Annotated in this window: 42 protein-coding genes (2 of these 42 running past the window's edge); 14 read left to right on the forward strand and 28 right to left on the reverse strand. The window is 49.8% G+C overall.

Annotated elements, in window-relative coordinates; genetic code table 11:
• Positions 1-127, reverse strand: the 5' end (the start) of a protein-coding gene (locus WC980_00770) for a hypothetical protein (GenBank protein ID MFA5793590.1). It extends 275 nt beyond the left edge of the window; only the first 127 of its 402 coding nucleotides appear in the window; the start codon lies at positions 125-127; its stop codon lies off the left edge, out of view.
• A 32-nt stretch (positions 128-159) separates the two neighbouring features.
• A complete protein-coding gene (gene secA, locus WC980_00775) occupies positions 160-2,766 on the reverse strand; it encodes a preprotein translocase subunit SecA (protein MFA5793591.1) in 2,607 nt (868 codons plus the stop codon).
• A 297-nt stretch (positions 2,767-3,063) separates the two neighbouring features.
• Here secA and WC980_00780 point away from each other — a divergent pair, with 297 nt between their 5' ends.
• The 3 genes from WC980_00780 to WC980_00790 all read left to right on the forward strand — a co-directional run bounded on the left by WC980_00780 (position 3,064) and on the right by WC980_00790 (position 11,427).
• The gene (locus WC980_00780) at positions 3,064-8,394 is read left to right on the forward strand and encodes an FG-GAP-like repeat-containing protein (GenBank protein ID MFA5793592.1); all 5,331 of its coding nucleotides are present in this window, start codon (positions 3,064-3,066) and stop codon (positions 8,392-8,394) included.
• Between the two features lie 4 nt (positions 8,395-8,398).
• Positions 8,399-10,198 (forward strand): tRNA uridine-5-carboxymethylaminomethyl(34) synthesis enzyme MnmG, encoded by a 1,800-nt coding sequence (gene mnmG / locus WC980_00785; GenBank protein MFA5793593.1) that lies wholly within the window; start codon positions 8,399-8,401, stop codon positions 10,196-10,198.
• 77 nt (positions 10,199-10,275) lie between these two features.
• Positions 10,276-11,427, forward strand: coding sequence for a HEAT repeat domain-containing protein (locus tag WC980_00790; GenBank protein ID MFA5793594.1), 1,152 nt, complete (start codon positions 10,276-10,278; stop codon positions 11,425-11,427).
• Positions 11,428-12,273: 846 nt separating this feature from the next.
• On the opposite strand, the gene WC980_00795 is transcribed toward WC980_00790, so the two are convergent.
• From WC980_00795 to queF, 6 genes are all read right to left on the reverse strand, one after another.
• On the reverse strand, positions 12,274-12,765 hold the full coding sequence (locus tag WC980_00795) for a TlpA disulfide reductase family protein (protein MFA5793595.1): 492 nt from the start codon (positions 12,763-12,765) through the stop codon (positions 12,274-12,276).
• Between the two features lie 12 nt (positions 12,766-12,777).
• Complete coding sequence (locus tag WC980_00800) at positions 12,778-13,473, reverse strand: cytochrome c biogenesis protein CcdA (GenBank protein ID MFA5793596.1); 696 nt, start codon at positions 13,471-13,473, stop codon at positions 12,778-12,780.
• 5 nt (positions 13,474-13,478) lie between these two features.
• The gene (locus WC980_00805; GenBank protein ID MFA5793597.1) at positions 13,479-13,754 is read right to left on the reverse strand and encodes a thioredoxin family protein; all 276 of its coding nucleotides are present in this window, start codon (positions 13,752-13,754) and stop codon (positions 13,479-13,481) included.
• Positions 13,755-13,760: 6 nt separating this feature from the next.
• Positions 13,761-14,165 (reverse strand): ferritin-like domain-containing protein, encoded by a 405-nt coding sequence (locus tag WC980_00810; GenBank protein MFA5793598.1) that lies wholly within the window; start codon positions 14,163-14,165, stop codon positions 13,761-13,763.
• A 4-nt stretch (positions 14,166-14,169) separates the two neighbouring features.
• Complete coding sequence (locus tag WC980_00815; GenBank protein ID MFA5793599.1) at positions 14,170-14,358, reverse strand: ferredoxin; 189 nt, start codon at positions 14,356-14,358, stop codon at positions 14,170-14,172.
• Positions 14,359-14,433: 75 nt separating this feature from the next.
• Positions 14,434-14,823, reverse strand: a complete 390-nt coding sequence (gene queF, locus WC980_00820; GenBank protein ID MFA5793600.1) for a preQ(1) synthase — start codon at positions 14,821-14,823, stop codon at positions 14,434-14,436.
• A gap of 193 nt (positions 14,824-15,016) precedes the next feature.
• Here queF and WC980_00825 point away from each other — a divergent pair, with 193 nt between their 5' ends.
• The 3 genes from WC980_00825 (at position 15,017) to WC980_00835 (ending at position 24,624) form a co-directional block, all read left to right on the forward strand.
• Entirely contained in the window at positions 15,017-15,862 is an 846-nt protein-coding gene (locus tag WC980_00825; GenBank protein ID MFA5793601.1) for a glycine--tRNA ligase subunit alpha, read from the forward strand.
• Between the two features lie 337 nt (positions 15,863-16,199).
• On the forward strand, positions 16,200-20,777 hold the full coding sequence (locus tag WC980_00830) for a hypothetical protein (GenBank protein ID MFA5793602.1): 4,578 nt from the start codon (positions 16,200-16,202) through the stop codon (positions 20,775-20,777).
• Between the two features lie 34 nt (positions 20,778-20,811).
• Complete coding sequence (locus WC980_00835; GenBank protein ID MFA5793603.1) at positions 20,812-24,624, forward strand: hypothetical protein; 3,813 nt, start codon at positions 20,812-20,814, stop codon at positions 24,622-24,624.
• A gap of 96 nt (positions 24,625-24,720) precedes the next feature.
• Here WC980_00835 and WC980_00840 read toward each other — a convergent pair whose 3' ends face one another.
• Positions 24,721-26,007: a class II fructose-bisphosphate aldolase gene (locus WC980_00840; protein ID MFA5793604.1), complete on the reverse strand. Its 1,287-nt coding sequence runs from the start codon at positions 26,005-26,007 to the stop codon at positions 24,721-24,723.
• Between the two features lie 189 nt (positions 26,008-26,196).
• Between WC980_00840 and WC980_00845 the strand changes: the two genes are divergently transcribed.
• On the forward strand, positions 26,197-27,471 hold the full coding sequence (locus WC980_00845) for a HEAT repeat domain-containing protein (protein ID MFA5793605.1): 1,275 nt from the start codon (positions 26,197-26,199) through the stop codon (positions 27,469-27,471).
• Positions 27,472-27,624: 153 nt separating this feature from the next.
• Here WC980_00845 and clpX read toward each other — a convergent pair whose 3' ends face one another.
• The 17 genes from clpX to WC980_00930 all read right to left on the reverse strand — a co-directional run bounded on the left by clpX (position 27,625) and on the right by WC980_00930 (position 47,256).
• Positions 27,625-28,902 carry an ATP-dependent Clp protease ATP-binding subunit ClpX gene (gene clpX, locus WC980_00850; protein MFA5793606.1) on the reverse strand — a complete coding sequence of 426 codons (1,278 nt, stop codon included), beginning with the start codon at positions 28,900-28,902 and terminating at the stop codon, positions 27,625-27,627.
• A gap of 61 nt (positions 28,903-28,963) precedes the next feature.
• A complete protein-coding gene (clpP, locus tag WC980_00855; protein MFA5793607.1) occupies positions 28,964-29,563 on the reverse strand; it encodes an ATP-dependent Clp endopeptidase proteolytic subunit ClpP in 600 nt (199 codons plus the stop codon).
• A 105-nt stretch (positions 29,564-29,668) separates the two neighbouring features.
• A complete protein-coding gene (gene tig, locus WC980_00860) occupies positions 29,669-30,958 on the reverse strand; it encodes a trigger factor (GenBank protein MFA5793608.1) in 1,290 nt (429 codons plus the stop codon).
• A gap of 1,277 nt (positions 30,959-32,235) precedes the next feature.
• Positions 32,236-33,564 carry a hypothetical protein gene (locus WC980_00865; protein MFA5793609.1) on the reverse strand — a complete coding sequence of 443 codons (1,329 nt, stop codon included), beginning with the start codon at positions 33,562-33,564 and terminating at the stop codon, positions 32,236-32,238.
• Positions 33,565-33,641: 77 nt separating this feature from the next.
• Positions 33,642-34,445: a cysteine peptidase family C39 domain-containing protein gene (locus tag WC980_00870; GenBank protein ID MFA5793610.1), complete on the reverse strand. Its 804-nt coding sequence runs from the start codon at positions 34,443-34,445 to the stop codon at positions 33,642-33,644.
• 1 nt (position 34,446) lies between these two features.
• Entirely contained in the window at positions 34,447-35,520 is a 1,074-nt protein-coding gene (locus WC980_00875; protein MFA5793611.1) for a DUF2330 domain-containing protein, read from the reverse strand.
• A 23-nt stretch (positions 35,521-35,543) separates the two neighbouring features.
• Positions 35,544-37,427, reverse strand: coding sequence for a hypothetical protein (locus tag WC980_00880; protein MFA5793612.1), 1,884 nt, complete (start codon positions 37,425-37,427; stop codon positions 35,544-35,546).
• 60 nt (positions 37,428-37,487) lie between these two features.
• Entirely contained in the window at positions 37,488-37,937 is a 450-nt protein-coding gene (locus WC980_00885; protein ID MFA5793613.1) for a helix-turn-helix domain-containing protein, read from the reverse strand.
• 167 nt (positions 37,938-38,104) lie between these two features.
• Positions 38,105-39,256, reverse strand: a complete 1,152-nt coding sequence (gene ftsW / locus WC980_00890) for a putative lipid II flippase FtsW (protein ID MFA5793614.1) — start codon at positions 39,254-39,256, stop codon at positions 38,105-38,107.
• Between the two features lie 201 nt (positions 39,257-39,457).
• Complete coding sequence (gene mraY / locus WC980_00895; GenBank protein ID MFA5793615.1) at positions 39,458-40,537, reverse strand: phospho-N-acetylmuramoyl-pentapeptide-transferase; 1,080 nt, start codon at positions 40,535-40,537, stop codon at positions 39,458-39,460.
• Positions 40,538-40,574: 37 nt separating this feature from the next.
• Complete coding sequence (gene murF / locus WC980_00900) at positions 40,575-41,951, reverse strand: UDP-N-acetylmuramoyl-tripeptide--D-alanyl-D-alanine ligase (GenBank protein MFA5793616.1); 1,377 nt, start codon at positions 41,949-41,951, stop codon at positions 40,575-40,577.
• A gap of 9 nt (positions 41,952-41,960) precedes the next feature.
• Positions 41,961-43,409: a UDP-N-acetylmuramoyl-L-alanyl-D-glutamate--2,6-diaminopimelate ligase gene (locus WC980_00905; GenBank protein MFA5793617.1), complete on the reverse strand. Its 1,449-nt coding sequence runs from the start codon at positions 43,407-43,409 to the stop codon at positions 41,961-41,963.
• Between the two features lie 12 nt (positions 43,410-43,421).
• A complete protein-coding gene (locus WC980_00910; GenBank protein MFA5793618.1) occupies positions 43,422-45,164 on the reverse strand; it encodes a penicillin-binding protein 2 in 1,743 nt (580 codons plus the stop codon).
• A gap of 32 nt (positions 45,165-45,196) precedes the next feature.
• A complete protein-coding gene (locus WC980_00915) occupies positions 45,197-45,517 on the reverse strand; it encodes a hypothetical protein (protein ID MFA5793619.1) in 321 nt (106 codons plus the stop codon).
• Between the two features lie 38 nt (positions 45,518-45,555).
• Positions 45,556-46,455: a 16S rRNA (cytosine(1402)-N(4))-methyltransferase RsmH gene (gene rsmH / locus WC980_00920; protein MFA5793620.1), complete on the reverse strand. Its 900-nt coding sequence runs from the start codon at positions 46,453-46,455 to the stop codon at positions 45,556-45,558.
• Between the two features lie 9 nt (positions 46,456-46,464).
• Positions 46,465-46,758: a hypothetical protein gene (locus tag WC980_00925; GenBank protein ID MFA5793621.1), complete on the reverse strand. Its 294-nt coding sequence runs from the start codon at positions 46,756-46,758 to the stop codon at positions 46,465-46,467.
• Between the two features lie 21 nt (positions 46,759-46,779).
• Positions 46,780-47,256: a hypothetical protein gene (locus WC980_00930; protein MFA5793622.1), complete on the reverse strand. Its 477-nt coding sequence runs from the start codon at positions 47,254-47,256 to the stop codon at positions 46,780-46,782.
• Between the two features lie 314 nt (positions 47,257-47,570).
• Here WC980_00930 and WC980_00935 point away from each other — a divergent pair, with 314 nt between their 5' ends.
• Positions 47,571-48,035 (forward strand): hypothetical protein, encoded by a 465-nt coding sequence (locus tag WC980_00935; protein MFA5793623.1) that lies wholly within the window; start codon positions 47,571-47,573, stop codon positions 48,033-48,035.
• Positions 48,032-49,039 carry an RluA family pseudouridine synthase gene (locus WC980_00940; protein ID MFA5793624.1) on the forward strand — a complete coding sequence of 336 codons (1,008 nt, stop codon included), beginning with the start codon at positions 48,032-48,034 and terminating at the stop codon, positions 49,037-49,039. Before WC980_00935 ends, WC980_00940 begins: the two co-directional genes overlap by 4 nt.
• Positions 49,040-49,049: 10 nt before the next feature.
• Here WC980_00940 and gcvT read toward each other — a convergent pair whose 3' ends face one another.
• The gene (gcvT, locus tag WC980_00945; protein MFA5793625.1) at positions 49,050-52,160 is read right to left on the reverse strand and encodes a glycine cleavage system aminomethyltransferase GcvT; all 3,111 of its coding nucleotides are present in this window, start codon (positions 52,158-52,160) and stop codon (positions 49,050-49,052) included.
• Between the two features lie 271 nt (positions 52,161-52,431).
• Between gcvT and WC980_00950 the strand changes: the two genes are divergently transcribed.
• The gene (locus WC980_00950) at positions 52,432-53,433 is read left to right on the forward strand and encodes a bifunctional oligoribonuclease/PAP phosphatase NrnA (GenBank protein ID MFA5793626.1); all 1,002 of its coding nucleotides are present in this window, start codon (positions 52,432-52,434) and stop codon (positions 53,431-53,433) included.
• A 33-nt stretch (positions 53,434-53,466) separates the two neighbouring features.
• Here WC980_00950 and WC980_00955 read toward each other — a convergent pair whose 3' ends face one another.
• A complete protein-coding gene (locus WC980_00955) occupies positions 53,467-53,661 on the reverse strand; it encodes a twin-arginine translocase TatA/TatE family subunit (GenBank protein ID MFA5793627.1) in 195 nt (64 codons plus the stop codon).
• A gap of 121 nt (positions 53,662-53,782) precedes the next feature.
• Here WC980_00955 and rfbB point away from each other — a divergent pair, with 121 nt between their 5' ends.
• The 4 genes from rfbB to WC980_00975 form a co-directional block, all read left to right on the forward strand.
• A complete protein-coding gene (gene rfbB / locus WC980_00960; GenBank protein MFA5793628.1) occupies positions 53,783-54,793 on the forward strand; it encodes a dTDP-glucose 4,6-dehydratase in 1,011 nt (336 codons plus the stop codon).
• Between the two features lie 13 nt (positions 54,794-54,806).
• Complete coding sequence (locus WC980_00965) at positions 54,807-56,213, forward strand: hypothetical protein (protein ID MFA5793629.1); 1,407 nt, start codon at positions 54,807-54,809, stop codon at positions 56,211-56,213.
• Complete coding sequence (locus WC980_00970) at positions 56,186-57,304, forward strand: PilT/PilU family type 4a pilus ATPase (GenBank protein ID MFA5793630.1); 1,119 nt, start codon at positions 56,186-56,188, stop codon at positions 57,302-57,304. Before WC980_00965 ends, WC980_00970 begins: the two co-directional genes overlap by 28 nt.
• An 86-nt stretch (positions 57,305-57,390) precedes the next feature.
• On the forward strand, positions 57,391-57,671 hold the 5' end (the start) of the coding sequence (locus WC980_00975; protein MFA5793631.1) for a hypothetical protein. The gene runs 445 nt beyond the window's last position; the window shows 281 of its 726 coding nt (coding positions 1-281); the start codon lies at positions 57,391-57,393; the stop codon falls past the right edge of the window.

The following is a 57,671-nucleotide window of genomic DNA, read 5'->3' on the forward strand; positions in this document are numbered from 1 at the left end:
AATTCATTAATTCAAATGCTTTAGGAACGCGCCAATGTGAAATAAACCCTACCGCCTTGGAACGAATTATCTTCCTTTTCTCGTAGTATTCTTTAAACAAATTACAGCAAAAATCTATTTGTCTCATAGCTCTGTGTACTCTGTGGCTCCGTGGCTAAATTATGCGCGTGTGCCGCAGCATTTCTTATATTTCTTGCCGCTGCCGCAGGGGCAGGGGTCGTTGCGTCCGATTTGCTTTTCCACTTTTATAGGCACGGGCTTTTCGTCTCCGGCAATATTGTCGGCGGCCTGTTCATTGGGCCGTTTCTTGGCGGTCTCGAAACTGCCTACCTCCGGATGCGACTCCGAGGTGATTTTCCAGAGCGCGGCCAGCCGCTCTTCCATATCCTTCATCGGCTCTATCTTGAAGACCAGATCAGCCACTTCTTCCTTGATGGAATTGAGCATCTCGTCAAAGGCCTTATAGCCCTCGCGCTTGTAGGCTATCTTGGGGTCTATCTGGGCGTAACTCTGCAGGCCGATACCGCTCCTGAGGTAGTCCATTGTATATAAGTGGTTCTTCCACTTTTCGTCTATCTTGTCCAGCAGGACATAGCGGGCCACGTTGAGCATATATTCACCGCCCAGTGCTTGCTCGCGTTCCTGGTAGATGCGGTTAACCTCTTTGATAACAATGGATTCGACCTCTTCGGCGTCCTTGTCGGTGATGAGCTTCTCGATATGCTCCGGGAATTCCTTGCCCAGCTTGCGCTTGAGATAAAGCGCCATCCCGCTGTAATCCCAATCCTTGCGTTGCGCGCCCTCGGGCAGGAATTTGTCTATGGCGTTCTGGCAGACGTCTTCAACCATCCGCTGGATGGTATCTTTGACTTCCTGGCCTTCGATAATCTTCTGGCGCTGGCCGTATATAATAGTGCGCTGCTCGTTCATGACCTTGTCGTAATCGAGAAGCTGTTTGCGGATGTCGAAGTTATGAGCCTCCATGCGCTTCTGCGCCTTTTCGATGGCGTTGGAGACCATCCGGCTTTCGATGGGCTGGCCTTCTTCCATACCCAGTTTGAGCAGTATGGTTGAAACCCACTGCGGCGCGAACAGACGCAGGATGCTATCTTCCAGCGACAGGATGAACTGAGACGAGCCCGGGTCGCCCTGCCGCCCGGCCCGGCCTCGGAGCTGATTGTCTATCCGGCGCGCCTCGTGCCGCTCGGTGCCCAATATGTGCAAACCGCCCAGCTTGGCCACGCCTTCGCCCAGGATAATATCCGTGCCCCGGCCGGCCATGTTGGTGGCGATGGTGACCATATCTTTCTGCCCGGCTTTGGCGACTATCTGCGCCTCGCGTTCGTGGTGCTTGGCGTTTAAGACCTCGTGCTTTATGCCGCGGCGGTTGAGCATCTCGCTGACACGCTCGGAGTTGGCTATCGAAGTAGTGCCGACCAGGATGGGACGCCCGGTTTCGTGGACGCCGGATATCTCATCGGCGATGGCGTTGAACTTTTCCTTCTCGGTCCGGAAGACCATATCAGGATTGGTCGCCCGGATAAGCGGCTTGTTGGTCGGGATGGTGGCCACCTCCAGCTTGTAAATATTAAAGAACTCCATCGCCTCGGTGGCGGCGGTGCCGGTCATGCCGGACAGCTTGGAGTACATCTTGAAATAATTCTGCAGGGTGATGGTGGCCAGGGTCTGGTTTTCCTCTTTTATCTTGAGGTGTTCCTTGGCCTCGATGGCCTGATGCAGTCCGTCGCTCCAGCGCCGGCCGGGCATCAGACGTCCGGTAAACTCATCGACGATGACCACATCGCCGTCCTTGACGATGTATTCCTTGTCGTGCTTGTATAATTCCTTGGCCCGGAGCGCCTGCTCCACGTGGTGCGGCCATTCCATATTATCTCCGGTATAAAAGCTGTCCACCCCGACCAACTCCTGCGCCCTGAGGATGCCCACATCGGTCAGGATAACGGCGTTTTCCTTTTCCTTGACGGTATAATCGCTGTCCTTGACCAGCCGGGAAGCGACTTGTTCGGCCTTGTAATATTTGTCGGTGGATTCCTCGGACGGGCCGGAAATAATCAGCGGCGTCCGCGCCTCATCGATAAGAATACTGTCAACCTCGTCAACGATGGCGTAAAAATGCTTGCGCTGGACCTGGTCGGAAATGCGGACGCGCATATTGTCCCTGAGGTAATCGAAGCCGAACTCGTTATTGGTGCCGTACGTGATGTCGCAGGCGTAGGCGGCGCGGCGTTCGTCCGGACCCATGGCGTTCTGGATGACGCCGACCTTTAGCCCGAGCATCTCGAATATCGGGCCCATCCAGTCGCGGTCGCGCCGGGCCAGATAATCGTTTACCGTGACGATATGCACGCCCTTACCGGCCAGCGCGTTGAGATAGGCCGACAGCGTGGCTACCAGTGTCTTGCCTTCGCCGGTGGCCATCTCGGCAATCCGGCCCTGATGTAGCACTATGCCGCCGATGAGCTGGACGTCAAAGTGGCGCATCTTGGTGATACGCCGGGACGCCTCGCGCACCGTAGCGAACGCCTCGGGCAGAATCTCATCCAGAAAAATGCCGTTCTTGAGCCGCTCGCGCAGTTTGACCGTCTGTTCGGACAGCTGGGCGTCGGACAGACCCTGGACCTGCCGTTCCAGCGAGTTTATCTGTGCCACGATGGGCTGGAGCGAGCGGATGATGCGCTCGTTGCGCGAGCCGAACACGCTCTTGAGCGCATTCATTATGCCATTACCGATATTTTCTAGTTCCATTAGTAAGCTGATTATACTAAAGTATTTATATTATGTTATACCTTTAGGTATTAAGCTGATATAGCGGATAAAATAATCAGTTAAATCCGTTCAATCCGCTTACGTACATTAGCGATTATCAGTACGTTGTCAATCAAATTAGCGCCAGTTAGTTATAGCCTGATGCAATCAGGATAGAACGTTACTGGCACATTATCCCACTTATTCCAGCGGGATTAGCTATGGCTTTGTCTTGACAAACCGCCGGCAGGAAGTATGAGCATTGATAATAATATCAATAAATAAAAGGAGTCCTCTATGCTGAGACATATAAAAGCGGCAACACTGGCAATATTATGCGTATCGTTCCTGATGATTTCCCGGGCTGAGCCCCCCAAAACCGCCCGCCAGGAAATGACCCGGTCATCGCAGCTGGAAATAGCGCCGCAGGAGTATTCATATCTCAAATATGACCCGGCCAGCGGCCAGCTATCCATGCATAATTCCAAGACTCCGGATGCCCTGACGGAATCGGTCAGCCGGGCAATCAATCTGGCGCCGGCATGGCTGAAGCAACCGCTGGAAAAACGTTTCAGGGCCCTGTTTGACGATTATGTCTGGACATCATATAACGCGGTACTGGCAACGGCCGATATCAACCGCGACGGCATTGCGGATTTAGTCATCGGCGGCGATGACGGCAAGCTAAAGGTTTACCTGGGACCGGAATCAGGCAAATTTAACTGGGAACTGGACCGGCGCGGACTGCTGTCGAACATCTCGGTCGAGGCCGAAAGCGCTCCGGCATTCGGGGATGTCAATAATGACGGCGTGGCCGACCTGGTAGTCGGCTCCAAAAACGGAACCTTGACCGCCTATGCCGGCCCGGAATTCCGCGATGTAATCCTGCCCTTCCTAGAACTTAAATCAGCCAATCCGGTCCAGCCGGTGTTCATAGACATTAACGGTGATAACCGGAAAGACCTGGTCATCTATTCAAAGGATACACTGTTCACATCACTGGCGCCAAGATTCAAAAACAACGGCAACCTGTTGAACAAAATAACAGTCACCGAAGGCTCGCGGATTTCGGCCTGCGACATTAACCTGGACACCAAGGACGAATTTATTACCTGCGACAAGGACGGACGGATATCTGTTTATACCGCCGGCACATCAGCGCTAACTGCCGGCTGGTGGAACATCAACCGCTATAACCAGGCAATGAGTTTAGTGATGCTGGAAGCCGACTCGGACAATGACCTTGATTTGGTCTGCGGCCGGGCTAACGGCATGGTCAAATACCACCCCAATAAAGGCGGATTTGCGGTACTTAACCAGAAGCAAAAACTGCTCTTCCCCACCGAGGTGGGCATGGGCGCCACGCCGCTGTTTGCGGATTTCAACAAGGATGGCAAGCCGGAACTGCTCATAACTAATTCAGACGGCTCTCTCAGAATACTTGCCGGACAGGACTGGCAGGAGAACAAATCCCTCATCAAACTGCCGGAAAATTCCGTTATCGCGGTGGTTGACCTTAACAACGACGGGCATCCGGACATCGTTTCAGGAAGCAAGTCCGGCCGTTTGAGGTATCTGACAGGTCCGGAATACAAACCAAATGATGCCACCTTCAGCCAACTTCAAGGACTGCCCGGCTATTCGGCGCCGGCGTTCATTGATGCGGACAAAAACGGCACTCTGGATATGATTGTCGGAGGCGCGGACAACCAACTCCATTTTTACAAGAACATCGGCTCGACCCAAAATCCACAGTTCTCGGACGCGCCTATGATACTAACTGCTCCCAGGATTAACGACAGCAAAGAACCGACCAAATATGTGATGCAGGAGGGCGATAACGTCCGGACTATTGCCGACAAATTCTATTATGACTCGGAAAAATCCACCCTCATAGTCGATGCCAACCGGGAAAAAGTTATCAAGGGGCTTAAACCGGGCGTGGAAATCCTTATCCCTCCGATTCGAATCATCTATGAACCCATCAATCTGTCCGGAGGCGCAGTGCCGCGGATAGCCGACGTCAATAAAGACAATATCCCGGATATCATTGCCGGGACCAAAGACGGACGGGTCTCGGTATTCCTGGGCGCCGATGCTTACCCGGAGAATAAATCCGGACTAAAAATAGACTGGAAATTGGAACCAACCCTGGCCGAGTCCGTTTACGGCGGCAGTTACTGCGCGCCGGCAATTGCGGATATCAATGACGACAACCAGGTTGAACTGGTCGTTACCAACGCCAACGGCGAACTGAATTATTATGAAATGACCGATAACGGCGCCAATACCAGATGGGAAGAGAAATACTCCTGGAACCCCAAAGATGACTCGGACGCGGCGATAACCAAACTTTACGGTTATTACTACAGCGAGACTGAATTCCTAAAAGGCCCGCCGGACCATAAATCGCCCGAAGCCATTGCCAAAGTCCTGCAGGAATCGTCCGAGGAACAGCGCGATGAAATCGCCTTCGCCATCGCCTATCTGCCCACCGAGGTGCTCCGGGCCATGGCCCGGCTGGAACAATCCGATATCCTCAAAGAAAACGCCCGGATGGTTTACGACGTCGCCTCCAAGGTCAAATACGTCCGGATAAAGGAAAAAGGCGATTATACCACGCTGGAATACGCCGAATGGAAATCAATCGACTCCGGCAATAATAAGAAATCAGGCACGCCTGAACAGGAAATAATATGGCGCGAAATGCCGCGCGATATTTATTACTGGTGGGTGGTCCACCCCCGGATACTCTATGAAATCCCCTGCAAGGTCAACGGCAACTGGCTGGACAAAACTTACAGCGACTACGGCATGACCCAGGACGAATGGTGGCGCCACGTTGAGGATTGGTACGTCAGCTCCAGCCAGAGCCGTTTCTGGCGCATGGCCATGCCCTACGACCGCTCGCAGAGCACGCCGCTTATGGAGCGGATGCAACGGGCCCGGACTCTACAGGAGGCCGTAAACCAACTGCATACCTGGTCCAGCCCGCAGGCGCCGACCCCGTTTATCACCTTCGGCTATCTGAGCGACGACTTGCAGCCGTGGATTATCTACAAACGCCGTTACGGCTCGTGCGGAGAACAGTCCATCGTCACCGCCGCGCTGGCCCGGTCCATGCTTATCCCCACGGCTAGCGTCTTCACCCGGGGCGAGGACCACCAGTGGAACGAATATTTTATGGACGGCGACTGGCATTTCTGGGACGTCTGCGGCAACGCTTACCAATCGGTCAACCGCCCCTGGGAACGCGAAGGCTATAACCATACCGGCGGCGAGCAATCGGCCATCATGCGCTACTGGGGCAGCGATAACTTCGACTACACCACCGCCTCGGTCTGCAATCCCGAAGGCTCCAAATACACCACCTGCGGCCGGGGCTATACCGATGTCGGCTCGCTGACCATCCGGGTGCTGGATAACGGCGGCGTGCCGATTGAAGGCGCCTTCATAAACATCCGGCGTCCCGGCGCCAAGGATATGATGAGCGCATTGGGATATACCGACCTTAAGGGCGAATGCCATCTCGAACTCGGCCGGGTCTCGCCCGGTTACACCATCATCGTCGCCAGCCCTTACGGCTCGGCCGGCACAAACAACTATTTTATCGAGGAAAATAAATCCTATACCCTGGAATACCGGGTAGCCGGCAAGAAACCACAACCGCCCCTGCCGGAATTGGATAGAGACGCCAAATGGATGCCCGCTTCGGCGGCCCTGGAGGAAAACCGCAACTTACTCACCTTGACGGTGGAAAACGTCACGGCCAATATCAACCCGCCAGCCCGGTTCGCCCAGACCCGCTGGACCGACACCAATAAAGTGCTCCAGCGGATTAATTACCGCGGCAGCGTTACGGCCCAGTATGACCTGAAAAACGGCGCCATTAACCTGCTGGTTTTTGACAAGGATAATTTCGCACTGTATCAGGATAACAAACCTTGCAAAGCGCTGGATATCAAGCCTAACCCCGCCACAAACACCTATACATTAATAAACCGGCCGCTCTATTTCGTATTCTGCAACCGGCATACAACGGTGGCCACTGAAATAGCATCCTTGAAATACACATATAATACCCCGTTATCCGCCCCAAGAATAACCGTTGTGCCGACAGCCAAAAATGAGATAATGACCAGCGACGACCTGGTCATCAGCGGAACAGCTTCGGACAATGCGGGTATCAAGACTCTGGAATTGAGCTTTGACTCGGGCAAAACGTTCCATGATGCCACGCCTTACCTGGACGGCAATACCGGCAACTGGTCCATCTCACTGCATAAGTTCGCGGGCGGGCCGATACCGGCCGGCAAGTATTCCATTATCCTGCGCGCCTCTAACTACGGCGGCTTGAATTCGGCCACCACGGCTATTCCGTTAACCGTAAACCCGGCCAGGTCTTTCGAGAACCAGATTATCCGGCAGGATAACCCGGACAGCCCCCTGCCGGTGTGCAGCTGGATGCTCGGGCCGTTCGTGCTTAATCCGGCCACAGAGCGTTTTGTGGATATCAAGACATCCTGCCAGGCCGAGGGAGCCGATATAGACCTGTTCCTGTTCCGCGACAAGAACGGCGACGGTAAGATAAACGGCATGGAGGAAAAAGAGGCAGCATCGACTTCGCCCATGGCCGACGAACGCATCTCGATAAACGACGTGGTCACCGGCACATACTGGATTTACGCCCAGGGCTGGAAAATCGAATCGGAAAATACCAGATTCAGCGCCTACCTGTCGTTCTATCCCCAACCTGAAATAATCGGCGGCGGCATGCCCCGGGACTCCGTCAACCAAGCACAACCGCTCATCACCGCCCGGCTATCATCGCTGTCAGATTTCGACCCGGCTAAACTTGTCTTCAAGATGAACGGCGATAAAATAGAATCAAGCTGGTCATTGACCCGGACCTCCGCTAACTACGTCCAATTCTCCTGCCCGGTTTCCGGCACCCTCAAAGACGGCAGCAGACATACGGTTGAACTGACCGCCACCGATTACCTAGGCAATACCGCCTCAACCGGCTGGGATTTCACGGTCGACACCAGCCTGCCCCAGATAACCTACGCCAAGGCCCGGAACGAAAAGCCCGGCCTGATTAAATTAACAGCCGAAGCCAAGGATAACACCGCCGTCAAGAGCGTCAGCTACCGGCTCGACAAACTCAGCGGCAGCCTGACGCCGCCCAATAAGGAAAAAGACCAGACCTCTTATGAAGCCAAGATTGATACCCTGTCTTTGGCTGACGACGAATACGAGCTGGTCATCACGGCCGTAGACAACGCCGGCAACAAAACCGAGGACAAGCGCAGCGTCAATGTCCGCAATCCACCGGCCCGGATATTCTACGTGTTCCCGTCTGAGGCCGAAAAGGTCTATACGCCCAAGCCGCTGATAGTCGCCTCTTACAAAAGCCAAGGCGAAATAAAACCAAAAGGCGTGCGCATCTGGCTGGATGACAAAGAAATTACGGCTAACGCTCTGATTACCGCGGACACCCTGCATTACCAGCTTTTGCAAGACCTGGCCATCGGCAAGCATACCCTAAGAATCGAGCTCCGGGACGTCCAGGGCAACAAAGCAGAACACGAATCCGCTTTCGAGGTGCAGCTCGACCCCAAGAAATAGCCGTATGATTTACGACGTCATCGTCATAGGCGCCGGACACGCCGGCTGCGAGGCGGCCCTGGCCGCGGCCCGGATGGGACTGAACACCCTGATGCTGACCATCTCGCGCGACTCCATCGCCCGGATGTCCTGCAATCCGGCCATCGGCGGGCTGGCCAAAGGCCAGATAGTCCGTGAAATCGACGCCCTGGGCGGCCAGATGGCCAAGGCCGCCGACGCCACCGGCATACAGTTCCGGATGCTCAATACCAGCAAAGGTCCGGCCGTCCGCTCGCCCCGGGCCCAGTGTGACAAGGAAGCCTACCACAAATACATGCGCCGGGTGCTGGAATCAACTGACAACCTGACCATCAAAGAGGACACGGCTGATGAAATAATAATAAAGAATAATGCCGTGGCCGGCGTCCGGGGAAAATCCACTTATGGCGCCAAGGCAATAATACTCACGCCGGGCACATTTATGAAAGGAGTCATCCATATCGGAACCGATATCAATGCGGGCGGCCGGATTAACGAACCGTCGGCTGAGAATATTTCTGGTTGCTTAAGGAAACTCGGACTGGAAATCGGCCGGCTCAAGACCGGCACCCCGCCCCGGCTGCACAAAGATTCGCTCGACCTGGCCGCTTTGCGCATCCAGGACGGCGACCAGCCGCCCGTGCCGTTCTCCTTCTCCACCAAAAAGATATCACGGGAACAAATCCCCTGTTACATCACCCACACCAACGATCGGACTCATAAAATAATCAGGGACAACCTTGACCGGGCGCCGCTTTACTCAGGCCAGATAAAGGCGTCCGGGCCGAAATACTGCCCTTCCATCGAGGACAAGGTCGTCCGCTTCGCCGCCCAGGACCAGCACCAGATATTCCTCGAGCCCGAAGGCATCGATGTTCCGGAAATTTACTGCAACGGCATCTCCACCAGCCTGCCCAGGGATATCCAGGACGAGATGGTCCATTCCATCAAAGGTCTGGAGAATGCCAAATTCATCCGCTACGGTTACGCCATCGAGTACGATTTCGTCCTGCCCTATCAGATAAGACCAACGCTGGAAACCCGGCGCATAAACAACCTTTACCTGGCCGGCCAGATTAACGGCACCTCCGGCTATGAAGAAGCCGCCGCCCAGGGCATCATGGCCGGCATCAACGCCGCCCTTAAGATTCAGGGACAAGATCCCTTCATCCTCAGGCGCGACGAAGCCTATATCGGCGTCTTGATAGACGACCTGGTAACACTCGGGCCGACCGAGCCTTACCGGATGTTCACCTCGCGGGCCGAATACCGGTTGCTCCTGCGCTCGGACAACGCCGACCGGCGGCTGATGCCCTACGGCGCCCGGTTCGGGCTCATCGGCGCAAGCCAATTCAAGGCCTTCCAAGAAAAGGAACAACTTATCGGACAGGCCGAGAAAGACCTCAGGAAGAAATTCTGCCTGCATAAATCACTCTGGGAAATACTCAAACGCTCCGGTATGGAACTCGACAAGCTGCCGGGACTGCCCAAATCCATGGCCGAATTGCCGGACCAAATAAAGGAGCAGGTCGAGATAGAATCCAAATACGAAGGCTACATCAAGAAACAGCTGGTCCAGATTGAACGCTCGCGCAAGATGGAAGACCACAGGTTGCCGGATGGCATAGATTACGCCGCGCTCAAGCACCTGAGCAACGAAGCCCGGACCAAGCTGTCCAAATTCAGGCCGATGACTCTGGGGCAGGCATCAAGGATTGCCGGCGTCTCACCGGCCGATATCACCGTGCTGATGATACATCTCAAATCGATTTCCGGACGGAAGTAACTTAGTAAGCGGATTAAGCCGTGACTATGCCAAATAAATCTATTGACAAACAATGCCTGCATGGTTAGTTATCCATTATGAAGCAGTTAGTAATCGCATTATTAATCGGGCTGGTCATTGTGTCAGGTTGCACCAGCCCGGAGACCAAACCGCCCGTCCCGGATGAAGCCAGACAGCAGAAGATAAAAGAATTAGTTATCCAGCTCACAGGTCCACAATGGAATAAACATGAAACTGCTTTAAAAACCCTTGTTAAACTGAAAGCTATCCCGGACATTATTAAACTATTAGAGAATGCTGACGCGGATATTCGCCGGTCGGCTATTGAGGCACTAGATAAGCTTGGCGCCAAAGAATCTATTCCGCAGATTGCCAAACTATTACAAGATAACGACCCAGGTGTTCGCTGGGCGGCTGTTGGAACACTAGGTGCGTTTGACGCCAAAGAATCTATCCCGGAAATCATTAAACTATTGCAAGACAATGAGTGGTGTGTTCGCTGGCCAACTGTTAGTGCATTGGGTAAACTTGGCGCTAAAGAGGCAATCCCCGAAATCACTAAATTATTGCAAGACGATAACAAATTTGTTCGCCATGATGCCGTTGTTGCACTAAGACAACTTGATGCTAAAGAAGCTATTCCTGAAATTACAAAACTAATACAAGATATCGATGATTGGGTCCGCCGGGAAGCCCGGGTGACGCTGAAGGAGCTGGGAGCCGAGAATAACCCGCCCGCCCCGCAACCGGTAGATGAAACACGTCAAAAAGAATATACACGTGGGTTGATATTAAACTTTGCCCCGAACAGCGCCGTCGAATACAAGCAAGGCTGTATTACCATATCGTTCGAACTGACAAACAAAAGCACAGAAGATGTTATCTGTAAAGACTGGCACACTAAAGACGGCCCGTCTAACGTCCTGTTATATATCAGGCCAAAAGGAACCCGGCAGAACGAATTCTCTATTTGCGAAGACCCTTTCAATAAAAGCGCCGTCTCATATGAGATTCCTTACTTTACGCTGAAAGTAAATGACAAGGTTAATATAACCTCGAAATTCATATGTAATCTCCCCCCGGGTGAGTATGAAATATACGGAGCGTTGGCAAACGACCGGAGCGTCAAAACGCCCACAAGATTCATAACGCTGACTAAAGGCGAATTGTACAAGCGTCCGTTAAAACAAGTTTTAATACCAGATAGCGACCTACCAACACAAAAATAACCAAGGGCGCTGACGGTTCAGCGCCCAGTCTCTTACAAGTCTCTTCACGTCACTGTTTAGTGCCGGTTCGAGTACAACGAGTTACCCGGCACTTATCCCCGAAGCGTAGCGGAGCGGGATAATTATTCTATCCAGCTACTGGTTTTTGACGTTATATTAAGCATATCCCCTTACTGAAAATGAGCACCTTCCTTCCCCCTTCGTGTCCGGAAAACCTGCCCGTTCGGTCAGGCGGGCGGCCTGAAACTGCGTTATATTCGTTCCCAGGGTCTAAAATGCAGGAAAGTTATCCACAGGGGTAGTCCCCCCACCCCCTGTCATATAATGAAGACTACCCTGCCATATAATGGATACTACCCTGGCATATAGTAGATACTACCCTGCCATATAATAGATACTACCTTGCCATATAATAGATACTACCCTGCCATATAGTAGATACTACCCTGCCATATAATAGATACTACCCTAGCATATAGTAGATACTACCCTGCCATATAATAGATACTACCTTGCCATATAATAGATACTACCCTGCCATATAGTAGATACTACCCTGCCATATAATAGATACTACCCTGCCATATAATAGATACTACCCTGTCATATAATAGATACTACCTTGCCATATAATAGATACTACCCTGCCATATAGTAGATACTACCCTGCCATATAATAGATACTACCCTGTCATATAATGGAGGGGTATGTAAAAACAGCACGAGGGAATGAGCTAAATTAGTGTGTTACAACGGGAGCATGTCCGCCCCTGCCTGAACGGACGGGCAGGTGTGGCTCTGTGGCTTAAATTATCCGGGACCAATCCGTGCAATCCGTGGCTAATCCTACCTAGCGGAATTGACCAGTTCTTTCAACTCGTCAATGTCGAAATGCCCCTGCTTGATAATCTCGCCCTTGGTGTTGATGACCGCGGTGGTCGGGATGCCGCTTATCTTATACTGGCTGAATACCTTCTGGCCCTCGTCATAGACCATGGTGAATGATAGGTTGCTCTTGGAGATGAATGATTCGGCCGCTTCCTTGGAATTATCGCCGCTGATGCCGATGATGATGACCTTGTCCTGGTTGGCCTGGTAGTATTCCTGCAGTTTGGGCATCAAGGCCCTGCAGGGCGGGCACCACGACGCCCAAAAATCCAGTATGATGGGCTTCTGCCCTATCAGTACGGACAGTTTCACATCCTGCCCGGTCCGGATGTCCTTTAATGTAAAGTCCGGGGCTTTGGTGGGATTGGCATCAGGATTAATCTTGGTATCGCAGCTCATCGCGCCGAGCACTATCATCATCGCCAAGGCCATAATCATAATCTTATTCATAAATAATCCTCACTACATCCAAAGCTTGCCGGCCTGTATCAGGAAGTACTCGCCGGCCGCTATCATAAGGAACGCGAATATCTTCTGGATAGCAACCATCCAGTTACCGGCCTTGGGCAGGGTGCTCAGGATGCCGGCGAACGTCCCGGCGATAATCAATAACAGACCCAGCCCCATGGCGTAAGAGAACATAACCACCCCGCCGAAAAGGACATCCTTGGTCTGGGCTACGAAAGTAAGTATGGCGATGAATACGGCGGCCGAGCATGGCGCGGCGATGAACCCCGAGGTCAGCCCCAGAAAGAGCGCTCCGAGTATGCCGTGTCCTTTACCAATTCCAGCGCCGGTGCCAAACCCGGGAATAGGCAGCTTGAAGACATCCAGCATCGACAACCCCAGCAATATCAGGATGTTACCGACCATCAGGTTGACCAACGGATGCGCCTGGACGTTGCCGAAAAACTTGCCGGTCAAAGCGGCCAGCACGCCCAGCGCCGTGTAGACGATGGACATACCGATGACATAGCATACGGCCAGCAGGAAGTTATGCAGTTTGGATTGCTCGCCCCGGTTGCCCAGGTAAGAAACGATAATCGGGATGAGCGGAAAGATGCAGGGCGTAAACGAGGTGGCTACTCCGGCCGCAAAGGCCACGAATATGGCCAGCGGCGAAGCCGTGGACATATATTTTTGTATCAGTTCTTGCATACAATCTAAGCGACTCCCAGCTTCTTGAGCAGAGCATCCTTGGCAACGAATCCGGTGAAACGCTCCAGCACCTTGCCGTCATTAACGACCACCACAGTCGGTATGCCCAGGACATCGTACTTGGCAGCCGTGTCCGGATCCTTGGCCACATCGATTTCGGTAATATCAACCTTATCGGCATAGGACTGCTTTATTTCCGTGACGATGGGCTTCATGCGCTTGCAGTTGGCGCACCAGTCGCTGGTGAAAAACATCAGGGTTGGTTTATGATTCTCGGGCATAAGATATTACTTAATCCAGGTCCTTATTTTCTCAAGCGCCGCCTGGTGTATGGCCTCTTCGGCCTTGATACCGGACAGTATTTCCTTGAGCCGCCTGTCGCCGGCCGCCTTGATGCACTTGTCGTAATGGCTGATGGCATTGCGCTCGCCGTTGAGGTGCCAGCTGACGATTTCAGACGGCTGTTTCTTACCGGTCAGCAGCTTAAAATCCCATTCCGGCTGGCCGCCCAGCCTGTGTATCTCCATAGCCAGCGTATCGGCGTGGCGCAGTTCCATCTGTGAAAAGTTCTTGAACAGCTCGGAGATGGCCGGCTGGCCATTGAAGTGCTCGCTGTGGCGCGGATAAAGGAAGACATCACTGTATTCCATGGTCAGCGCCTGGTTAAGCAGTTCGATTAAATCCTGGCTCATAATCTTATTCAACCTTTATGGCCACGGCCGGGCAACCGTCAACCGCTTCCTTGCAGCAGGTCTCTGATTTAGCCGGGACCGGAGTCGCTTTAACCTTGGCAATGTCGTCCGAACCCATCTCGAACACTTCCGGGCAGGTCTCGGCGCACAGGCCGCAGCTAGTGCACAGGTCTTTTTCTACTATCGCCTTCATAATCATATCTCCTTTCAATTATTAACATTGATTGCAATGATTATACCAAAATAATCCGCTGGGTCAAGTTTTTTCCTAGGGCCGCCCTTTGGTCATGGTGCAGACCGCGTCAATCCCGCCCCGGGTGTTGTATACGGTCCGGACCATCAGGTAACGCGGCTTGAGCAGTTTGCCGATATCCTTGAACATCCGGTCGGTGGCCGCTTCCTGGTAGATTCCTATATTTCGGAACGATATCAGGTAGTACTTTAAAGATTTCAGTTCGACCAACAGCCTGGCCGGGACGTATTCGATTATCACCTCTCCGAAATCCGGCAGGCCGGAAAACGGGCAGACGGCCGAGAACTCCCGGGTGCTGTAGCGGACCAGCTGGCGGCCGCCCTTGTAGGCGATGGTCTCCAGGAAATCCGGCTTAATCTTACCCGATCCGTCGAACCTGAATATGCGTCCTTCTGCTTTTGGCATAATCAAAAAGGTTAACAACGATTTATCCGGAGTCAATATTTATTGATTAAATTGACATTATCAGTTAAATCAGTACTCTGGCAGTTTGAGCGGTAGCGAATTGCTGCCAAGTATAGTCAGCTGTAACTCACTATGCCTGCCTACGGCAGACAAGTTCTAACAGCCGAACTGTTTAATCCGCTTACTGATAACTATGACTTTTCAGGAAATCGTGTTAAAGCTCCAGCGCTACTGGGCCCAGTACGGCTGTCTCATCTGGCAGCCCTACGACGTGGAAAAAGGCGCCGGCACCTCGAATCCGGCCACCTTCCTCAAGGTGCTCGGACCGGAACCATGGAAAGTGGCCTATGTCGAACCGTCACGCCGCCCGACCGACGGCCGTTACGGCGACAACCCCAACCGGCTCCAGCATTATTACCAATACCAGGTCATCATCAAGCCGGCCCCGGCCGACGCCCAGAAAATATACCTCAAGAGCCTGTCCGAACTGGGCATTGACCTAAAAAAGCACGACGTCAGGTTCGTCGAGGACGACTGGGAATCGCCCTCGCTCGGCGCCACCGGGCTGGGCTGGGAGGTCTGGATAGACGGCATGGAAATCACCCAGTTCACCTACTTCCAGAAGATGGGCACCTTCGAGCTCGACCCCATTTCGCTGGAGCTGACCTACGGGCTGGAACGCATCGCCATGTTCATCCAGCAAAAGGACAGCGTTTACGACCTGGACTGGACCAAGGACGTCACCTACGGACAGGTGCACAAGCAGAACGAAATCCAGTTCTCCAAATACAACTTCGAACTGGCCGACATCCCCATGCACATCCAGCTGTTTGATATGTATGAAAAAGAGGCTAAGGCTTTATTGAATCAGGGATTGGTCATGCCGGCCTATGATTACATCCTCAAGTGCTCGCACACCTTCAACATTCTGGACGCCCGGCGGGCCATCGCGGTCAGCCAGCGCCAGCACTACATCGGCCGCATCCGCAACCTGGCCAAGCAATGCGCCACCGGCTACCTCAAGATGACCCAAGCGTAATATTAAATACTGGCAGTATTTTAGATATAATTAAAAATAAAATGTTCCGAAGGATTAGTAGCAGTTCGACCAAAGGGAGTTACTGCCACATTATCCCTGAGCGTAGCGAACGGGGATTGCGTAGCGCACTTTTCCCGGAAAAGTTCAATAATTAGTGAAATAAAATGAACTTTTTCAGATATTTTACGTTTAATATATATAGAAGAGGTATATAGAGGAAGAACGATTTGAAGAGAAATATCATTTTCTCTAACAAATTATAAGTTCGAAAAGCTCTAATATAGTAGAAGGCATAACTCTGATTATGTGATAAACACTTAATTTAGGAAAGCGACGTATGAAACAAGGCGTAACCATCAGTCTCTGGCTCATAAGTTTCATAATCTGCCTTAGCGCTTCCGCCAATGACTACCCTATCCAGGAAAACTACATTATCTCCCAGGCTAAATATGATATTGAAATCAACCAATCCAAAGCTAAAATCTCGCTGGAACTCAATGTCAACATCCTCCAGGACAAATGGAGCAGCATCAAAATCAGCCCCGCCTCAGCCGAGACTTCATTGCTGACTTCTTCGGCCGATATCACCCTTATCAACGACCGTAATGACAATAAACTCCTGTTCAAGAAGAAAGGCGAATACGCCGTAAGATGCCAGGTAAGCATTCCGATAGAATCGGCCGCGCCGCTTAAACGCATCAGCATCCCCGTATTGGAATCCACTTTCTCCAAGTTAAAAATAGAGATACCCGAAGCCAATATCGGCGTCATCGTTTCCCCGGAAGTCGCTTACGAGCAAAAGGATTACCGTAATTCCACATTAATCATCATAAATTCCCCGGCCGCCGAGGAACTCTCTATTTCCTGGGGGCCGAAAGAAGCGCTGGAGAAACCGCAGGATACCAAGGTCACCGTCGAAACCTATGCGGTCATCGAAAAAGACATGCTCACTTACCAACATGCCCTGACGTTCAACCTGGCCCGGCAGTCGCTTAAATCATTCCAGGTCGCCCTGCCGGCGGATGCCAGAATCCTCGAAGTTTCCGAACTGAACAGCGGCGACAGGCATATCGACCGCTGGTTCACCGAGAATAAAAACGGCAATAATAACCTCAATATCATCCTGGAAAAAGCCGTCTATGGAATCAACTTCTCCTGCATGGTCCTCTGGGAGGAACCGATTAACTCAGCTAAAAGTTTCAGGATATCGCCGGCCGATGTAACCGGGTTCCAGAAGCAATCAGGCAAGCTGATGATAATCATGCCGGTAAACTCCATCCTCGATGAAGAGCACATCGACAACCTGACAAAGCAGACCATATTTGAAGGCACGGCCAAAGGCGTCGGCCAGCGGCGCTGCCACCCATACACTTACAACGCGCTGCCGGCCGGATTGACCGTCAGCATCAAGCCGAAACAGCCCCAGATATTCGCCTCGCTCCAGACCATCTACAGCGTCAGGACAAACTCCACCATTAACGATACCAGAATATCGCTGGACATAAAGAATATCGGCACAGATACGCTCAGCCTCAAACTGCCGACTGGCCTGACTAACATTTTCATCAAGGGCGATAAACTCAGGTCATACAAAACATCCGCCGACCGGGTCGATATCATCCTATCAGAAAAGGTCCTCGGCAAGGCGGAGCTCCGTTTCTCGGCCACCGGCGAAGCCATTCAGGAATCGGAGAAAAACTTAACATTCTCTCCGCTGATAGTGGTTGATGCGGTCAGCTCTGAATATATCCTGGCCCTGAAGCTTGAAGACGCCGAATGCGAGCCGACCCAGCTGTCCAAACTAAGCCAGACCAATCCATCCAAAATACCGGCCTGGCTACAGGAACAGAAACCATCCCTGGTTTACGAATCGTCCGCTTCGGACTGGAAACTATCAACCATAATATCACCGCTAAAACCGATTACCAGCGCAACGATGACTGAACATATTAATGTAACCGAAGACGAAATCAACCGTGAATTGACCATCAAGCTAACCGTAAAAAAAGCGCCCCTATTCTCAATTGTTATCAGCTTACCCGAGGGCGTGCAACCCACCGAGGTGAAATCTGACCTGCTCAAGGAATGGCATTATGACGAATCGGCCAAATCAATAAAGGCTTCCTTCCTGAGTGGCATCAAAGGCGAGCATTTTATCCAGCTGTCCATGTCCGGCAAAATCAGCCAGAAGGACGGCATCCTGCCTATCGCCTCGGCTGTACTAGAACAACCCCTGCCCAAACAATTGGATTACTGGGTGCTGTTTTACACAACCAAGGATATCTCCGTAAAAACCAGTTCTCTCAAGAACATACAGGAAATCAGCGCCGATAATATCCCCTCGATGCCAATCCGCCCGGAGAATCTCCGGCTGGCCTTTAACAGCATAGACCCTAAATGGCTCATCGGCATCCAGAAAAACGCCGAACTCCCTCACCTTGTGGCCACATCCTGCACAGCCCTGATTATCCGCGAAGGACAGATGCAGTCGATTACGCAGATTAACTACCGCATCAAGAACGGCAGCGTCAACCGGCTGCAGCTCAAACTCCAGGACCAGGCCATAAACCCCGAGATTACGGGCGAGGACATAAAAAATACCACCTTCTTCAATAATATCTGGGAAATAAACCTGGCTTCCCGAGTCAGGGATAATTACACATTGTCCGTAAAATATGACCGGACCGAGCCCAAGTTCAGCCCCATCGAGCTGATTGACACCGAATTGGAATCCGGGTCTGTCATTATCGCCGCCGGGAATGAAAGGACCGAGATATCTTTCGGGCCGGACTCGGCCAATACCCTACCTGTGCCGGTCAGCGAAATAGAGCCCAAATTCCCGCAGGCCATATTAAAGCAGCTGAGTTTTCCGCCGTCACTGGCTATGAACTTCAATAAACCGGACGCCCGCGTGTCGTTCGTCCTTAAAACCCACGAGCTCAGCAGCATACTCCCGGCCAAGGTCATATCCTGCGACCTGTTCTCAATGAACCGCCCCAACGGCAAGCTCCTGACATACCTCAACACCATCATTGAGAATACGGCCAAGCAATACCTGGAAATAAAACTGCCTGCCGGCGCGACGCTCTGGGGCGCTTATGTCGACGATAAACCGATAAAAGCCGTGACCAAGGACAGCGGCGAAATAATGATCCCGATAATGTCGGCACTAACCCAGCAATACGGCTCGGGCGTAAGCAAAGCTGCCCGGCCAAAAGGCCAGACATCCGTGGTCGTGGCCTATGTCCAGGATATTAACAACTTACTGCCCGCGTCCAAGATAAACCTCCAGATGCCGCAATCGGATATTAATATCCAGGGCGCCACCTGGCACCTATTCCTGCCCAAGGGTTATTACGTTTCAGCTCCGGCCGGGAATATGGGCCTGGTTTACTCAGACCCTGATATCACCTTCCCCTCGCTGGTCAGCCTGATATTCGGCTCGCTGTTCGCCTTTATCGCCCGGGTCTGGATGGCCATCCCGCCCTGGGTAAAAACACTGGCGCTTAGCCTGCTCTTTATTGGCCTGATAGTCGTTATCCTATACTTCGTAGTAAAGATACTCCGATTGCTTTACGCATTCTTCGAATTAACCTCACATAAAATCAAACGATTCTTCTTCGTCATCGGCAGCGGAGCCGCAGTAACAGTTATATTGATAGGTTTTATTTTCATGAGCACTATGCGATTATCGGAAATGAAATCCGCACCAACTTCTACGCCAGTTGATAGAACAACGGCTGAAACCACAATGATAGATTTGATTTCGTCCGGTGACGGGCCATCGTTATCCGGAATGGCCGCAGATATCGTCGAAGGCGTTGACAAGCTGGCAAATAAAATAAGCGAAGGTAAAAAGGACAGCCCTAAGCTAGGTGCTGCCGATGCAAAACTTAGAATAGAAAATACGAAGGAAGAAAAAGACAACGCCGAGATAGCGCAATCTGAGCTCGGCGCCAATACCAAGGAGCTTCAAAGCCTGCGCAACTACGCCAACGTAAGGCGCACTCAAGCTGCTAAACCTCAAGCGGCTAAACAAAAAGAATCTAAGGAATCAACCATTATTGTTGATCTTGCCAAAGAAATTCCACCTCCTAACGAAGCAATGGAAGAATTAAAAGAAGAAGAAATACTCTCTCCTGAGGCTATAACAGAATCGGAGGAAGACACCGACGAAGATTTAACCCCTTCGCCCCTAAGAGGTAAAGGTGTCTATGACACCATCGGCATTGGCGGCGGCTTGGTAGGCGGCGAACGGCGCAGCGGTCGGAAGAGAATAGAAATGCTGTCGGCAGAACCGACAAAACCTCCTCCCGCACCGCCCACATCTCTCGATGGAAAATCCAGCGCATATTTTTATGATTCAAGCACAACCGGCGGCAGGTATGGCGGAAACGCAAGCAGTCGAAAAGGCGGTGACAAAGCTATGCCCAAAACACCAAAAGCTGATTATTACGGGCTCTCGCCTGATATGGCCGGAGCCACCAGCAACCTCGAACTCCCGGTCAACGGCAAACTCTTCGGCAAAACCAAGCAAGGCCGACAGTCCGGCGCCCTGCCTATTACCGTGGCTATGCCGCTCCATCAAGCTTATTACTACGCCTTTGAGTCGCTCTATCTGGGCAAATCGTCCGGCACCGTATCGTTCTGGTGCCTGTCTTCGGGGCTGATGCTCCTGATACAACTGCTGACCTGTCTGGTCCTGGGCGGAATCATATTCTACATCAGCCGCTTCAGCGTTATGAACGCACTTTATATGTCGTTATTCTCGGCCGTCATCGCCTTCATCGGGCTGTTCATAACCAACGGCATCCTCGGCCAGGTATTTGCCGCCGAGCTGGCATTCTCAATTTTATTAGCCATAATAATTTTAATATATTATAAACGTTCGAGGGCTTTTGATTACGGCAAATAGCCGCTATCGCCAGCCCCGGCAAGGAGGTTATCGTATGAAAAAGAATCTGTTGAATATGCCCGGATGGCTGTTTATCGCCATACTGGTATTCATGCTCGGGCCGAGCTGCACCATGGCCGAAACCCCGCCGGTGCCGGAAATGCCCGCGCCGGGCTACGTCATCAATAATATGGAAACCAACGCCAGCCTGGACGGCGACCTGGTCCGGTCCAAGACCTCCATCAATTTCTCCGTCCTGTCGGACGGCTGGTATTCGTTCAGGCTCTTCCCGCTCCAGGCATCGCTCAGCGATTTCAAAGTCAAGAAAGGCAAGGAAAAGAACATCCTGCTCAACCGCAAAAAAGACGGCTATTACATCCTGGCCGGCGCCAAAGGAGATTATACGGTTGACGTCGAATACGTCTCGCGCATCAAACGGGAAAAGCTCGGCTACGCCACGAACATCTATTTCATCACCGCCGCCAATAACTCGCTGGCCAAATTAGTAATCCCGGTCAAGGATGCCACCGTCTCGGTGCAACCGGAAATAAACTTCGGCGTGGCCAAAAAAGGCAATTCCACTGAGGTACTTCTTTATAACACCACCGCCGAAGAGGTAGTCATTTCCTGGTCGTCCGGCGACGCGGCCAAGATTACCCCGACCTACTTCGCGGATAACCGGAGCATCTACACGGTCAGCCGCGGCAACCTCAGAATCGAATCAATCATCGACTACGACATACTTCAGGGCGATGTTGACCGGGTCGAAATCGCGCTCAGCCCGGAACTCAGCGTCATCTCGGTCCGGGGCGATAATATACGCAAGTGGGACATCAAGAACGACAAGGACTCCAAAACGCTGGTCATCGAGCGCTCATCCTCAATCCCCAAATCATTCACGATCGAACTGGTCACGGAAAAGACGCTCGAGCAGATACCCATCTCGTTCTCGGCCCCCAAAATCCAGCCGCTCGGCGTGGAGCGCGAGAAAGGCTATATCGCCATAAACGCACAGGAAAACGTCCGGGTTGAAGCGCTCAATACCGAGAACATCTCCCAGGTGGATATTCAGGAAGTAGCTATGGAACGCAAGCCGGCCCGGCCGTTCGACCTGATATTCAAATACCTCAAAACCCCGTTCACCCTGATGCTCCGGGCCGATAACATACCGCCCAAGGTCTGGGCCGACGTGGTCAGCATCGCCAGCCTGGGTAAGGATTCCATCAAGATGGACGTGGGCATACTCTATTCCATCTACGACGCCGGCGTCTCCAGGTTCCGCATCAAGCTGGAACCGGGGCTCAAGGTCACTAATATCACCAAAGGACAGAATATCAATAACTGGCAGGTCAAGGATAATATCCTGACCATAGACCTCAAGTCCAAGACACCCGGCACGACTTCATACTACCACCTCTCTTTTCTGGCCGAAAAGGATGTCAAGTCCACCGATAACGTGGCCTTACCGATTATCTCCCTGCTCGACGTGGAACGGGAGCAAGGCTATATCGGCATCGGCTCCATCGCCGGAATCAAGAGCGAGGTCGTCTCCTTCGAAGGCATCAACCAGATTGACGTCAAGGAGTTCAATCCGGCCATAATAATAGCCACCACCAACGCCGAGAAAACAGCTTCTCAGGCCGAAATGAAGATGCTCGACCGCCTGCCGCCGCTGGACTTCGCTTTCCGCTATTTCCGCCATCCATTCAAGGTGACCTTCAACCTCAGCGACATCAAAGCCGAGGTCAACGCCGAGGTCCGCTCCATAATGAAACTGGACGAGCGCAAGGTGGCTATGTCCTATCAGATAATCTACACCATCCGCAAAACCGGGCTGTTCAACTTAAAGATGACCCTGCCCAAGGAACTGCACATCGCCGAACTCAAGGGCGACTTCATCGACGACTGGAAACGCAACGGCGACGAACTTAACGTCATCCTTTCGGCCCGGGTCGAGGGCACCTATTTCCTGAACATCGACACCGAAATCCTGCTGGAAAAACTGGAAAAGGATTACGTCGTACCGGTCCTGCGCCTGATGGATGTAAAGAAAGAAAGCGGCTATCTGGTGGTCAAGTCCGACCCGGCCCTGCGCATCAAGAGCGACCCCAAGAGCATCTCCAAACTGACTGAAATCGACCTGAAAGACATCCCGCCGGAGATGATGTCGCAGTCCGGCCTGACCCTGGCTTACAAGTATTACGAACAGCCCTGGACGCTGACCCTCAACATCGAGCGCCTTAAACCAACGGTCATGGCCGAAACCTTCCAATTCGTGTCGGTGGGCGAAGCAATTCTGCACAGCAGCACCACCATAAAATACCAGATACTTTACGCCGCCAACCCGCAGTTCAAGATACTCCTGCCCAAGGAAGCGGTCAACGTGGATATCACCGGCGCTAATATCAAACACAAAGGCGAAGAGAAAACCGATGACGGCATTGCCTGGACCATCAGCCTGCATTCGCCGGTCAAGGACACCTACAATCTTTACGTCTCCTTCCAGACCGAGATGAAGAAAGACAAAGACGGCAAGTTCGAGCCGGTCAAATACAGCGGCATCAAAATCCAGGAAGTCGAGCGCGAAACCGGTTACCTGGCCATAGTCGCCCGCCCGGATATGGAACTGACCACGCCCGAGCCGGAGAACCTCACGCCCATCGACGAGCGCGAAATACCGGCCGAATACCTCAGGGGCATCGAAGCGCCCATACTGATGTCGTTCCGTTACCTGAAGCATCCCTACAAACTGACCACCAAAATTAACCAGAACAAATTCTCCGAGGTGCTGGTGGCCGTGATTGACGCCGCCAAAATCTCGACCAGCATCAGCGAAAACGGCCAGATGATAACCGACATCGTCTGCCAAATCCGCAATACCCGCGAGCAATACCTGCGCATGTCGCTGCCCAAGGACGCCTATATCTGGCACGTCCGGGTAGCCGGCCAGACGGTCAGCTGTTTCACGTCCGATGAAAAAGGCGTGCCCATCACCCTTATCCCCATCGCCCAGCAGAGCAAGACCGACCAGGCCTTCGAGATCAACCTCAGGTTCGCCTCTAAAATCAGCGCCCTGAGCGCTACCGGCAAAATAAATATGGTCTGCCCGCAAATGAACATCCCGCTGATGCGGGTCGGCTGGACCGTGTCACTGCCGGAACGCTACCAAATCGTCCGTGACGGCGGCAATATGGAGCCGGTCGAGGTATTCGAAAGCGGCATCGCCGCGCTGGATATCGAACGCCGGCCGCCCGAACAGAACATCCCGGTCCAAACCGCTAACATGCGAACCGGCCAGCAAGTCGATTTGCAGTGGTCGATGAACAGCGCCGCCCAGGAAAATATCCGGGGTGGACAGCAGAAAATATCCGCTTCCGGCGGCGGTATGCCATCGGTCTACGGCGGCAAAAAACCCATCACCACCAATAACTACCAATTCCAAAGCCTGCTACCGCTGGATGTGCCGGTCAGGATTTCTTCGCATTACCTGTCTTCGCCCTTCCATAACGTGGTCAAGGGCATCCTGGCCCTGCTGGCCATCGCCGGAACGCTGTTGTTCTGGTTCAAGTCCAAATCAGACGTAATCAGGAAAACCGCAGTGCTTATCGGCTTAATCCTGGTGCTGGTTGGATTCCATACGCTCAGCACCAACTCGTATGAAAGTATTTTCAGCACCATTATCTGGAGCACAGCCGCTGTCATCGCGGTAATAATGGCTGTTATTGCTTCCAAAGATACGCTCCAGCCCCTGCTGGCCCGGGTCAGGCAACAGTCAAAACCCCATCAGCATTTCAATAAACCTGAGCATAAGGAAGACAAGAAACCGGAAGACCCGGATATCAACAGCGAACCTCCGGCTATGGCGTGATACTGATGGATGTACGAATTCGTTAACCACGAAAACACGAAAGTAAGAAAGCACTAAATTTCGTGTTTTTATTGCTTCGCGCCTTCGTGGTAAAAATTACTGCTTGATGTACTTACCCACCAGCTCGCTGGTATTGACCACGCCCAGCTTATCAAACAGGAATGCGAACTTGGCCTCGAGCTCTTTCATAATGGCCTGAACCTTGTCCTGGGGCAGGTCCCACATCTGGCGCTTGAACGGCCCGAACGCCTTCTTGCGCGTCTTGTATAGGAACTGCTCCTCGGAATCCTTGGCCTTGCGCTCGGCCGCCTCGTTGGTGATGAGGTGCTGGTTTATCTGGGCCATCATTTCTTTGGGGAAATGGCTGCTTTCGTAAATCATATTCTGGAACCCGGTGGCCAGGTGCACCTCGGCCGTGTCGTTCTGTGGGAACTTGTCGAAGAAGTCCTCGGGCAGGGTCGAAGCCCCGTGCTGGACGGCGCCGGCCATGCCGAACTCCTTGCGGCCGATATCGGAAAGCGTCCGAAGCGTGTTGAAATCCAGCTGGACCTTGGCCATAGTGCCGTCGGGCAGGACCACCCCGCCGTGGGCCGTGCCGGTCTGGACGCTTATCTTGGATATGCCCACCGCGCCCGGCTTGAGGAAGGTTTTATACTGGTTCATAAAGGCGCGTAGTTCTTCGGGCGTGCTGTTCTGCTTGCCCACCTCGCCGATCTCGCCGCCCACCGAAACGGTCACGCCGGCCGGCTGCAGTCCGCGGATGTACTCGGTCAGCTCGGCGGTTATCCGGGCGTTGTCCTTCTGCTGTTCATTGATGTCCGGCTTGTGGATGTCGACAAGGGTCGAGGCGTCGATATCAATATTATAGAATCCGGCGTCGACCGCTTTCTTAATCAGGCTCTTGAGCTCGTTAATCTCGGTCTGGGCGTCGGCCGCGTATTTCTTGGACGAGACCTGGAAATGGTCGCCCTGGATGAAGACCGGGCCCTTGTATTTCTCCTTGACGGCCGCGGCCAGGACGACGGTGGCGTACTCGGCCGGGTCCTGGACGGTGTAACGCATCTCGCTCCGGGCGATTTCGAACACGAACGGGCCGACCTTGTTGGCCATGGCCGCGCGGAAGACGGACCGGGCCACGTCATAGGTCAGGCCGCGGATATTGATGGCCGGGACGGTCTTCTTGCCGTAAGCGCCCTTGGCGGCGGCTTCATAGAGGTTCTGGATGCTGGCCGGATAAGCCCCGGACGCCTTGGCCAGGCGGCGCACCTCGGCGTAAGCGAAATCCTTGAGCGCCTTGTCCTGAGTGAATACGTAGGTGTAGATTAAATCATCTATGGTTGGCTGGGCTGACTTAAGCTCGTTAACATCTTTATACAATTTCATAAATAACCTTTCTCTTAGTGCCAGTTGGAACACAGTGACGTACTGGCACTTAGATCCCGCTTATTCCAGCGGGATAAACACATTTAAATTAACACTCACCAAGCAGGAGACTACCTAAAATGCAGAATCCGTCCAGAAAAATGAAACTTCTTATTCAGGTAAACGGATTGAGCTGATTAAGCTGTGACTATGCTTAATAAACTATTGACAAACATTCTCCGCATTGTAGATATCTATCCTATGAGGCAGATAATAATCTTATTATTAATCAGTCTTGTTATAATATCAGGTTGCACCAGCTCGGCGACCAAACCGCCTGAAACCACTGCCCCGCCCCAACAGGAAATAACCACACCTTTGGAAGGACAGGAAACAATTACTCAACAACCGATAGATGAAGCACGCCAGCAAGAAATAAAAGAATTAATGGAGCAAATCTCAAGTCTGGATTGGAAAGAGCAAGTCAGCTCTATCAATACCCTTGGTGCACTAAATGCTAAGGAGGCCATTCCGAACATTATCAAACTATTACAGAATAATAACTCCGGTGTTCGCAGGTCATCTATCCGAGCATTAGGAGATCTTTGCGCTAAGGAATCCATTCCGGATATTATTAAACTATTGCGGGATAATAACTCCAGTGTTCGCAGGTCATCTGTTGTTGCATTGGGACAACTTGGCGCCAAAGAAGCTATCCCTGAAATTACCGGATTATTACAGGATGATAGCTCAATGGTTCGTAAATCAACTATTATGGCACTGATTAAACTTAACGCTAAGGAAGCAAACCCGAACATTACCAAACTATTGCAGGATGATAACCCGGATGTTCGCTGGTTGGCTGTTGTTGCATTAGGACAACTTGGAGCCAAGGAGGCCATTCCGGACATTATCAAACTATTACAGGATAATAACTCCGTATTTCACACGACGGCTGTTAGGGAATTGGAGAAATTTGATGCTAAAAAGTTAATCCCGGAATTCACCAAACTATTACAGGATAATGACCCAAAGGTTCGCTCGTCGGCTACTTGGGCATTAGGAGAACTTGGCGCTAAGGAAGCAATCACTAAAATTACCAAACTATTACAAGATGATGACAAACGGGTTCGCGAATCAGCTGTTGAGGCATTAAGTTACCTTGACACTAATGAGGCTATTCCAAACCTTAACCAACGATTACAAAATAATAATCCAGAAATTAGTTTGGCGGCTATTTATGCACTGGGTCAACTTGTCGCTAAAGAATCTATGCATGAATTAATCAAGTTTCTAGGTGATGATAACCAGTATACTCGAGGCATTACAGCAATAATCCTGGTGGAATTAGGCGCCAAGGATAAAATACCAATCAAATCAATAAGGGATATAAAATCACTCTTAAAGTATTCCGGTGATTATCCGGCCCGTGCCCGGGCGGCGCTTAAAGAGCTCGGCGTGGAAGTGCCCGAAGAAAATAAATAACATTCAGCTAAATCCGCACAATATATTCGCTACTCTCACCACAAATCCACGGATAGTGTTCATTCGCGTTAATTCGTGGTTAGAAATTAGATTAAACTCAGTGTTCTCTGCGGTTTGATTAATGGTCTATGGTCTGTAGTCTGCGGTCTGTACTCAGGCCGTCTTGGACGCGCTCTTGTCTTTTTCCTTGGTCACGGTGATGGGCTTTTCGCCCTTGACCATAGCCGGCGTGATGCGGAACAGCCGCGGCTCCTTGGACGACGGCAGTTCGTACATAGTGTCGATGAGCAGGTTTTCCATAATGGCCCGCAGAGCCCGGGCGCCGGTCTTCTTAGCCAGCGCCTTCTTGCCGATTTCCTCCAGCGCCTCGACGGTGAACTCCAGCCGGGCGTTCTCCATCTCGAAAAACGCCTGGTATTGCCTGACTAACGCGTTCTTGGGCTCGGTCAGCACCTTGACCATGGCCTTGAGGTCGAGCGGCCTGATGACGCAGTTGACCGGGAACCGGCCTATGAACTCCGGTATCATGCCGAACTCCATCAGGTCTTCCGGCTCGATGTGCTCGAGAATATCGCCCAGACCCAGTTCGTCCAGGTCGTCCGAATCGGCGTTAAAGCCCATGCGCTTCTTGCCGATGCGCCGGCTGATGACGTTCTCGACGCCGTCGAAAGTGCCGCCGGCGATGAACAGGATATGGGTGGTGTCTATCTTGATGTATTCCTGCTCCGGATGCTTGCGCCCGCCCTGGGGCGGCACGTTAGAGGTAGTGCCTTCGAGTATCTTCAACAGCCCCTGCTGGACGCCCTCGCCCGAGACATCGCGGGTGATGGACGGATTGTCGTGCGTCCGGGCGATTTTGTCTATCTCGTCTATGTAGATGATGCCGCGCTCGGCTTTATTGAGGTCAAAGTTGGCCGCCTGTATCAGCCGGAGCAGGACGTTCTCCACGTCCTCGCCCACGTAACCGGCCTCGGTCAGCGTGGTGGCGTCGGCGATGGCAAACGGCACGTCCAGAATCTTGGCCAGAGTCCGGGCAATCAGGGTCTTGCCGCAGCCGGTCGGGCCGACGAACAGGACGTTGCTCTTTTCCAGCTCCACGCCCTGGGACGGGTTGGGATTGAATATGCGCTTGTAATGATTATGCACGGCCACCGAGACTATCTTCTTGGTCCGGTCCTGGCCGATGACGTATTCATCCAGCTTGGCCTTAATCTCGGCCGGAGTGGGCACCCGCCCGATCTCGTCTTTGGATATCGGCTCGCGTGTGGTCAGCTTGCCCTGGATGACCATAGTGCTGGAAGCCTCGATGCACTCGACGCAGATATAACTGCCCGGGTAGATGCCGCGCACCAGGTTGCTCATCGGCTGGCGCGAGCCGCAGAAACTGCAGGTGTTGTAATTATCGGTCGGCGGTTTTTTCTTTGATACCATGGTTTTTTAGTTATCCGAGACAAATGACAAGCGCCAAATCACGCTTCGTCAAAGATGTCTCTTACGGCTTTTTAGCTTCCTTCAACGACGCCACCACTTCGTCAACCAGGCCGTAGTCCTTGGCCTCCTGAGCCGACATAAAGTAATCGCGGTCGGTGTCTTTTTCTATCCGTTCCAGCGGTTGACCGGTATGTTTTGATATAATCAGATTGAGCTTATTCTTAAGCTTGATGATTTCCTCGGCCTGGATTTTGATGTCCATGGCATCGCCCTGCGCCCCGCCCCAGGGCTGGTGCATCATAATGCGGGCGTGCGGCAGCGCCTGGCGCTTGCCCTTGGTGCCGGCGGCCAGCAGGACCGCGCCCATGCTCGACGCCTGCCCTATGCAATAGGTAGCCACGTCGCACTGGACGAACTGCATGGTATCGTAGATGGCCAGGCCGGCCGTGACCGACCCGCCCGGCGTGTTGATGTACATATTGATGTCCTGGGTCTTGTTCTCCATCTGCAGGAATAGCAGCTGGGCGATGATGAGGTTGGCGATATAGTCGTCGATGGCCAGGCCCACGAAAACGATACGGTCCTTCAGCAGGCGCGACCAGATGTCATAAGAACGCTCGCCCTTGCCGGTCTTTTCAATAACGATAGGAGTAAGATTCATAATTTCACCTTTTGTTAGTATGAAGTATGCAGTATTTAGTATACAGCAAATAGTTTACAGGGAATTTCTCCCCTACATACTATATACTACCTGCTATATACTTTTTTAATCGGTTATCTTCGCGTGTTCCTTGAGGAATTTGCGGACCTTCTCCTCTTTCAGCTCGGCCCGGAGCTCGGGCATCCAGCCCTTGGACTCGTATTCCTTGCGCACCTCGGTGGGCAGTTTCCGGCTTGAGGCGGCGATTTTGTTGATATGCTCCTTGACCTCGTCCTCGGTCACGAATATCTTCTCCTGCTTGGCGATATGGTCGCTGATGAACTCTATGCGCAGGTCGCGGGTAACCACGTCCTTGGAGGTAGTCTTGAACTTGGCCAGCTCTTCCTTAATCTTGTCCTCGGGCATGCGGTAATAATACATCTCCATCGCCTTGCGCGAAATCAACTGCTCCTCGGACTTGGTCACCACCGATTCGGGCAGCGGGAAGGTGGTCTTGGCCAGTAATTTATCGAGGATATCGTCCTCAAGGTGGTGCTCGGCCTCGGTCTCCTTGCGGGCGGTCAGCTTCTTGGTAACCTCTTCCTTCATCTGGGCCAGCGAGTCAAAGCCCATATCCTTGGCCCACTTGTCGGATAGCTCCGGCAGTTTCGGGCGCTTGATTTCCTTGACGGTCATAACGCACAGTGCTTCCTTGTTGCGGTGCTGGGCGTCCTTGTATGATTCGGGGATGGTCAGCTTCATCTGCTTGGTATCGCCCTGTTTGCAGCCGATGAGGTTCTTCTTGATATCGGCGTTGGGCTTGCCGAAGAAACCCACTTCCGGCCCGAGCGGCACGCTCATATTATCCTGCTTGGCGACGGACTTGCCGTCCACGGACACGTCGCTGTCGACCACCAGGTAATCGCCTTCCTTGGCCGGCTCCTTTTCCAGCACCAGCAATTCGGCGTTCTGGGCGCGCAGTTCCTCGATGAAAGCGTCGACTTCCTTGGCGTCCACGGCTATCTTGTGGCGCTTGACCTCGACGCCCTTATAATCCTTCAGGTCCACGGTCGGAGCCACCTCGACGGTCACCTCGAAGTTCATCGGTTTGGCCTCGTCCATAACGATCTTGTCGAAATCTATGTGCGGTTCGCCCAGGACGCGCAGTTCCTTGGACTTAAAGGCCTCATCGCAGGCCTCGCCGATGACGTCGAACTTGACTTCCTCGCGGATTTCCTTACCGAACTTGCGCTCGACGATGCCGGTCGGCGCGTGGCCCTTGCGGAAACCCGGCACGGTCGTGCCTTCCACGAAACTCTTGAACTTCTCATCCAGCTTGGTCTTGATTTTATCCGGCGGGATTTCGATATTAAGGGCAACCTTGCACGGACCGACTTCTTTCATCTCGACGTTCATAAACAAGCACCTTTCTTTTTAGTACTCAGATTCCCGCCAAAGGCGGGTCAGCCTCAAGCTGAAACCAGTTAACGGCAATAAATCCATTACTGCCGGATGGGAGAGATTAGCAAAACGGCGCCGGCAGGTCAAGGATTTCCTAAGAATCTTACGGAGAGACCGATGAGCATAGCAACATCGAGGCTAACGCCAGAACAACAGCAATAGGGGGAATAGGGGTATAGTAGCATACCCTATGCCCCATAGCAGCATACCCTATGCCCCGTAGTAGTATACCCTATGCCCCATAGTAGCATACCCTATGCCCCATAATAGTATACCCTATGCCCCACAGTAGCATATCCTATACCCCATAGCAGCATACTCTATACCCTATAGTAACGTACCCTATACCCCATAGTAGCATACCCTATGCCCCATAGTAGCATATCCTATACCCCATAGCAGCATACCCTATGCCCCATAGTAGCATACCCTATGCCCCACAGTAGCGTACCCTATGTCCCATAGTATATGGGGGGTGGCGAGGAGTCCATATAGTATATGGGGTATAGGCACCCCCCTACTTATAACTAGATGAAAATACAGGTTTTATGAGGTTTTCAGGTGATTTAGCCTAAAAGTTATCCACAGGGGTAGTCCCCCCACCCTCCTTAATATATTGTAACCTACCCTGTGTAGTAATCCAGGCCGACTTGTCATATAATGGATGCCGAGTTGTCATATACTAGACGCCGACCTGTCATATACTAGATGCCGACTTGTCATATACTAGATGCCGACTTGTCATATACTAGACGCCGACCTGTCATATACTAGATGCCGACTTGTCATATACTAGATGCCGACTTGTCATATACTAGATGCCGACTTGTCATATACTAAACGCCGACTTGTCATATACTAGATGCCGACTTGTCATATACTAGACGCCGACTTGTCATATACTAGACGCCGACTTGTCATATACTAGACGCCGACTTGTCATATACTAGACGCCGACTTGTCATATACTAGATGCCGACTTGTCATATACTAGACGCCGACTTGTCATATACTATAGCGGTATTCGAGAAAATGAATCTGAGGAATGGTTATGAATACTGAATTATTCGAAATGAGCTATGCCCTACTTTTAATTACAACGTATTGGTTTTAATTACCGACAACACAATTACCATTATTAAAATAGCTATCAGGATTATCAGTGTTATTTTCGTTCTTTTGCTCATAAGCCCATCCCACATACTATTAGAGCCCCTTGGAGCTTTAGCGACTTAGTGGCTCTTATCCCGAGCGTAGCCTCGGGGCATACTATCTGCTTTATTCGTCAGCCTATTAATCATCCTCAGGAAAAACCAGAGCAAAACCAGATATATCATAAAGCAAGTAATAAATAAAGTAGTGTTTATTATGGAGTTCACTTTAGTGTCAAACATACAGAGGACATCAGTTAATCCGGCACTTAAAATTGTTACTATAGAAAAAACTATTAGCATTATCGGGAAAAGCGCGGATCGTATTCTGTGCTTTATGAATGTAATAATTGATGCTGCTAACAATACACAGGATAATACCAAAAATGACACACCTTCAAGCATTATTAATCCTTCTCCCCCCCAATGTGAGAACCTATAGATATCTGACATTTCATATAATCCATCAAACAATACTTCATAAGGCATTCCCCAATTACGGAAACCATAACCAAATACCACCGTCACTAAAACTACAAATACGGGGATAGCAGATATCAGGAATACTATAAGTAATTTCCTGTTTCGTTTCTTTGTCTCAGTATTCGGTTCATAGAATTTACCGGCCAGGATAAGCGTAAGTACGCCCACTATAACAGCAAAAATAACAGGTATGAAAGATGTCCAGCTTCTTATCAGATAAATATAAAACGGCTTATCATAATATTCATCTTCAGTCAACCACTTAAACCCGCCCGGGCCGAATGACTTGGTCGGGTCCTTGCCGGGCCACTGCAGGATTACCTTATTTTCATCGTTTGTTACCTCGGTACTGTAAATATTGCCTGTCTCGTTTACGATATGAATATAATAACCTGATACCCCTGCTACCTGCGGATAAGCCACAAATGCGAACTTATCGGTATTGCAGGCCTTAATCTGATTCTTGCCGACCGGATTCTGGTTGTACGGAACGCCGTTTTCGTCCAGAAGCATCGCCCTGAAATAATAACCACTTTTGGCTGTGATAGTAAAGGCCGCGCTTAATACCGGCGTTGAGCCCCAATCCTGTATATCCAACCCATTTTCACTATCTGAACCAAATGGTGACGGGTTATTGCGGCTGTAAGCATTGCTGTCTGAACGAGCCATTGATATATCAATAAAACTAACCTTGGTTACGCCATCCTGACGATACATCCGATGTAAACAGGAGACATCCAGCGTCCAGTAGTCCTTTATACCATTACCATCAACATCAGTCTGTTTCCATATTCCTTCCGTTGATACTAATAATTTTAATCCGGCTTCTGCAGATGCCTCATTACTGGAAAATCCCTCAGCAACTAATGGTAGAAACAATATACAAATAGCGCTAATAACCAAAATCCCGCAAATAATAATTTTCATATATTAGTACTCCTTTTACATAAGTTCATAAAATAAATCCGTGCCCTTCGGAAATACTCAGAATAAATAATCTGTGGCTACTTGTTAATATAAATCCCCGCGCCGCGCCATTTGTCCAGGAACTCGTCCTTGGTCCAGTAGTTCGTGCCGCTGAGCGGGTCGGCAATAGTGACCTTGTCCCCGGCCACTTTCATCACCACCACCACGTGGTCTATGAACGGCGGCATCCATTTGACATCCACTATGCAGGGCACGCCCAGGCGCTGGAGCGTCTCCCAGGACATCTCGCGGATGTCGGTGGTCAGCCCCTTAGCCAAAGCCTTATAAGCCACGGCCCGGGTAAGCTGGACCATCTCGATGCCCAGCCGCTTGCGGGTGTGCGACAGGTAGGCCATCTCGGCTTCGGTCGCCTCGATGCCCCACCATTTCAGCAGGGTCACGGCGCTGGCCGCGCCGCAGGTGTAGCCGGTGGACTGCATACAGACTCCGTCCTTGGTGACCCGGAACGAGGCCGGCCTGATATCCTGGCCCGGATAAAGCCACTCCACCCGGTACAACCCGTAAATAAATACCAGCCCGGCAATGACGGCCAGTTCCATCGGGAGCCAGCGGGTATTCGCGCGCCTGATGGTAAACCCGAAAAACAACATAGCAAAAGGGATGAAGCTGACCACTTCGGCCAGCGGGTAGATAGCCAGCGGTATGAGCCGGTATTCATATTCCGGGTAATATCGGAAGACCAGGTAGAGCAGGATGACTATTTCTGACATCGCCGCCCCGGCCGTAGCCCAGCGGCTCTTGGACGGCCCGACATAGCGCCAGCCGATATAGAACCCGGCTACCGAGAGTATTATCAACAATATCAAATACAGGTATTCCATATCACCACCTCCAGTTATTCCTCTGGTAAAACTTGCTGTCCGACGCCTGGTTTATGATTAAGTCCGTCCTCATCTGCTCCGTTGAAAGATAGCCCTTAAATTTGGTGATATAATTACCGTAGAAGTTCCCAAGATGCAGCGCATTATTAGATGTTACTACCACCTTAGGCAAAGGGCTTTCTTCAAGCAATCCGGCAAACCGCATATCAAAACGGCTGTCAACTGATGATTTATGATGGTCTATGACATACAATAAGACCTCAGTTGATGAACCGACCGTAGCGGTAAGCTCCAAAGGATAAACCATTTCCTTGGTCCGGAACACCAGAACCAAAGGATTTGTCATCCCTTCAGGCGTGCGGTATTGATTACTGGCCAACGATTCCGCGTTTATCCGGGCGGTCACAAAACACCAGTTACTACGGATATAGTTATTAAACGCTGTTTCATCATCGGCCGTGAACTTGAACTTGTTCTCATTAAGCCAGGTGCTCAGCTCGGCCATATCAGCCGGTTTGATGACCTTGATGTCATAAATGCCTATCCGCTCGCTGGAAAGCTCATTAGCCGCCAGCTTGCCCGTAATTAGACTGGGTATAGCTATAGCCGCAATTATTACCAAAACAAGAACCAACAACAAAATAGGCGCAATAAGGTTGCCTTGTAACAAGGCCGGAGCGGGAATCTTTTTTATGGCGTAGATAATCCTAGCGGCAATTATGACCACCGGCAGACCAAGCACCAGCAAAACAATCATAATACCAAAGTAGACACCGAATTCAACAGTCCGGTCCTCGGTCTTGGCGCTCAGATCATAAAACAGATTATCAGCCACATCGCCTTCAATAGTGCCGATTCGAGGCCGTTCCGGCACAGGAATAACCCAGGCGAAATCTTTACCGTCGCCCTGGAACTTGGACTGGACAACCATAAGCTCATGACCGTTCTGGTAGGAAATAATCGCCCGCTGGTAAGGCAGGCTTGGCGGGACCCTGTCCCTGGCATAGAACTTGCCGTCAGCAATGCCCACCACCGGTATCAGCATAAGAAAGCATAAAATCAGTATGTTCTTCATAATCGCCTCCTTTTCAATGATTGCTATTTCACCAACACCCAGGATTTATTACCCGGCCCTTTTACCTTGGTCGGATCAATGCCGGGCCATTTTAATACTATTTTCCGGTCCTCATCAGTACCCGGATCGGTGGCATAAACTTTTCCGCTTTCATTGATGATGTAGACATCCTTGCCCGACATCGGATAGTGTTCGGGATATGCGGCAAAGGCGAATTTGTTGCTATTACCGGCCTTGACATTGTTATGACCGACTGGATTCTGGTTATAAAACACGCCGTCCTCATCAAGAGCTATGGCCCTAAAAACATAGCCATACTTGGAGGCCTTGCTGAATTTGGGCAATGACCAGTCTTCCATATCCATGCCGCCGGCATTATTAAGATTGAACGGATTAAGGACACCGCGGGCGTAAGGATTGTCGTCAGCCCGGGCGAATGAAGCATCAATCAGGTCGATTTTATTCTTGCCGTCCTTTTGGTAGAGCCGGTGTAAACATGAGATATCCAAGGTCCAGAAATCTTTGATGCCGTTGCCGTCAATGTCGTTTTGCTTCCAATAATCTTCGTGCACGGCCAAAGCCCTGAGCGCAGAAATGGCCGAACCGCCCCCTTCATAAAAACGATTACCCCTTTCGATTAAAGCAATGGCCAGGGAATAAGTTGAAAACCCTATAACCAAAACAAGCAAGATTATCATAAACTGACGTTTGCCCGATATGACAGAGCCCCCCTCATTAACAGCCATCATCTTTGACTTATTCAAGCTGACCAAAAACCCGAATACCAAAAGCATAAAAGCGGCAATGATGCTGAAAATGCCCCATTTCTGATTTGAATCCGGCAGGAAACCAGTAATTCTGTCAGTTATCAAAGTAAGGTTATCCCAGATGATACTAAAGCTATATCCTAACAGCGCATTGCCTATAAAAAACACGCTATAGGCTAAGTACACCTTCCTTTTGTATGCCCAATAGGAAGAAGCAAATACTACAGCAGTCATAATCAGGGCCAACCTGAGCGGCGACATGATAACGGGTATCTTGAATATCAGTTCCTTGGGGAATTCTATGCAAAATAAAATACTTGCGGTTATCAGCGCGTACTGAAACCAATGAACCTGATTGGCTGCCTTTAGACGTGGTTTGAGTTCAGGCAGGATAAAGGCAAATGATATTAGGAAAGTCACCAGGTAACAAAGATAGAACGGAGCGCTTGCTATCCAGGTGGCGGTGGCCAGGTGGATTAAAAGCAGGCACATAACAATCAGCGAGAAGGCCACTTGGGCCTTGCGGCAGAACTCGGCGAATGGCCGGTTAAGGTCTTCTTTACTCTCGGCGATGCCGATGAGCACAACCGGAATCAGGCCGGCTACGGACCAGACGATGAACATGAGCATGGTGCTGTCGTAAGCTTGCTTGATGCCATAGGAGATAAAGGCCGTGAATAAATAGAGATAAGCCAACCCCAACCCGATGAATCTGTAGAAAGCCTTGGGAAAATCTAGTTTCAGGTACCTGGCCACAAGCTGTATCTTTAAGGCGGCTAATCCTAAAATCATCAGATTGAATATAATCCCGGCCCAGATGCTGTAAAGATGGTATACAGAATTCATCAAGGTGGCATCAACCAAGAAAAACCCTTCTATCAGAAGCAGTACTGTCCCGTCACGAATGACATTCTTTTTAACTATGACATAGATAGCCGCAACAACCAAAAGCGCTTCGTAAGTATTTATAAGTGCAAAATAGATAATCAGGTCGGCCAGGCTTCTGGTAATCTGCTGGAACGGCTTAAGCGCCAGATAACACCCCAGTATCATAAACAACGCGCTCATCAGGTAAAACACGTTCTGCCTGATGAACAGATCTTTCAACCACTCCCAAAAGACACTTCTGTTCTCTTCCATACAACACCTCCTTTTATAGACCCCGCTCCGATGGGCTATCGGAGCGGGGCAATCATACGGTTATTTCTCCTTATTGGGTTTAACCAGTTTATTGAGTTTCTGGGTATCGGCGAAGACTTGGACAAAGCCGCATTTGGGGCAGGAACGCGCCTCGATATTGACGTTGCTTTCCAATAATGTAAAGAACTTGGTCTTGGCCGGCTTGAAATAGACCTTACCAGTACCGGCGATACTGCCGGGTATCAACACCGAATGCCCGCAGGCCACGCATCGGCTGCCGTACTTTTCGGCTTCCTTTTCGCCGGTGTGCTTGGTAATCATCAGATCCAGGTCTTCCTTGCGGAACCGGGTGGAATCGCCCACCTTGAAATAGGTCAGCTTGCCGTCCTTCATCCACCTGAATATTGTCTGCTCGCTGACATCCAGATACTCGCACGCCTCGCGGATGGAATACCAGTCCTTATTGGCCGGCGTCTCTTCCATGATCATACTCGTTCTCTTCTGGTCCATATCCACCTCCTATTAGTCTATTACTATTATTTACTTCCATCTACTTACAATATAGTGTTAAAAATGGATTTGTCAAGTAAAAAATAAGATTTCTGTGAAAGTTTTTCTAGGGTGAATTCAACCTTGATTTATATGCTTTTGGCGGCGGTGGTTGACAAACTATTTGACTACGACTCCAGGGCGACCAGGTTGCCGAAGGCCTGGGACGGCTTTTCGTGCTGGACCGTGCCTTTGTGCGAGGCAATGTTGAGCAGTATCCCAATGCCGACCATTGCGGCCAGCATCCCGGAACCGCCGAAGCTTATGAACGGCAACGAGATACCCTTTGTCGGTATGGCCCCGCTGACCACGGCAATGTTAAATAACGCCTGCACAGTGATGCTCAGGCCGATGCCCAATGCCGTGAGCGAGCCGAATAAATCGGGCGATTCTTTAGATACCTTGCGGCTGTACCACATCAGCCCCATAAAGAGCGCCAAGACCGCCAGCACTCCCAAGAACCCCAGCTCTTCCCCTATTATGGCCAGGATGAAGTCGGTGTGCTGTTGGGGCAGGAAGAACAGCTTCTGGTTGGATAGCCCGATGCCTACTCCGGTCAGGCCGCCGGCGCCCAAGCCAATGAGCGACTGGTGGACCTGGTAGCCCTTGCCGGCCACGTCGGCCTGGGGGTTGAGGAAGACCTTGAGCCGGTCCTGGACGTGCGGATAGAACTCTATGGCCGCGAACAGGGCGATGGACAGGCCGACCACGCCGATGGGTATCAACTGCCTGAGCCGGACACCGCCGATGACCATCAGGATGCCGCTGATTAATGTAACGAAAAATGCCGTGCCGATGTCGGGCTCGACCAGTATCAACAGCACGGTCAGGCCGACCACTCCGGCAATGGGCAGGAACCCTTTCTTCAATGACTTAACGTCCTGGGGATTCTTGTTGATGAACGAGGCGATGAACATTATGACCACCAGCTTGGCGAATTCGGACGGCTGGAAGCCGATGGGCCCGAACCTGAGCCAGCGGCTGGCTCCGCCGGCCTTGTGCCCGATGCCGGGTATCAATACGGCCACCAGCAATACCCAGGTGCCCAAGAGTAGCAACGGGCTGAGCCGGTCCCAGACGTGGTACGGCACGGCCCGGACTATGAACATAGCGATGATGGAGATGACTATCCAGATGAACTGGCGCTTGGCAAAGAAGTAGCCGTCGTGGATGGAGCGCGAACCTTCGGCCTGGAAGAAACTGCTGGAGTAAACCATGATGATACCAAAGGCAACTAACGCAAGTGTGATTAACAGGATTTTATGGTGGTTATTCAACATCTGTCTTTATTTAATGTTTTCTCTAAGCCTTGGTATAAGGTGCCGGTAACTCATTAACATTCGAACCGGCACTAATACCGAATGCGACTAACGAAAGTGTGATTAACAAGATTTTATGGTGGTTATTTAACATCCAATCCTTTAACACGAATGCACACTAATAAATTCGAATAATTCGTTTTGTTCGTGCTTATTCGTGTTTCAAATTTCAATTTTTAGTGTCGCCAGGGCGATGAGCGCGATGACGGCCGCGGTTATCCAGAACCTTAGGACTATTTTCGGCTCGCTCCAGCCGTTGAATTCGTAATGATGGTGCAGGGGCGCTATCTTGAATATGCGCTTGCCGGTGGTCCGGAATGAGAATACCTGGAGCAGCACCGAGAGCGCTTCCATAACGAATATGGCGCCGACCAGGAACAGCACCAGCTCCTGCTTGGAGGCCAGGGCCAGCATTCCCAGCGCGCCGCCCAGCGGCACGGCCCCGACGTTGCCCATAAATATCTCGGCCGGGAATCCGTTGAACCACAGGAACGCCAGGCACGAGCCGACCATAGCCGCGGCGAAGACGGTCAGTTCTCCGGCTCCGGGCACATAAGGCACGTTGAGATAGGCGGTATAGTCGAACCGGCCGGAGATGTAAACTATTATCAGGTAAGCCAGCCCGGCGATGAGCAGGCATCCGGTAACCAGCCCGTCCAGCCCGTCGGTCAGGTTGACGGCGTTAGAGCTGGCCACGATGACCAGCGCGGCGAATACCGGATAGAACATACCCAGTTCGAGGGTGGCCTTGAATATGGGGATATGCAGCTGGGTGCCGGACGGCAGGTATTTCTGGAAGTAGATGTAAAATCCGATGCCCACGGCCAGGCCGATGATGCCCTGGCCCAACAGCTTGAACGATTTGCTGACGCCGGATTTGGCCGAGCGCAGTTTTACCAGGTCGTCCCAGTAACCCAGCAATGCCAGCCCGAGCACGGCCAGGATTGTATTGATGACGAATATGTCGTCCAGCCGGGACAGGAGCACGGTCAGGAGCAGGAGTATCAATATGACCACCACCCCGCCCATAGTCGGGGTATCTGATTTATTGGCGTGCAGTTTCTTGAGCTGTTCGGAATCTTTCTTCTCGGTGTGTTCGGATATCTTGCGTTTCTTGAGGTAGCGGATAAGCCAGGGCATCAGGATGACGCAGAGCAGGAAGGCGCAGACGGCGGCGATACCGGCCCGAAAGGTGATATACCTGAACTGATGTATGAACGGCGAAATCAACTGGTTAAGCATAAGCCAAGTTATGAGTTACGAGTTACGAGTTAAATTCTCATAGCTCTGATAATATTTTCTCAAGCCCTATTGTCCGCGAGCCCTTGAGCAGGACGATATCTCCTTTTTGGACTATCCGGCCAAGCCAGTTAACGGCCTGGTTAACATCGTTGCAATAAACCCGGTACGCTGGCTTATTTTTGGGCAAGGCCTTGAGCGTCTCTTTAGTAGCCGCTCCGACGCAGACCAGGGCATCCAGCCCGGCCCTGATGATGTCGCGTGCCGCGGCCCGGTGGTATAGCCGGGTATAGCGGCCCAATTCGCGCATCTCGCCGAATACGAATATCCGGCGTCCGGCCTTTTCCTTAGCCAGCGCCTGCAACGCGCACGACACGGCGGTCGGGTTGGCGTTGTAGGCATCGTTGATGTAGGTGACTCCTTTCAGTATCCGGCGCTCCATGCGCATGGACGGCGCCTTGAACGAACCCAGCGCCCGGCAGGATTGGCTGATTGGAACTCCGACTGCCCGGGCGGCCGCGATGGCGGCCAGGGCGTTGTTGGCATTCCAGCCCCCTGCCATTGGTAACCGACAGGCGTAAACCCCGCGTTCACCCCTGGCTGCAACATTAAACTTAATGCCGTTACCGGCATCTTTAACGCCGGTAACTTGAACGATTCCTCCATCTTTGTTCAGACTGAATGCTTCTATTGTATTTTCGTCTTTCGGTATGAATTTCTTAATTAATTTGCTGTCGGCGTTGTAGAGCCCCACCCCGCCGGGAGCCAGGCATCCGAAGAGCGAGGCCTTTTCACGGGCGATGCCTTCGAGGCTCTTGAGTTCTTCCAGATGGGTCGGCGCGACATTGGTGATGACGGCCACATCAGGCCGGGCAATCCGGCCCAGATAGGCGATTTCGCCCGGGCGGTTGGTGCCGGCTTCTAGCACGGCGTAACGGTGGCGCGGCTCGAGCCCGAATATGGTCAGGGGCAGGCCGATATAGTTATTGAAACTCTTGGGCGAGCTGGCCGTCGGCCCTTGACGGGACAGGATATGGGCCAGCATCTCCTTGGTGGTGGTCTTGCCGTTACTGCCGGTGACGACGATGACCGGACAGCTGAACAGCGACCGGTAATAACCGGCCAGGTCGCCCAGCGCCTTGAGGGTATCGGTCACTTTGATGACTACCACCCCGGCCGGGACGGGTTTGACCGGACTCGAGACGACCAGCACGGCAGCGCCGCGCCGGACGGCTTGCCGGATGAAATTATGGCCGTCGAAGTTGGGGCCCTTGAGGGCGAAGAAAGCCGAACCTTTGACAGCGGTCCGGGTATCGGTGGAAATATGGCTGATGCGCCGGGCGGTCAGGTCCTTTTGCCCGGAGATGACCCGGCCGTTAACGGCCCCGAGTATTTCCGGTATGCTTAGCGGTATCATAATAATTTATCAGCTCAACAGCTCCATGGCCACCTGGCGGTCGTCAAAAGGCTTGACCACGTCCCTGAATATCTGGTAGGTCTCGTGCCCCTTGCCGGCCAGCAGGACCAGGTCGCCCGGCCGGGCCAGCTCGATGGCTTTCTTTATGGCCGAATAGCGGTCCGGCTCCACGAAGTATTCCTTTTTCCGGCCGATACCCTTCTGGATATCGGTGATAATCCGGTGCGGGTCCTCGGAGCGTGGGTTGTCCGAGGTAATCACGAAGGTATCGGCGTATTTGGCCACGACCTTGCCCATAAGCGGACGCTTGCCGCGGTCGCGGTCGCCACCGCAGCCGAAGACGACGATGACCCGGCCCCGGACCAGCGGCTTGACGGCGGCCAGGACGTTCTTCAGGGCGTCGTCGGTATGGGCGTAGTCGACCATAACGTGGAAACCACGTCCGGAGCTGAGCAGTTCCTGCCGTCCCCGGACAGATTTGACGGCGGCCACGCCCTGCCTGATATTTTCCAGCGGCACGCCGCAGGCAATGCCGACCGTAGCCGCGGCGATGATGTTATAGACGTTGTGCGGCCCGATGAGCGAGGTATCGATGTCGATGCTGCCGAAGGGCGTCATCAGCGTGAAGCTGGTGCCGTCCAGGGTCATCCGGTTAATCCGGGCCGATACCGCGGCGGACGGGCTTTTTATGCTGTACCAAAGTTTCTTGGCCCTGGTCAGCCGGGAGTAATAATTACTGGCTTTGTCTTCGTAGTTGAGGATGGCGGCTGACTGCTCGGACAGTCCCTTGAAAAGCAGGCCTTTGGCGGCCCGGTAGTTGGTGATGGTCTTGTGGTAATCAAGATGGTCGCGGGTCAGGTTGGTGAACAGTCCGATATGGAAATTGGTGCCCCTGACCCGCTGTTGTATGAGCGCGTGCGAGGACACCTCCATGACGGCATAATTAAGCCCGAACCGGACCATTTCGGCGAAGTATTTCTGCAGGTCGTACGATTCCGGGGTGGTATTGGGCGCGGGTATCTGGCGGTCGCCTATGAGATACTGGATGGTGCCGAGCAGGCCGACCTTTTCGCCCTTGGCCTCGAGTATGGATTTAATCAGGTAGGTGGTGGTGGTTTTGCCGTTGGTGCCGGTGACGCCGATGACCTTGAGCCGGGCCGAAGGGTTGCCGTAGAAATAAGAGCTGATGGAAGCCAGGGCGGCCCGGGGTGAACTGACTACTATCTGCGGCACCAGCGGGAAGAGGTTGGCCTTTTTGTGGGTAACCAGCGTAACGGCGCCGCGATGCAGGGCGTCGGCGATGAAGCGATAACCGTCCGTAGCCGCGCCCTTGATGGCCACGAACAGGTCGCCGCTTTTGACCTGGCGCGAGTCGTAGCTGATGCCGGTTATTTCCAGGTTCTGGAAATCGTGGAAACGGGCGTTAGGCAGAATCTGCTTGAGTTCTTTCAGTTCCATATAGGTAGAAGGTTATCGAGGCAACCGGTTATCCCGGACGCCGGCAACCGGCAAGTAGGACGACGGCACTTCCAGGTATTTAAGGGTCTTGTCTATGATTTTACCAACGTTCGGCGCGGCCACGGTGCCGCCGTAATAGGCGCCTTTGGGTTCGTCCACCACCATGACCACCAGGATGCGCGGGCTTTCCACCGGCGCATATGCGACGAACAGGCCGCGGTATTTGTTGTCGTACTTGCCGTTGGCATTGAGCTTCTTGCTGGTGCCGGTCTTGCCGGCCACGTTATATGATTTGAGTTTGGCCTCGGTGCCGGTGCCGGTCAGGACCACCTCGCGGAGCATAGATTCCACGTTGAGCCTGGTCTGGGCGGACGCAAATATCCGGCCGGTCTGGGCGGTATCGGTCAGCGGCACCCAGGCCTGGATGACATTTCCCTTGCGGTCGACAACACGCGATATGAGATGCGGGTTTACCAGGCGGCCGCCGTTGGCAAAGGCCGAGTAGGCTTTGGCCAGCTGGATGGAATTAACGCTAATTTCATAACCCATGGGCACGGAGGTGAGCGTATAGTTGCTCCACTTGCTGAGCGGCGTAATAAAACCGGCCTGCTCGCCGGCGAAGCCCAGCCCGCTTAACTGTCCGAACCCGAATTTTTTGATGTAAGGATATATTTTACCGGCGCCGGCGGCCAGCCCGATTTTGGCCATGCCAATATTGCTGGATTTGGCCAGGACATCCTTGAGGGACAACCGCCCGTAGGGCTTGTGGTCGGTGATGGTCCGCTTGCCGACCTTGTAGCGGCCGTTCTCACAGTTAAACGTGTCCGACATATGGATGACGTCATTTTCCAGCGCGGCCGTAAGCACGAACGGCTTGAATACCGAACCGGGTTCATAGACATCAGTGATGATGCGGTTGCGCTTAGTCTCGTTCGAATACTTTTGCTGGTTATTGGGGTCGAATGACGGGTAATTGGCCATAGCCAGTATTTCGCCGGTGTTGGGGTCGATGACCATACTGCCGGCCCAGGACGGCTTATATTTCTTGGCCACATCGGCCAGTGATTCTTCGACAATGCTCTGGATGACCGCGTCAACTGTAAGGCAGACATCATTGCCCGGTTGCGGCGGCTTTTCAACCAGTTCGATGGGTGTATAAGAATGCTGGCGGGCATCGCGCGGGATGTACTGATAACCGTTGACGCCTTTGAGCTGGTCGTTGCAGAACAGCTCGACGCCGCCCAGCGCCTGTTCATCAACGCCGCGGAAGCCGATAAGCTGTCCGGCCATCGCGCCGTTGGGATAAAACCTTTTATATTCCTTCCTAAACCCGACTCCGGCTAATTTAAGGGCTTTCAGTTTGGTCGAAGCGTCATCATCAATCCGGCGCTTTATCCAGATAAAAAGCTTCTTGCGCGCTACGGCATCGTTTATCTGCTTGGTAAGCTCAGTGTAATTAAGGCCTAAGACCTGGGCCAGTCTGCTAACGTCTTCGGGGTGTTCCTGTATCTTGCCCGGAACGGCATAGACCGAGTCGACTAGGCGTGACAGGGCCAGGACTTTGCCGTTGCGGTCCAGGATAGCGCCGGTTTCCGGCTGGGTTTCCGTCTTAGCATAGACCTGGCTTATTTGGGCGGCTTTGTATTTTGAGTGCCGGACTATCTGGATTAGGAAGAACTTAAATCCCAGAAATGCAAACACAAGTATAATCAAGCCGGCGATTACATTAGAACGCTTGATATATTGGTCAGTCATAAAATCCTGCTGGTTTATACAACCCTAGAGCATTACCTGGTTAATTTTGCCTGCACAACACCGCCGGGCATATGTATTTTGGTAATGCGATCTTTTATTTCGGTTATGTTGGAATCCCCGGCATAAATAAGTTTAAGCTTGGATAAATCCGCGGTTTTAGCCAGGCTTAACGGTGATTTGGTAGATGCCAGTTTGGTTTGGAGCGTGTGGTTCTCGGTGGTCAGGTTCTGCTTGAGCGAAGCAAAGCTGGAAATCTGGTAACCCAATCTAACAGTCTGGATTTGCTGCCATACGGTAATCAGGCCAAGGAGAGTGATAACTACTATCACCAGGATTAATCTCTGGACGTGCATATGCCATCTCTTTCTACCCTCCCTTTCCCTTCCAACTCTCAAATTCTCTCAACAACCCTTAACCTCGCGCTGCGTGAACGCGGATTTTCGTAGGATTCCTTTTCCGATGCCCAAACCGGTTTCTTGGTGATGGGCCGGTAAATACCCTCTGTCTTCCCGTTCCTAAACGACTCCTTTACCAATCGGTCTTCCAGGGAATGAAAGCTGATAATTCCTAATCGCCCCCCGGTATTAAGGTATTTCGGCACAATACCCAGGAAAACTTTAAGATTATTTAACTCTTGATTGACTTCTATCCGAAGCGCCTGGAAAACTCGGGTAGCCGGATGTATCCTAGCCCGCCCCCTGAAAGGCACGGACCTCTCGATAATTCCGGCCAGCTGTGTGGTGGTTTCAATCCTTCCTTTTTCCCTGGCTCTGGCGATATTCAAGGCGATTCTTTTGGCCCAGCGTTCCTCGCCGTATTCCCTGAATATATCGATAAGCTTATTCGGATGGTAGCCGTTGATGACCATTTCGGCGGTCAGGTCTGCTTTGGGGTTCATCCGCATGTCCAGCGGGCCGTCCGACTGGAAACTGAATCCGCGTTCGGGCCGGTCCAGCTGGTACGAAGAAACCCCAATATCAAGCAGAATTCCGTCAACTCCGGGTACCTTGAGCCGTCCCAGAATATCGCCTATATTAGAAAAGTTGTCACAGAACAAATCTACTGATTTTATTTCGTGGCCTTGTTCCAGAAATGATTTCAACCATTCCTGGGTATAAGCTATCGCCTCGCAATCCTGGTCGATTCCGATTAATCGGCCGTTGGGCTGAATCCGGGATAGTAGAGTTTTGAAATGCCCCCCGAAACCAACTGTTCCGTCGACAATCACCCCCCCGGGCTGCAGATTAAGAAGCTCCGCAACCTCGTTAAGTAATACTGGATTGTGTACCATTAATTAAACCTATAGGTTAAATATCCCGGCCGCACGGGAGAGCAAAGGAAACCTGCGGGAAACTTCCTTTTTCTTCTCCTCTTTCTCGGCCAGAAGCCTTACCAGGTAGTACACGTCTTCGCTCAAATCGACCTGCGCGAAATCAGACGAAAGCGTGTGCAGCTGTTCAAGTTTCTGGAACAACACAATAATATCTTTTTCTAAATGTTGTAATCTGGCGCGGATGGATTCTTCGGATAAATCCCTTATCTCCTCCAGTAGTTTATAAACTCTGTCAAATGATTCCCCCACAGCGACGCTCATATCGTCTCCTTTCTTCCACTTTTAGGTGGAAATTTTGTATACGTATTTTTCAAAAGTAGTTGACTGAGATTGGAGCCACTTATAAACATTGTCCCATTTAGCGGTATCCCAAACTTCTATCTTGCTGCCCGCTCCGACAATAACGATATCGCGTTTGAGCTCAGCAGTGTTAATCAGGCGCAGCGGTATCAGCACGCGCCATTGCTCATCTATCTTGCAGAACTCCGTATCGGCTGACACCTTGCGGAGATACCAGGCGGCTTCTTCACTCCTAAGAGCATTCTGCTCCAGAAGTTCCAGGTTCTTGGCCCAGACCGAGGCCGGATAAAGAACCAACAGATTGATATTGTTATTTTGGTAACTCTTGGTATCCAACGTGACATAAACGCCTTTGGTATCCGCTTCATTAGGGGTGAGCAAAGACGAGTGGCGTAACTTGGCAGGAATCACCAATCGCTTTTTAGCATCTAACGTATGATAGTGTTGACCAACAAACATCTTGAACTACCCCTTTTATTCCGCTCTTATCTATTTTTCTATATCTTACCTTTATACTCCCCTATGTGGGATATACCTCCACCCTATGGGATTTGACACCACTCTATTAACTAATATCGTCATGTCAAGTATTTCTCTTAAAATTTAGTAAATATTTTCCCCGGCATTTCCGAATACATAATATAGGAATAACATTATATGGTGTTATGAACCCAGGAAATACTATATGTAGTATTTATGCATAACCATAGTTTGCCCGGAAATATTCTCGTGGTTTTTCTTGACTTTTGGGGATTATTTTTTAATATTAGAATATGCTCAATATACAAAATTCAGTAAATACGCCAGTGACGTCGCAGGGGGCATTTATGTGCAGTGAAATAAAAAACATCGCCCAGGACTATTGCAGCGGTAAGTACCGCGAGTTGGAAAAAGACCTGGAGTCATTTATCAAGCAAAATAAAGAGGGAATCAAGAAATTTAAAACCTCTGTCCTGCCGGAATTAAGAATCCCCAATCTGACCGAGGAGCTGGCTATCAAAATGTACATAGTCAAAGCGAAATCTATCAACCACCTTACGGAGATCAAAACCGAGTTGGATGAGATAGAAAAGGAAATCTGGTATACCGGCGAGAAGAATAAGAAACCGGCTAACCGTGATGAGGTTGCCAAGGAATGGTGCAAGAAGCATGCTCCGGGCTGGCGCGACAGATGGGTTATGGCTGCCCTTTATGTATTTGAGCATAATAAGCAGCATTACCTTAAATTACTGGAATGAAGCCTATCCATGTCGACTATTCTCACCTTGATCCCCTGTCAATTACCATAAAAAAATCATCCCTTGAAGACTACCGGCTTGACGTGTATTTAACCAAACGCCTTCAAGAATATTCGCGCAACCTGATTCAATCCCTGATAAAGAAAAAGTTGATTACGATTAACAAGCGCCCGGCCAAATCAAGCCACCACCTGAATAACGGTGACATTATTGATATCCAGCTGCCCAAGTTAATAGAACCCCAGATGAAAGCGGAGAAAATTCCTTTGTCCATCATATACGAAGATGAGGAAATGCTTGCTATTAATAAACCGCCCAATATGGTGGTCCATCCTTCAGCCGGTCACTGGGAAGGCACTCTGGTCAACGCACTGCTCAACCACTGCGGCGTCCTGCCTGAAGTAACCCGTCGAGCAGGATTTTCGGACCCAAACATTTACCGCCCGGGAATTGTCCATCGGCTTGATAAAGATACCAGCGGCATTATAATCGCAGCAAAAACAGTCCAGGCGCATTTCAGAATCTCAAGCCAGTTCGAGAAAAGAACAATCCAGAAAGAATACCTGGCTCTGGTTGAGGGAAATATCAATTTTGATTCCGACATTATCGAAAAACCGCTCGGTCGCGACACTAAAGACTACAAGAAAATTGTGGTGAAGAAAAAAGGCGAGGGCAGAGAAGCTTTGTCTTATTACGAGGTCAGGGAAAGACTAATATCTTCCGACAAGCAAAGCTTTACGCTTGTCTCTGTTTTCCCCAAAACCGGACGCACCCACCAAATAAGGGTCCATTTAGCATCCATCAAACATCCGATAGTCTGTGACATTACATACGGCGGTAAAAAAGAACTGACGGTTGAAGGAAAGATTTTACTAAAGCGGCAGGCGCTTCATGCGCACAGGATTACTTTAGAACATCCTATCTCAAGAAAGCAAATGACTTTTACAGCGCCTCTGGCAGATGATATAAGCCAAGCCTTAAAAACCATTAAAAGCAGCCGTTAGATGCGGCTGTTTATCTGGGCGTATATCTACCTTTGACTTTTACCTGGGCTGGAGCATCGCCAGCTTGCATAGCCTTGGTCTTAATGCTCAAAATAGTTCCTCTAATCGCGTATTTCTTTGCAATAAGCATCAAGCCCTTCTGGACATACTGCTGGGGTGTCGTCCCGATTATCGGAACCAGCGTGCAACTGGTAACCAAACCAACATCCTTATCAACATCCAACACCATATCCCCAGGTTTTATAGCCCTGGCCCGTTCAGTCACAACCTTAAACCTGACTATCTGATGGGTAATCTGTTTCTCTTTAGTTAAGTATGCCGTTCGACCGACAAAGAAAGGTTTATGCCTTTTAACAAATGCCCCGTATCCAGCTTGTGTCGGCATGATGTTATGGTCGCCGTTGAGCTCGTGGCCGTAAAGCGGCAAACCAGCTTCTGTCCGAAGTGAATCTCGTGCAGCTAGACCACAGACCTTCAACCCAAATTCAGCGCCTTTTTCCAGCAACAAATTCCAGAATTTTACCGCATTCTCCGGTTTAACAAATATTTCATATCCTAAATTCTCACCGGTATAACCGGTACGGGCTACCAACGCCCAGAAACCACCTATTTCTATCTCAATGAAGTGTGATTTTTTCAGAGAGCCAAGTGATTTTAACATCTTGCTGGTCGAGTTTGTCCAAGCTTCCAGCATTATCTTCCGCAAGACAGCAAATGATTTCCTGCCCTGCAATGCTACATTAACCCAATCAGGCTTGCTGATTTCCACACTGCCCTCTATCCGGCACCCTAAATTATCACGGTCGATTATAACCTGGCGTTTATTAACGGCGTTAAGCCACTGGTATATTTTTTCAGCATTGGACGCATTAACAACCAAAAGATAATCTTTCGGCGCAAGGTAATAAACAATAACATCATCCATCACATCAGCATCAGGATTAAAAATATACGAGTAATGCGACTGTCCAGGCATTAGTTTCGGCACATAGTTGGTTGTTACCAAGTCAATGAATCTCATGGCATATGAACCGGTAATCCTGATCTTGCCCATATGAGAAACATCAAACAAACCGCAGGCGGTTCTGACATTAATATGTTCTTCACTTCCCCTGGTATACCAGAGAGGCATTGTCCAACCGGCAAAAGGCACCATAAAATTCGGCTTGGTAAGTTTAAGGTGCTCTTCATAAATGGCTGTTTTTCTAGAATCGCCATCGTAAGGAACAAACTTGAATTCCTTATCTACTGCCTTATACACAATCTTACCTAAGGTTAATGCTTTTTGCCCCAAGAAATATGGTTTAGACAAATCATTCTGCGCATCTATCACTTTAGCTGCGCTTATTTTAGCTTTAACCATTTTAACCACAACCGGTCCTTCAATTTTACGGTAAGGGTCAATTGGGTCGAATTTAATATATCCGTCTGAAAGTTTATCCAGATAATTAGCGACTTGATTGATATTTTTCGAAGGCTTTATCAGATAATCATCAGCATTAATTACTTTCAGGAGCACTTTATCAATGACTTTGCCGCTATAATCCATTAATGATGTCCTGATAACCTGCCCAATTTCAAACTCATACATATTAATAGGCACCAGCGATTGAATAAATGCCTCAGAACGTTCTCCCTGAATCGCTATAGCGTCAGAACCTTCTTGCTTAACCGGCTTTACTTTTAGAAGCCTGTTAACCTCCTGACGCGTTTCATCCATTATTTTCTGGTCAATCTTTCCCCGGACAATTTCACCGCTGTGGCTGATAACTTTGAATGTTTGAATATTAATCAACACTCGGTAAACCATTTTAGCGATAGTTTCCATTTCCTTTTTACCGAACCCAAGCTGTGAAAGAACCGTCGTTCCAAACCTAACGCCACGAGGCCTGGTACCGGTTTCATCGCCCGGGAGAGCGTTTTTATTACAGGTAATCCCACAAAGATCCAAAATGTTTGATGCCACATCGCCCCTGAGCGGAATGCCTGATTCCGTTTTAATACTATCCAGGTCTATTAAGCACAGGTGAGAATCAGTTCCGCCATAAGCAAGTTTTAATCCCAACTTTTCAAATGTTTTTGATAATACCTGGCAATTATCATAAATTCGTTGTTGCAATTGTTTAAATTCCGGCATTGAGGCTATTTTAAAGCTAACCGCTTTAGCGGCAATATTATTCATATGCGGACCACCCTGTTCCCCTGGAAACACACCAAAATCAATCCGGCGGGCCACTTCTTCATTAGTAGAGATAATAATAGCCCCGCGCGGACCGCAAAGTGTTTTATGTGTAGTTAGGGTAGAAACATCTGCTAACCCCACCGGATTAGGAAAGAGTCCGGCCACGACAAGCCCAGAAGGATGAGATATGTCGGCCATCAGGACTGCACCTTGCCTGTTCAGTCCTTCGACCTGCACCGGCACTTTATGTGCGATTTCGGATAACCTTTTCCAATCAATACTCCAGGGATATGCGCTTGCGCCGGCAATAATAATCTTGGGTTTATGCTCCAAAGCCAAGCTTTCGATCTGGTTGTAATCAAGCTTCCCTGTATTAAGATCAACCGTATACGGAACAACTTTGTACTGACGCCCCGAACGATTAAAAGGGCTTCCATGAGTTAGATGGCCTCCGTATGAAAGTGACATCCCCATAATCGTGTCACCCGGCACGACAAATGCATTATATACCGCATTATTTGCCGCGGCACCAGAAAGTGATTGAACATTAACAAATATTTCGTCAACTGAAGCATTCGGATTAGCAAATATTTCTGCAGCCCGGCGCTGGGCAAGAACTTCAACAAAATTGCTAAATTCCGCGCCTTTATAAAACCTTCGATCCCCATATCTCCGATGGAATGATAAATACCGCGCCGGCTCCTTTTCTACTTGATTGCGTTCATCCTGCGCCATCCTCAAAGAAGGATATCCTTCAGCATACTTATTTGTGAATACCATGGTCAAAGCCTCGCGTACCGGCTTGGGGCAAAGACTTTCTGATGCAATCATCAAAAGGCTACTAGATTGCCTGCCCTCTTCACACTTTGCAAAAAATTGTATATCCGGATCAAGCTTACCAAGGCCACTGTCGAATAAAAAAGATGATTGTTTTTTCATGTTATTCTCCTTTATGCTAAAGCCAGCTGATTAATCAATCTGTTTAAATCATCAAGCATAATTTTTAACTTCTCACCTTTAGGTGTCAAGAGAATTACTTTAAAAAATAAATCTCATGCTATTCTCATGCACACACCAAAAAAATAGTTACTAATTTGCTTTTAAAATAAATGATTTTATTGCCTATTATTAAAAGCAAAATTATTCAATAGCGAAATAATTACTGCAAAAATAGTTGCGATTACATTAAAATAATGACTGATAGATAAATATGAAGCTGGCGAAAGAAATACTAGATGTTATAAGGAAAAACAAACGGTTTTTAATAACCACCCACGCGCGTTGCGACGGGGATGCCTTAGGCTCAGAGCTTGCATTAGCCCAAATGCTCCGCCTAATGAAAAAATCGGCCAGCATAATCAATACCGGGGGCACCCCTAAAGAATTACTGTTCATGCCTTGGGTAAAAAAAGTCCGCCAATTTAAACCAGGAACTAAATTAAACTCTAATTATGATGTTATCATTGTCCTAGATTCAGGGGGATTAGACAGACTTGAAGAATTGGCAGAACCTATAAAAGAACTCATCCGCAAGGGCACGATTGTCATCAATATCGACCATCACCAGGAAAACGATCTTTTTGGCGACATTAACTGGACTGATCCTTCACGCGCCGCATCGGGAGAAATCGTTTACCAAATTATTTTAGCTTCAGGGGTTAAAATCGACAAGAATATGGCCACTAACATTTACGTTTCTCTCGATACTGATACCGGCCATTTTGTATTTTCGTCAACTACCCCAGAAAGCCATTATATAGCCGGGGAAATGATAAAAAAGGGTATAGACCTTTCCTATATTTTTAACAGCATGCATGCTAATAAAAGCATCCCTGGAACGCGTCTTTATATAGATTGCCTCGAACGCATAAAACTAGATTTTAATAACCAAATTGCATGGTCTGTCTTAACCCGACAGATGTATAAAAAATTCAAAACCGAACCGGCCGACTCACAAGAGTACTTGTCCGTTTTAAGAGCAATTAAAGATGTCAAGGTTGCATTACTTTTTAGAGAAAGCCATGATAATCCCTTAAAAATAAAGCTTAGTGTGCGTGCGAAACCTCCAATAAATGCTGATAGATTAATGGCTCATTTCGGCGGTGGAGGCCACAATAGAGCCGCTGGAGCAACATTAAAACCACCTATGGATAAGGCCATTAAAAAAGTAATTGAATATATAAAGGGTGTGTTAAAAAATAAGACAAGATGAGATTCACCCCTCCTGTCAAAACATAATCATTGACTATGTCGTTGCCGGAGGTATAGTTGGCTCATCCTTGGTTTGAGGTTTATCTTCCTCTTCGTTCATCCCTTTTTTAAATTCTTTCACTGACTTACCTAATCCCCGGGCCAGCGAGGGGAGCTTACTAGCGCCAAAAAGAAAAACTAGAATCAAAAAAATAATAAGCAATTCTTGAGCCCCGATATTATTAAGCATATTAACATCTCCTTTTGATGCATTTATAGACTTTATCAAAACATTGTCAATAAAAAAACTACATATAGATTGACAAAGCATCTCTTTCTAAGTAATTAGTTTATCTAATGAAGGAGTTCCTATGAAAATTCTTGTCACGGGCGGCTGCGGATTCATCGGTTCCAACTTTATCCATTTCATGCTTAATAAGTATAAAGACGTCTCCATCACCAATTTAGACCTCTTGACTTATGCTGGTAATTTAGAAAACCTGAAAGATATAAAAAAATCTAGCCGCTATAGATTTATCAAGGGTAATATTACTGACGGCAAAATAGTCAATAAGATACTAGCCGGCGGGATAGATGTGATAATAAATTTCGCGGCCGAATCCCATGTCGACCGCAGCTTGTACCATCCGGCCGTTTTCTTAAACACCAATATTTTAGGCACCCAGGTACTCATTGAAGCCGCACGCCAGTTCAAAATAAAACGGTATATCCAAATTTCCACTGATGAGGTCTACGGTTCGCTTAAGAAAAAAGATAAACCTTTTACCGAAAAATCCCCGCTAGACGCAAGCAGTACTTATTCGGCCAGCAAAGCCAGCGCCGACCTGCTGGTCAAAGCCTACGAAAAAACATTCGGATATGCCGCCATAATCACCCGCGGCACGAATAACTATGGCCCTTACCAATTTCCGGAAAAAGTCATTCCTCTCTTTATCTCTAACACATTAGAAAACAAGCAACTGCCCCTTTACGGAGACGGAAAAAATATCCGCGATTGGCTTTACGTTGAAGACCATTGCCGGGCAATCGATTGTGTCATGCGCCACGGCAAATTAGGCGAAATCTACAATATCGCGGGGCAATCGGGAAAAACCAACTTGGAAGTAACCAAAACCATCCTCCAGGCATTAAAAAAGCCAGAATCACTGATAACCTTTATCAAGGACAGGCCCGGCCATGACCGCCGTTATGCCCTTGATATCTCAAAGATAAAAAAACAACTGGGCTGGCAACCAAAATACAGGTTTGAAGATGGCATTAGGCAAACTATTAATTGGTACCTTAAGAATAAAGACTGGTGGAAACGAATTAAAACAGGCGAATATCTTAAATTCTATAAAGTGCATTACGGCAAACCATAGAAAAGGAATACTTATGAAAAAAATAATTATCCCCATTATTTCAATCACCTTTGTGGGATTATTTATAACAGGCATATCATGCTCAACTAATACTCATAAGGAAGTGCACGAAAATGCGACAGAAAAAATCATTAGCGATATCAATACTTATCAAAAAGAAGTCGAACTCATCAGAGGAAAACAATTCAAATCAACCATACCTACGGCCGTCCAATCTATGAGCGATTTTCGTAATTTCGTCAAGAATGACTTGGATAAAGAACTCCCCCCGGCCAAAGCCCAAATAACCCAAATGGCCATGATAAAACTGGGACTTCTCCCAGAAGGATACGACTTGAGAAAAGGATTCGAAAACCTGCTATTAACTCAGGCCGGCGCTTACTACGACCCCAGAACTAAATCTATTTATTTACTTAAGGTTGACGCCTTTCCTCCCGAACAGCTCAAAAGTAATCTGATACATGAACTTTGCCATGCCTTGCAAGACCAATCTTTTAATCTGGCTGATATGAACAAAAACGCCTCAGCCTCGGAAGACTCCGCCACGGCAATCCGATATCTTTATGAAGGGGAAGCGACTTATGTCATGACTATGTACAGCCTTAAACCGATGATGGGCGGGCAAGAAATAAGCGCAAACAATCCTGTTATCGCCCAAATATTCAGCCGTATGAAATTCATGACCAGGGATATGCTTTTAAATCAAGCTGAATCACAGATGTTACCCCTGGCCGAAAAATACCCGGAAATGAAAACGGCTCTGGAAGGGTTAAAAAGTGCCCCTATACATCTTTTCTGGTATCTCAATGCGCCTTACATCCACGGACTGTCCAGTATAAGCGATATGCTGGTTTACGATATCCCCAAACAAGATAAAAATTACCAGGGCGGCTGGCAAAATATTGATATAGCCTACCAAAAACCGCCCGTTTCCACAGAACAAATCATGCATCCGCGAAAATTATTGATTGAACGGGATGAGCCGACTGTAATAAACCAGCCAGCATTACCCCCTCAAATAGAAATATCATTTTCTGATGTTTTAGGTGAGTTCGGGTTTTGGACGCTTTTCAGCACCTTCGAAATACCCAGCTTAAGAGAAGCCGCTGAAGGATGGGATGGCGATAAATATTTCCTCTTAAAAAATATCAAGACCAATAAATACAGTCTGTATCTTTCGACCGTATGGGACAGCAATGCCGATGCCACAGAATCTTTCAAAGCTTATCAATCCGTTATTGAAAAGAAGTATTCAGGATGGCAAAAAGACAAGAATTCGACAAAGACTTCAATCACCTGGATAAGTCCTAACGGAAAATCGACCGTATTCATTTCGATCGAAAACACCAAATGGATTTCAATAGAAGACGTCCCTTCTGACGAATTAGAACTATGGAAAAATCTCCTCAAGAAGAACTAAAGGACATCGATAAGCTTTTTAGCTCTTTAGCTAAAAACAAAGGCTCTGACCTCCATCTCAAGGTCGGAGCTAAAGTTATATTTCGGGTTACCACTGTCTTGCATGAAGTTGGAAATAAAGTCCTTTCCGCAACAGATATTAAAAGAATTATTTACGAAATAATGACCGATTCCCAGAAAAATATTTTTGAGCACAATCTCAATCTTGATTTTGCTTATGATCTCGAGGGAGTTGGTCGATTCAGGATAAACATCTACCAAGAACGCGGTAATGTAGCAGTAGCCGCGCGCCGTGTTAACACAGGAATACCATCTTTAAATGACCTGCACTTACCGCCAGTTATACAAGAAATAGCGTCCTTAAAAGAAGGCTTGATTATTGTATCAGGACCAACCTCATCAGGAAAATCTACCACTTTAGCCTCAATGATTCAATACATTAATGAAAATAGGAAGTGCCATATAATTACGATTGAAGACCCTATTGAATATTTATTTAAAGATAATAAATCATTTATTAACCAACGTGAAATCGGTATAGACGTAGCATCCTTTGAAGACGCTTTAAAATATGTAGTCCGCCAAAACCCGGATGTCATACTCATTGGCGAAATACGTGATAGTAAAAGCGTAGAAGCTGCATTGATGGCTGCAGAAACTGGACATTTAGTACTAGGAACAATACATGCTTCTAATGCAGCCCAAACAATTTCCCGTATTATCGATTTATTCCCTCAAGAAAGAAGCAATCTTATTCGCCAAAGCATAACCCTAAATCTCAAATCAATCATATGTCAGCGTTTACTACCTTCGTCTAAAAAAGAAATTCGCATTGTCCCTATGGCAGAAGTATTGGTTGTTAATCCAACCATTCAAAAACTTATCCAAACCAAAGAAGATAAATTAATCCTTGAAATTATGCGCGGCTCTAAAAATGAGGGTATGCAAGATTTTAATATATCACTTCATAATCTAATAAAAAACAATCTTATTACTGATGAAAATGCCTTAAAATTCTCGCATAATCCCGATCAACTTAAAATGCTCCTCAAAGGTATTTCCCTAACTGATGAGCATAAAATACTCGGGTGATTCCATTCTATCATACCCCTTAAGTTATCATCCTAAAAATCCGATATATTAATTATATATAATCTACCATAATAAGGAGTCATAATATGCCTAATGTTTTGATTGTAGATATTAACCAATATTCCGGTTCTCTATTAAAAGGAATTATCAGTAATTACTACGGTGTATCCATATCAGAAAATCCAAATAATGCAATAAGTAAAATTGAAACGGCCCTATTTGATGCGGTAGTAGTTGACACACTTAAAATTAATTCCGATATATCAAAATTAATTTTTACCATAAAAAAAATCGCCCCTCATATACCAATAATCGGCGTAACAGAAGATATGTCTCCCCAAGAAGAATTTACCCAAATAATTAACCA

Source organism: Candidatus Brocadiia bacterium (assembly GCA_041658285.1).
In the GTDB taxonomy this organism is placed as follows: Bacteria; Planctomycetota; MHYJ01; order JACQXL01; family JACQXL01; genus JBBAAP01.

What these genes read in the sequence shown, in the direction of transcription:
- secA (MFA5793591.1), bottom strand. Translation starts at nt 2,766, where the DNA reads ATGGAACTAGAAAATATCGGTAATGGCATAATGAATGCGCTCAAGAGC.
- WC980_00780 (MFA5793592.1), top strand. Translation starts at nt 3,064, where the DNA reads ATGCTGAGACATATAAAAGCGGCAACACTGGCAATATTATGCGTATCG.
- mnmG (MFA5793593.1), top strand. Translation starts at nt 8,399, where the DNA reads ATGATTTACGACGTCATCGTCATAGGCGCCGGACACGCCGGCTGCGAG.
- WC980_00790 (MFA5793594.1), top strand. Translation starts at nt 10,276, where the DNA reads ATGAAGCAGTTAGTAATCGCATTATTAATCGGGCTGGTCATTGTGTCA.
- WC980_00795 (MFA5793595.1), bottom strand. Translation starts at nt 12,765, where the DNA reads ATGAATAAGATTATGATTATGGCCTTGGCGATGATGATAGTGCTCGGC.
- WC980_00800 (MFA5793596.1), bottom strand. Translation starts at nt 13,473, where the DNA reads ATGCAAGAACTGATACAAAAATATATGTCCACGGCTTCGCCGCTGGCC.
- WC980_00805 (MFA5793597.1), bottom strand. Translation starts at nt 13,754, where the DNA reads ATGCCCGAGAATCATAAACCAACCCTGATGTTTTTCACCAGCGACTGG.
- WC980_00810 (MFA5793598.1), bottom strand. Translation starts at nt 14,165, where the DNA reads ATGAGCCAGGATTTAATCGAACTGCTTAACCAGGCGCTGACCATGGAA.
- WC980_00815 (MFA5793599.1), bottom strand. Translation starts at nt 14,358, where the DNA reads ATGAAGGCGATAGTAGAAAAAGACCTGTGCACTAGCTGCGGCCTGTGC.
- queF (MFA5793600.1), bottom strand. Translation starts at nt 14,823, where the DNA reads ATGCCAAAAGCAGAAGGACGCATATTCAGGTTCGACGGATCGGGTAAG.
- WC980_00825 (MFA5793601.1), top strand. Translation starts at nt 15,017, where the DNA reads ATGACTTTTCAGGAAATCGTGTTAAAGCTCCAGCGCTACTGGGCCCAG.
- WC980_00830 (MFA5793602.1), top strand. Translation starts at nt 16,200, where the DNA reads ATGAAACAAGGCGTAACCATCAGTCTCTGGCTCATAAGTTTCATAATC.
- WC980_00835 (MFA5793603.1), top strand. Translation starts at nt 20,812, where the DNA reads ATGAAAAAGAATCTGTTGAATATGCCCGGATGGCTGTTTATCGCCATA.
- WC980_00840 (MFA5793604.1), bottom strand. Translation starts at nt 26,007, where the DNA reads ATGAAATTGTATAAAGATGTTAACGAGCTTAAGTCAGCCCAGCCAACC.
- WC980_00845 (MFA5793605.1), top strand. Translation starts at nt 26,197, where the DNA reads ATGCTTAATAAACTATTGACAAACATTCTCCGCATTGTAGATATCTAT.
- clpX (MFA5793606.1), bottom strand. Translation starts at nt 28,902, where the DNA reads ATGGTATCAAAGAAAAAACCGCCGACCGATAATTACAACACCTGCAGT.
- clpP (MFA5793607.1), bottom strand. Translation starts at nt 29,563, where the DNA reads ATGAATCTTACTCCTATCGTTATTGAAAAGACCGGCAAGGGCGAGCGT.
- tig (MFA5793608.1), bottom strand. Translation starts at nt 30,958, where the DNA reads ATGAACGTCGAGATGAAAGAAGTCGGTCCGTGCAAGGTTGCCCTTAAT.
- WC980_00865 (MFA5793609.1), bottom strand. Translation starts at nt 33,564, where the DNA reads ATGAAAATTATTATTTGCGGGATTTTGGTTATTAGCGCTATTTGTATA.
- WC980_00870 (MFA5793610.1), bottom strand. Translation starts at nt 34,445, where the DNA reads ATGGAATACCTGTATTTGATATTGTTGATAATACTCTCGGTAGCCGGG.
- WC980_00875 (MFA5793611.1), bottom strand. Translation starts at nt 35,520, where the DNA reads ATGAAGAACATACTGATTTTATGCTTTCTTATGCTGATACCGGTGGTG.
- WC980_00880 (MFA5793612.1), bottom strand. Translation starts at nt 37,427, where the DNA reads ATGGAAGAGAACAGAAGTGTCTTTTGGGAGTGGTTGAAAGATCTGTTC.
- WC980_00885 (MFA5793613.1), bottom strand. Translation starts at nt 37,937, where the DNA reads ATGGACCAGAAGAGAACGAGTATGATCATGGAAGAGACGCCGGCCAAT.
- ftsW (MFA5793614.1), bottom strand. Translation starts at nt 39,256, where the DNA reads ATGTTGAATAACCACCATAAAATCCTGTTAATCACACTTGCGTTAGTT.
- mraY (MFA5793615.1), bottom strand. Translation starts at nt 40,537, where the DNA reads ATGCTTAACCAGTTGATTTCGCCGTTCATACATCAGTTCAGGTATATC.
- murF (MFA5793616.1), bottom strand. Translation starts at nt 41,951, where the DNA reads ATGATACCGCTAAGCATACCGGAAATACTCGGGGCCGTTAACGGCCGG.
- WC980_00905 (MFA5793617.1), bottom strand. Translation starts at nt 43,409, where the DNA reads ATGGAACTGAAAGAACTCAAGCAGATTCTGCCTAACGCCCGTTTCCAC.
- WC980_00910 (MFA5793618.1), bottom strand. Translation starts at nt 45,164, where the DNA reads ATGACTGACCAATATATCAAGCGTTCTAATGTAATCGCCGGCTTGATT.
- WC980_00915 (MFA5793619.1), bottom strand. Translation starts at nt 45,517, where the DNA reads ATGCACGTCCAGAGATTAATCCTGGTGATAGTAGTTATCACTCTCCTT.
- rsmH (MFA5793620.1), bottom strand. Translation starts at nt 46,455, where the DNA reads ATGGTACACAATCCAGTATTACTTAACGAGGTTGCGGAGCTTCTTAAT.
- WC980_00925 (MFA5793621.1), bottom strand. Translation starts at nt 46,758, where the DNA reads ATGAGCGTCGCTGTGGGGGAATCATTTGACAGAGTTTATAAACTACTG.
- WC980_00930 (MFA5793622.1), bottom strand. Translation starts at nt 47,256, where the DNA reads ATGTTTGTTGGTCAACACTATCATACGTTAGATGCTAAAAAGCGATTG.
- WC980_00935 (MFA5793623.1), top strand. Translation starts at nt 47,571, where the DNA reads ATGCTCAATATACAAAATTCAGTAAATACGCCAGTGACGTCGCAGGGG.
- WC980_00940 (MFA5793624.1), top strand. Translation starts at nt 48,032, where the DNA reads ATGAAGCCTATCCATGTCGACTATTCTCACCTTGATCCCCTGTCAATT.
- gcvT (MFA5793625.1), bottom strand. Translation starts at nt 52,160, where the DNA reads ATGAAAAAACAATCATCTTTTTTATTCGACAGTGGCCTTGGTAAGCTT.
- WC980_00950 (MFA5793626.1), top strand. Translation starts at nt 52,432, where the DNA reads ATGAAGCTGGCGAAAGAAATACTAGATGTTATAAGGAAAAACAAACGG.
- WC980_00955 (MFA5793627.1), bottom strand. Translation starts at nt 53,661, where the DNA reads ATGCTTAATAATATCGGGGCTCAAGAATTGCTTATTATTTTTTTGATT.
- rfbB (MFA5793628.1), top strand. Translation starts at nt 53,783, where the DNA reads ATGAAAATTCTTGTCACGGGCGGCTGCGGATTCATCGGTTCCAACTTT.
- WC980_00965 (MFA5793629.1), top strand. Translation starts at nt 54,807, where the DNA reads ATGAAAAAAATAATTATCCCCATTATTTCAATCACCTTTGTGGGATTA.
- WC980_00970 (MFA5793630.1), top strand. Translation starts at nt 56,186, where the DNA reads ATGGAAAAATCTCCTCAAGAAGAACTAAAGGACATCGATAAGCTTTTT.